Genomic DNA, 57,671 nt, shown 5'->3' on the forward strand with positions numbered 1-57,671 from the left:
AATCGTCCAAACAATCGTTAAGACGAAAAATAAACCAAATAGCGCAGCACCTGCCAATTTATCTTTAAAAATTAAAACACCAGATGCAATCAGCGCAATCCCTGCAAGTACATAATACCAAGTGCCACCATAGTAAGACAGGTAAGCGCCAAGTATAAGTAAAGGGAGACCGATAATGATTAATATAATTGCAAATATCTTTGCAAAGATGAGATGACCTTTTGTTTTATTTATTTCCATATAACCCTCCAAAGAAACTCATATTATAGGAGCGCTTTCTTAAAAATTATTTAATCATACGATATAAAAAATCAAACGGTAAAAATTTACTCGCCATTAAAATATCTTGTTATTGTTATGATTAAATAAACTATAAGTTGGCGTTTTTGTGCGTATTGATGTGTATTTTGCCCTAATTTGTGATGCGATCGATCTTCACTGATCAACCTTATTTTTGAATCTAAATCATTATATGGAGAGTGCTGGTAATACTCAACGTAAACCTGCGGTTTAGCAGGTTTACGTAAGTTGAGATATTATTTTATTTGTGCAGGAAAGCCATCTTCGCTTAATGCATTTTGTAGGGTTTCAGCTGTAAGGTGTGATGTAACTTCAACTGTTTTTGTGTCTAAATGCACATTCACTGTGGCATGTTCATCAAGATCATGAATGATTGCTGTTACACCGCGTGCGCAGCCGCCACAAGTCATATTTGGAATTTCAAATAACATTTAATTTTCCTGATTGGTATAGAAACAATCAGTATAAACCTTACCTATTGGACAAGGTCAAGCCGTGTTTGATTTGTCAAATCTCTCGCTTGACTTTACCATTATGGCAGGGTTTAAGGTGTCCATAGTTTATTCAAGGAAACATTGATCATGGGTGCAAGTACACACCGTGTCGAGTTCACAATTCATGGCATGACCTGTGCCTCTTGTGTTGGACGAGTCGAAAAAGCATTAAAAAAAGCGGCTCCACAAGCAGATGTAAACGTGAATTTAGCCACAGAGCGGGCAGTGATTCAAGGTGATCACTTAAACGAGGCTGATTTAATCGCTGTGGTTAAAAAAACAGGCTATGACGTGATTCAGCCCAATAAAACCATTGAGTTACATATTTTAGGTATGACCTGCGCGTCGTGCGTTGGACGTGTTGAAAAAGCCTTACAAAAAGTTGAAGGTGTGATTTCTGTGCATATTAACCTTGCAACTGAAAAAGCAACCTTAACGTGTCAAGAAACTGTCACAGCACATCGCTTAGAACAGGTGGTGGAGCGTGCAGGCTATACTGCAACAGAAATTAAACAGCAAGTACCCTCTGACCGAAGTCAGCAAAAAGCCCATGAACGCCAACATTTAAAACGTGATTTATGGTGCGCAGTCTTATTTACCTTACCCATTTTTTTACTGGAAATGGGCAGTCATGTGTCACATGGTTTTGAATCATGGATTCATAGCCATTTAGGACAAACCTTGAATTGGAGCATTCAAGCTGTCTTAGCCACTTTGGTTTTAGTCATCCCTGGGCGTCGGTTTTATCAAAAAGGGATTCCTGCATTATTGCGTTTAGCACCTGATATGAACTCTTTGGTCTCAGTTGGTACACTCGCGGCATATGGCTTTTCAATGGTGGCACTGTTATTTCCAAGCGTATTGCCTGAACACACATTGCATGTTTATTTTGAAGCAGCTGCTGTGATTGTGACGCTTATTTTGTTGGGTCGATATTTTGAAGCCAAGGCCAAAGGTAAAACATCACAAGCCATTCAGCATTTAATTGGGCTTCAACCCAAAATGGCACGTGTCATTGCTGAAGATGGTACGGTGTCAGAAGTAGCAATTGATGCCATTCATACAGGCATGTTAATACAAATTCTGCCTGGACAGAAAATTGCAGTCGATGGTGTAGTAAATCAAGGACAAAGTTATGTAGATGAATCCATGATTACGGGTGAACCTTTGGCTGTGAAAAAACAATCTGGAAGCCGTGTGGTGGCAGGGACGGTGAATCAACAAGGACAATTAACTGTTTATGTTGATACTGCACAGCATGACACTGTGCTGTCCAAGATCATACAAATGGTTGAGCAGGCACAAGGCAGTAAGCTGCCTATACAAACTTGGGTAGACCGCATTACCACGTGGTTTGTTCCTGTGGTGATGTTGGCATCATTGATTACTTTTTTAATTTGGCTGATCTGGGGACCTGCACCAAGTTTATCTTTTGCTTTGGTAAATGCAGTTGCTGTGCTGATCATTGCTTGTCCTTGTGCTATGGGACTTGCCACACCAACATCAATTATGGTGGCAACAGGTCAGGGCGCAAAAATGGGTATTTTGTTTCGTAAAGGTGATGCTCTACAAAGTCTAAAAGAAGTCAAAGCGGTTGGGATTGATAAAACAGGTACCATTACTTTGGGGCAGCCTCAAGTAACACGGTTTACTGTGACGCCGTCTTTTCAAGCACAGCACGTTTTACAATATGTGGCATCGCTTGAACAATTTTCAGAACATCCGTTGGCATTGGCAATTTTAGATCGAGCCAAAGCTGAGAAGCTTGAGCTTTTAGCTGTAGAACACTTCATTACTGTCACTGGGCTAGGTATTCATGCCACCATCGATCAAATGAAAATACAGGTCGGCTCTGATCAGTTTATGTATACCTTAGGAATTGATATTCAACAATTTAAAACAGATGCTGAGCAAGACATCACCTCAGGAAAAACTGTAATTTATGTTGCGATTGATGGTGTGCTTGCTGCGATGTTTACTATTGCCGATGAAATTAAACCAAGCAGCTTTTCAGCCATTAAACAATTGCATGCGCTAGGCTTAAAGGTGGTGATGATTAGTGGTGACCAAGAAAAAACCGCACAAGCGATTGCAACGCAACTGGGGATTGATGATGTCATAGCAGGTGTCCGACCTGAAGGCAAATCTCAAGCCATCGAACAACTCCAAGCAAACTATGGCAAAGTGGCTTATATTGGTGACGGTATTAATGATGCGCCTGCATTAGCGGTTGCCGATGTAGGTATTGCCATTGGTACAGGTACAGATATTGCCATTGAATCTGCCGATGTGGTGTTAATGTCGGGTGATTTAGATGCTGCAATTGCCGCTATTGCACTGAGCCAAGCCACCATTAAAAATATTCAACAGAATTTATTTTGGGCATTTATTTATAATATTGCCTTAATTCCGATTGCTGCTGGTATTTTATATCCCCATTATCAAATTTCGTTATCCCCGATGCTTGCAGCATTTGCGATGGGCTTATCATCGGTATTTGTTTTAACCAATGCACTGCGGTTAACGCAATTCAAACCGCCAAGCTTAAAACATCAATAAGAGGTTGTTATGAATATTGGACAAGTTGCTAAGCAGGTCGGTTTTTCAGCCAAGATGATTCGTCATTACGAGTCAATTGGCTTATTACCTGAAATTGGACGAACAGATGCAGGGTATCGTATTTATACAGCACAACATATCCAAACATTGCTATTTATTACACATGCAAAATCATTACGCTTTTCATCTGAACAAATTAAAGGCTTACTGGCATTGTGGCAAAATAAAGACCGACAAAGTGCGCAGGTGAAAACATTGGCTTTGGCTCATATTGAACAGTTAAATCAGCAAATTATACAGCTCAAAAACATGGTATCTGTATTGGAACAAGTGACTTCGTGCTGTCAAGGCAATGAGCAAGCGCCGTGTCCTATTCTTGATAATTTAGAACAAGGGCTTGGAGCGGATCATAAATAAGATCTGATGGTGTGAATTTAAATCTTCGATTTCATGGCAAAAAAGGGCGTGTTTGCATGAAAAGTATACATACCTTGTCATCAATCTATGTATATAATAATGAAACAGTAAGAGCGGACTAGAGTGAGCTATGTTTCAACATGTTGAGCCTTATGCAGGCGACCCAATTTTATCATTAATGGAAAAATTTCAAAATGATACGCGTGAGAACAAAGTCAATCTAAGCATTGGCCTATATTATACTGAAGAAAGTATTGTTCCTCAGTTAAATGCAGTGAAAACAGCTGCTTTAGAGATTGGTCAACAAGTCGATAAAGCCAAACTCTATTTGCCAATGTCAGGTTTGAAAAGCTATTGTGATGCAACACAAGCATTGCTTTTAGGCGACAACAGCAAAGCACGTGCAGAAAACCGCGCAGTGACGATTCAAACATTAGGCGGTTCAGGCGCATTAAAAATTGGCGCAGACTTCTTAAAAAAATATTTTCCAACATCAAAAGTTTGGGTAAGTAAGCCAACATGGGAAAATCATATTGCGATTTTCCAAGGCTCAGGTTTTCAAACCGCAGAATATCCATACTTTGATCAAAACACCAACGGCGTTGCTTTTGATGCGATGTTGGATTGCTTAAAGCAAATTCCAAAGCATGATATTGTACTTCTTCACCCATGTTGTCATAACCCAACAGGTGCAGATTTATTGCCTGCACAGTGGGATCAAGTGATTGAAGTGTTACTTGAGCGTGAACTGATTCCATTCTTAGATATTGCATATCAAGGTTTTGCTGAAAGTTTAGATCAAGATGCTTATGCAATCCGTGCTTTAGACCAAGCAGGTGCAAGCTTTATTTTAAGCAACTCATATTCTAAAATTTTCTCGCTGTATGGCGAGCGTGTTGGTGGCTTAACAGTTGTTTCAAATAGTACTGAAGATGCCGACCATGTGTTTGGTCAGTTAAAAGCAACGGTACGCCGTGTGTATTCTAACCCGCCAACAACAGGTGCATTGCTTGTTAATAAAGTATTGAATGATGCTGCATTAAGAGCAGATTGGGAAAAAGAATTGGCTGAAATGCGTGAACGTATTTTAGCAATGCGTATTATTTTACGTGATGAGCTCGTTAAGCGCTTACCAAACAAAAACTTCGATTATTTGGTTGAACAAAACGGTATGTTTAGTTATACCGGTTTAACTGGCGAGCAAGCAGATCGTTTGCTTGAAGAACATGCCATTTATTTACTTCGCAGCGGCCGTATTTGTGTTGCAGGTTTAAATAAAAAGAATGTGTATTATGTTGCTGATGCGATTGCACAGGTTTTAGCTGACGCTTAATATCGTATTTAAAAAAAGGGCTACTGAATAAGTAGCCCTTTTTTATGGAACATTAAATCATTTGATCATCACTAAAAGGACGTTTTGGTGGCTGGCGCAATACAGCAGGATCTGCTTTGTAATACGGCGCTGTTGAACGTGGTTCTTTTTTACCACGCATCACATCTGCAATTTTCTCACCAATCATGATCGTGGTTGCATTTAAGTTGCCTGTGATAATAATTGGCATAATTGACGCATCAACCACACGTAAACCTTCTACACCGTGGACACGACCTTGATGGTCAACCACGGACATATCATCAACACCCATTTTACAACTACCACATGGGTGATAAGCAGTTTCTGCATGATTACGCACAAATTCATCAAGTTGTTCATCGGTGACAACATCTTTACCTGGGCTGATTTCTCGACCACGATATGGGTCAAGTGCAGGTTGATGCATAATTTCACGCGTTAAACGGATACAGTCGCGAAATTCTTGCCAATCTTGCTCTGTTGCCATGTAGTTAAACAAAATGCTTGGATGATCATGTGGATTGGTCGATGTAATACGAATTCGTCCACGAGATGGAGAACGCATTGAACCCACATGTGCTTGGAAGCCATGCTCTTGAACACCTTTCGAACCATTGTAGTTAATCGCCACAGGTAAGAAATGGTATTGAATATTTGGCCATTCAAATTCAGGGCGACTGCGAATAAATCCGCCCGCTTCAAACTGATTTGATGCACCAATACCTGAACCTAAGAACATCCATTCTGCACCAATTTTTGGTTGATTATGCATTTGCAGAGCAGGGTAGAGGGACACAGGCTGTTTAGATGCATATTGCAAATAAAGCTCTAAATGGTCTTGCAAATTTTCACCAACACCTGGTAATTCATGCACAACAGGAATATTAAACTCATCAAGCAATGCTTTTGAGGCAATACCTGAGCGTTGTAAAATTTGCGGTGATGCAATAGTTCCCGAGCTGATAATGACTTCACGGCGCGCATTAACCACAACAGGTGTTGTATTATCACCATGTAGATATTGCACACCAATGGCTTTTTTGCCTGAAAATAAAACTTTATCCGTTGCAGCATGTGTCACGATGGTTAAGTTTTTACGCTGTTTTGCTGTATCTAAATAACCGCGTGCTGTACTTGAACGACGGCCTTTTTTGGTTACTGTACGGTCCATCGGGCCAAAGCCTTCTTGCTGATAACCATTTAAGTCATCAGTACGTGGATAGCCTGCTTCAACACCTGCATCAATCATGGCCTTGAATAAAACATTATTGCCTTCTTTCGGTGTGGTAACGCTGACAGGACCCTCACCACCATGGTAGTCATTTGGTCCGATATCACGCGTTTCTGCTTTACGATAATATGGTAAGCAGTCAGCATAAGTCCAATCTTCTAAGCCTGGCAGTTTTGCCCAACCATCTAGATCCATAGCATTGCCGCGGATATAGCACATACCATTAATCAGAGATGAGCCACCTAAACCTTTACCACGACCACATTCCATACGGCGATTATTCATATGGGGTTCTGGATCTGTTTCATACGCCCAATTATAACGGCGACCTTGTAATGGAAAGGCAAGGGCAGCTGGCATTTGGGTACGAAAATCTGCACGATGGTCAGGGCCACCTGCTTCGAGTAATAAAACGCTGGTATTTGCATCTTCGGTGAGTCGAGCTGCCAAGACATTGCCTGCAGAACCTGCACCTACAATAATATAGTCGTATTCTTGATTTGCCATAATGTGTTTATATCCTTCATTGTTTGGGAGACATCTATCAGCATGTGCAATCAAATGGATTGCACATGAAGTATTGCTTGAAATACCTTAGAAGATAGATTGATACTCACCCAATTCAATTTGTACTGATTTCACACGGGTATAGTGTTGTAAAGTCGATAAGCCGTTTTCACGACCGACACCAGATTGTTTATAACCACCGACAGGCATTTCCGCAGCAGATTCACCCCATGTATTTACCCAGCAGATGCCGGCTTCAATTTGATGAATAATACGGTGTGCACGCGTGATATTTTCAGTTACCACCCCTGCTGCTAAGCCAAACACGGTGTCATTTGCACGGCGAATAACTTCTTCTTCAGTCTCATACGTGAGAATGCTTAAGACTGGACCAAAGATTTCATCTTTCACAATGTCCATGTCATCTGTACAGTCAGTGAAAATAGTTGGTTCAACATATGCACCTTGTGCAAATTCAGGCTGCTGTGCACGTTGACCACCTGTTAACAATGTCGCACCTTGCGCTTTTCCTTTCTCAAGGTATGACAATACTTTGTCTAAATGAGCAAAGCTCACCAAAGGACCCATGTTGGTGTCTGCATCAAATGGGTTGCCCAATTTAATTTTTTCGACACGCTTTAATAATGCTTGCTCAAAATCTGCTTTTAATGATTTTGGTACAAAGACACGTGTACCATTGGTACAAACTTGACCTGTACTGAAAAAGTTAGCCATCATTGCAATATCTGCTGCACGGTCTAGATTAGCATCATCACAAATAATAAGCGGTGACTTGCCGCCAAGCTCCATAGTGACTTCTTTTAAAGAAGAACTCGCTGCAGATGACATAACTTTTTTGCCGGTTGGCACTGAACCTGTAAAAGAAATTTTTTCAATGACAGGATGTGCAGATAATAATGCACCCACTTCGCCTAAACCTTGAACAACGTTAAATACACCATCTGGGACACCAGCTTCGGTATAGATTTCTGCCAATTTAAAAGCAGTTAATGGGGTAACTTCACTTGGTTTGAAAATCATTGCATTGCCTGCTGCTAAAGCAGGTGCAGATTTCCAAAGTGCGATTTGAATTGGATAATTCCATGCACCAATGCCTGCGACAACACCTAATGGTTCACGACGAGTATAGAAAAAACTACTGTCACGTAGTGGAACTTGTGTACCTTCAATGGCAGTGGCAAGTCCTGCATAATATTCAAGGACATCGGTTCCGGTGACAATATCAACCGTTGATGTTTCAGAAAATGCTTTACCAGAATCTGTACTTTCAATTTTTGCAAGCTCATCATTACGTTCACGTAATAAATCGACTGCACGACGCAAAATACGAGCGCGTTCAACAGCTGTCATAGCTGCCCAAACTTTTTGTCCAGCTTGTGCACTTTCAACAGCATGATTAATGTCTTGCTCAGATGCGATTTGAACTTGGGCAATGACTTCGCCATTGGCAGGATTAACGGTATCAAACGTTTGACCACTGGTTGCTTCAACATATTTACCATGAATATAAAGGGGATGTACTGGTACATGACTCATTATGAATTCTCCTGCAACTCTTGATATAAGTGAATTTGTGTATTTAGATAGTTATAGGCAATCAAACGTGATTGCTCGACATCAAAATGGTCTTGGCGACCCATTAAACTTGCTCGTAACCATAACCCATCAATCAATGCAGCCAAGCCATGCGCTGCAATGTTTGCTTGTGGTTCTGGAATAAGCTTTAAAAAGTGATATTTCAAATTTGAATAAGAACGTTGGTCATTGATTCTTTGTAAACGACCTAATTCAGGGGTGTGCATACTTGCAGTCCAAAATTCAAGCCATAAACGCATGGCTTTGGCATTGGTTTGACTGCTATCAAAATTTGAATCAATGATTGCTTTAATTAGATCAACTGGGTTCTGACTGACTTTTGCTTTATATTGTTCAGTCTGAGTACGCAGTTCATTAAGCATGCCACGCATACAGGCATTAATTAAGCCTTGTTTGTCACCAAAATAGTGGCTGACAATACCTGTCGATAAACCAGCTTGTTTCGCAATTTTTGCAATCGTTGTATTGGTTAAACCAATGTTATAAATCACATCAAATGCGGCATCAATAATTTGTTCACGACGGATATGTTCAGGTTTCACTCGGCTCATATTCATAAAATGCTTTGTTTCAAATAACGATGAAGACATCTATACATCAGATGATTTATTGTAATTATCCTAACACCCATTGATTGAACGTTCAATCAATGGGTGTTGTAACTGTGTAAAAAAAGCACAGTATTCTGTGGTTAGACGAGCTTTAAAAACAAGCTTGGTCTAATCTTTGTATATATTTTATTCACCCTAAGACCAAATGAATAGAACATTTAAATGAGATTACGTCTCAATTTATAGTAACTTCTGTAACATGATTTAAAATAAAAGGGTATAACATAAGATGTACAGATAGACTTTGGGAGATCAAGCCAATCCATAACTTGGGAAGTAATATTGAAATATTCAGTGCAATATAAATATAAAAATAGATAATTATATTAAAAACAAATATTTAAAATTAAATTATGAGGCGAAAATGAATAATAGTTGGTTACTTATTGTACATATAATTTTTGATATTTTGGACATAAGTCACGAGTGTGATAAGTTTGGCCAATTCTTACCACCAAAACATCTCAATCATTAATGTGTTTTACAGACCAAGAGACCTTTTAGTCTAGGTCCGTGTCGATTGATTTGATGCAATAAAAAATGGCCGAATATGGCTTTCCTAAAGCCCTCTTTTATTTTAATTGAAGATGAAAAGAGGCGTTAATCGATCAGATAGCACGGCAAGATGACCGTGTTTTATAGTGAGCATAAAGTCAAGCACGGTTTTAGGCGGCTAAGACTTCATTGTATGCATGAATTGTCTGATCACTTATGAATAAAGAGGATTGTATGAGTCAAAATAACTCCTCAAATAGTAACAAGGCGATGCCAGCAAAAGATCAACTGAATCATACGGTGTTTTATGTTTCAGCAGGATTGGTACTGGCATTTTCTTTGTTGACTATTTTTTTTAATGCACAAGCAACAGCGATCCTAGATGCTGTGGTGAATTGGGTATCATCGAGTTTCGGTTGGTATTATTTTGCAATTGCCACGACATATATAGTATTTGTGATCTCTATTGCTTGTTCACGATATGGGGACATTAAACTCGGACCAAAACATTCTAAACCTGAGTTTAGTATGCTGAGTTGGGCATCGATGTTATTCGCTGCTGGTATTGGTATTGATTTGATGTTTTTCTCGGTTGCAGAACCGATTACACAGTATATGAATCCGCCAACAGGACCGGGTCAAACCATTGAAGCTGCACGTCAAGCAATTAATCTCACCATTTTTCACTATGGTCTGACCGGTTGGTGTATGTACGCTTTGGTCGGTATTGCATTAGGATACTTTTCTTATCGCTATAATTTACCTTTAACGATTCGCTCAGCACTGTATCCAATTTTTGGTGACAAAATTAATGGTGTTATTGGTCATTTGGTTGATATTGCCGCGATTTTGGGTGCAATTTTTGGTTTAGCAACCACCTGTGGTATTGGTGTGGTTCAACTCAACTATGGCTTAACCACATTATTTGGTATTCAAGAGGGGCTAGGTGTTCAGTCTTGGCTGGTTGTTTTTGCAGTTGTTATTACCATTATTTCTGCAACAACAGGCGTCGATAAAGGGGTTAAGTTCTTTGCAGAGTTAAATGTTTATTTTGCAATTGGCTTGTTGCTGTTTATTTTATTTTTAGGCGATACCACCTTTCTACTGAATTCTTTTGTCTTAAATATTGGCGATTATATTAGTCGTTTTCCATCTATGACTTTAGATACCTTTGCCTATCATCAAAATGAAGGTCCTGCCACCAGTCAATGGTTAAAAGATTGGACGCTATTTTTCTGGGCATGGTGGGTTGCTTGGTCACCTTTTGTTGGCTTATTTTTGGCTCGAATTTCACGAGGACGTACAATTCGTGAGTTTGTTATTGGAACACTGATTATCCCGTTACTGTTTACCATTGCATGGTTATCTATCATGGGCAACAGCGCTTTATATCAAGTGATTCATGGCAATTTACAGTTTGCACAAGAAATTTTAGCAAAACCTGAGCTTGGATTTTATAAGTTACTGTCTTTTTACCCTTGGTTTTCATTTACAGCAGTTTTGGCATTTATTACAGGACTATTGTTTTATGTGACTTCTGCCGACTCTGGTGCCATTGTGCTTGGTAGTTTTTGTTATAAGCTAAAAGATGTTAACAGTGATGCACCCAATTGGATTCGTATTTTCTGGTCTGTTGTGATTGGTTTATTGACCATTGCAATGCTGATGTCTAACGGAATCAGTAGTTTGCAAAAAGCAACGGTGATTATGGGCTTACCATTTAGTTTTGTCATGATTTTTGTCATGATCGGGATTTTAAAATCACTGCGGCTTGAAGATTACCGTAATCAAAGTACATCATTAAATGCTGCACCTGTGGTGGGTAATGTTGATATTTTGAATTGGAAACAACGTTTGTCTCGTGTTATGCATCATCCTGGGCGTAAAAACACAGTCGATATGTTGAATAAAACGTGCCAACCTGCGCTTGAAGAAGTGATGAAAGAGCTTAAAAGCAAAGGTGTTGAAGTCAGTATGACGGTCAGCCCAATGACTGAAGAGCTTGATGCTGAGTTATATCATATTGATTTAACAGTGGGTTTAAATGAAGAGCAGAATTTCATTTACCAAATTTGGCCACAACGTTATCATGCGCCTGAATTTAGCCGTCGTAGTCAGCTTGGCAATACATATTATTACCGTTTAGAAACTTTCTTATTTGAAGGAAGCCAAGGCAATGACTTGATGGGTTATAGCAAAGAGCAAGTGATTAATGATGTACTTGATAAATACGAGCGACATCTTACATTCTTGCATTTGAACCGTGAAACAACAGCAGGTAAAACGCTGAGCTTTCCAGATCCAAACGATTCTTGATGAGTAATACAATATGCTGACACCATATATCCATTCTTTTGCATTGTTATTTGCATTGCTGAATCCCTTCTTAATGAGCATTTATATGGTCGGGATGATACGTAATACAGATGCAAAAATATTTAACAAAGCACTCATTCAAGGCAGTTTAATTGCTTATGGTGTGTTTGTGTTTTTCGCATGGGGTGGTGAGACGATATTTAATACCTATTTAAATGTACGTTTTGAATCGTTTCAAATATTTGGTGGCATCATATTCTTAGTGATTGGTTATCGTTATGTGTTCCAAGGTGCAGATACAATTGGTGAAATTCGTGCTGCACCAGAACATTTAGCAGGAACAGTCGCCATGCCATTCATGATTGGGCCTGGTACCATCAGTGCTGCTGTTGTAATGGGCATGGAAATTAAAATTTGGGGTGCGATTGCTGTTTTAGCAGTGACTTTGACGCTAACGTCGTCAATTCTAATTTTAATGAAGTTTTTGCATGATAACTTGCGGTATAAGCATGCAAAGTATGTGGATTATTATTTTGATATTGTTGGTCGTCTATCTGCACTGCTGATTGGCACCATTGCTATTGATATGATTGTGACAGGTGTGACCCGACTTGTACAAAATAGTGGTGTTACGCCTCTGTAAATGATCAACTATTGTCTTTTATTTCTGCGAATGCTGCATGAAGTGCTGAAACAATATTCAATTGAATCATTTCTTTGCAATTTCGCTTGATCATTTAGATAAAGATTTATATGATACCGCACATGGAAGCGTGGCAGAGCGGTTTAATGCACCGGTCTTGAAAACCGACGAGGGTTTACCCCCTCCGTGAGTTCGAATCTCACCGCTTCCGCCAAATTCAAAAGCCCTGACAAGAGTCAGGGCTTTTTTTATGCATTATTGAAATTAATTTTTGAATTTCAATAATGCAGTTGTTCCTTGTCCTTTTAAAGAGTCAAAAGACAATTGCCATCCATAGTGGTGACAAATTTTTAAGGTTAGATCAATCCCAATGCCACTTTTAGATGATGTGCCATTACGTGCCATTTGGGTATATAGCGCACAGATTTCTTGTGCTGTCATTCCATGCCCAGGGTCATCAATAATAAAAGTATGCTTGTAATAGGAAAGGGTGATGGTTCCGCGGTCGCTATTTTCAATGGCGTTTCTGAGTAAATTACCTAAGGTCACTTTAAGTAATTGTGGTGGCGCTTTAATATAGATCGAAGATTTAATTTCATTGATAATGGTCAATTCTTTGTTCCGACATAAATGCGAATGGTCTTCAATGATTAATGGGATTTCTTCAGCTAAATCCATATTTTCAGCATAGGTGTCTAGTTTTTCTTTATTGCGACTTAAAAATAATAACATTGCAGTCAGTTCTTCCATTTCATGCGTAATACGACTCACGCGTTTGAGATGGTGCATGATTTGCGGACTGGTTTCGGGATGCTTTAACACAATTTCCATGGCGCCTGAAATTGCAGAAATCGGTGTTCTCAGTTCGTGACTTGCAATTTCAAAGAACTCTTTTTCTTTATTCACAAATTGTTGAGACTTTTCAACAAATTTATTGATTTCATTGACCAAAATAGCAGATTCATCAAATTTATCTGCTGCATCATGTTTAATTTTTAATTGCCCATGGTCAGGTGAAACTTTGGATAAGCCTTGTGCAATTTCAAGTAATGGATTGATTAAACGATTCAACTGATGATAGGTAATGATCGTAATTAATATCACCGCAAGGATGGTCAGTAACAAGGTGAATAAAATAATGCTGTATTCATGCCGAACAATTTTGGTGATGTTAATCGCTACAACTTGCTTGTATTGTGGTGATTCGATGACTCGAATCATATAGGCTTGATCTTTATATTTTACTTTTTCATAAGTGCCTGGGTTTAGACGGTTAAACTCTTCAGGAATATGTTCGCCATTTTGATTATCAAACCATAGAACTTTTTTAGATGATATTTTTTTATGTTGGAGTTGTTGGTGAAAATGTTCAATTTCTAAATTGAGCAGTTTGTCCCAAATTAATTCTTTTAAATGGTCATTCATCATAAAGCCATTTAAACCTATCGCAAGGCTTAATAGGCATGTATAAGTAATTAACGTGACTAAAATACGTTTTTTTAAATTCAGCGTTTTTGGCATATGAAGTGCCTTTTACGCGACAGCATCATCAATGATTTGATAGCCAATTTTATGCCTTGTTTTTAAGAGTTTAGTTGGAAATTTGGCATCAATTTTTTTGCGTAATTCATACATGTGCATTCTTAATAAATCTTTATCAGGTGGGTTATCGCCCCACAGCGTGAACTCTAAACGTTCTTTAGTGACAATATTGGGACTTTCGCGCATCAGTAACGCTAAAATTTTACGTTCTGCAGCATATAAATGAATGGCTTCTGATTGACGGAATACTTCATTGGTCAGGATATTAAATTGCAAATCTGCAACTTCTAAAATGGTTTTTTTGCCAATCGATCTATTATGTAAGGCAATAATTCGTGCTTCTAATTCTTCTAAAGAAAATGGTTTGGTCAGGTAATCATCTGAACCTGCTGCAAAACCCTGCAGTTTATCAGACAAGTCAGTTTTTGCAGTGAGCATGATGACAGGGGTGGTTGTACCTTCTGCACGAAGCTGTGTTAAAAAATCTAAGCCACTGATTTTTGGCAACATCCAATCTAATATAATAATATCGTAGTGATTATCCTCACATAACCGAAGTGCGGTTGTAACATCTTGAGCTGCATCTAAGATGTATTCCTTTTGGTCAAAAAATGCAAAGATATTGGTAATTAAGTCGATATGATCATCAACCACTAATATTCTCATTTTCTTCACACTCCTGAATCATTGATAAAAATGCACCGATTTGGGTCTTTGCAATATAGCACATCCTATCGGCATCTTGATTGATTTAAAAAGCATGATACTCAATTTAAAATTAATTTAATATATTATAAATAAATTATTAAAATTTAAGTGTATTTAATGATTTTTAAAACAATGATTTATTCGTTATTGATCGGTAAAAAAACAAAATAATTAAAAATATTTTATGAATTTATCGGATAAATTGCATGGTATAGCTAAAAATATGACAAAAATCAGACATCCTTTGTGTAAATATATGTAATAAGAAATCATTCTCATTTCGTTTTACTTATACTTGGATAGATGTATGAAATATATATCAAGTCGTAAGAAGGATCTTCCTTCAAAAGTTTTATTGTCAGCATTGTCATTCACGGGCTCAGTTTTAACATCAACCGCGGTTTGGGCAGAAGAAACTACAGCACATCATCAGCTTGAAACCATCAAAACACAAGCAACACCGAACCCATCGTATTATAGTAAAGTCTCGAACAACAATAAGATCACAACCGCACTACTTGATACACCACGTACGGTAAACATTATTTCAAAACAAGAGTTAGAAGATCGTAATGTATCTTCTTTGCAAGAGGTGTTAAGAACTACTCCCGGAATTACTTTGGGGTCAGGCGAGGGGGGAACGCCAATTGGTGACCGACCTTTTATTCGTGGTTATGAAGCAAGTACTGATATTTTAGTCGATGGAATGCGTGATTATGCCCGTGGTTCACACGAAATTTTTAATATTGAATCTGTAGAAGTCAGCAAGGGTCCAGGCTCTATTTATTCAGGTCGTGGCTCGACAGGTGGAACCATTAATTTAATTACCAAAAAGCCAAAAGCCAAAACGGCATCTGAAGTTACTTCTGAGTATCAAACTTCAGGTCAAGGCCAAACCAAAACGCGTTTTACCACAGACAATAATGTGGCTTTCTCTGAACATATTGCAATGCGTTTGAATGCGATGCTTGATCGTGGTGAATTGGCCTATCGAGATCAAGTTGAAGTCGATCGATGGGGCATTGCACCATCCATTACCTTTGGTTTAAATACGCCAACAAGATTTACAGCAAGTTATAGTCGATTACAGTTTAATGATAAGCCTGATATGGGCGTCCCATTTTCTAATGCGCGAAACCCAAATCGTACCACTCCAATTGAAACACAAAGCATGCAAACCAATTTTGGGCGCCCAAATATTGATTTTAGAGAGTATCAATCAACCAGTATTGATTTAAATTTTGAACATGACTTTAGTGATGATCTTAAACTTAGATTTGCAGCACGTGATTTAGAAACCAGCCAAGATTATTTATTTACACGCGTGAGTTTTGGTTGTGCCAATAGTAGTGGCATTGCGTGTGTAACAGAAGGTCAAGGCTTAACGTATAACCGAGCAAACCGTCCATTATATCGCACAAGTCATGCCAATACTTTGCAACTGACTTTACAAAACAAGTTTAAAACAGGTGCACTTCAGCATGACCTATTGATGGGTGTTGATTACAGCAAAGAACGTATTGCCAATAAAGACATGACCATATTGGGTGCCGGAACGGAAACGGTAAATTTCTATGCACCAACGTATCGTGATTATCCAAATTTTGCGATTCAATATGGCGCGGAGAAAAAAGCAGGTGAAATTGAAGCAACAGGGCTTTATTTCTTAGATACGGTGCAGCTTCTTCCTCGACTTGATGTCAATTTAGGGTTACGTTTTGATGATTATTCATCAACCAATATGGTGAATAAAGTTAAAGAAAACATGTGGAATTATCAGCTTGGTGTCATTTATAAGATTGCACCTAAAGGTCGTTTATATGTTAATTATGCGACTTCAAGTAATCCAAGTGGTGAGAATTTAGGACAAGCAGGTGGGGCTGATGGTGTTGCAAGCGGAAACCGTTTTGCAGATAACGTCAAAGCAGAGCGAACTCGCAGTATTGAAGCAGGTACAAAGTGGGAAGTGCTGAATGATCAATTGTCATTAAATCTTGCTGTATTTGAAACAGAAAAAACCAATGCCCGTGCAGTAGATATAGATGGCTTAGTGACAGTCAATGGTAAAAACCGTGTACGTGGTACTGAGCTGAGTGCCGTGGGTCAAGTCACACCGCTTTGGTATATTACAGCCGGCTATACTTATCTTGACAGTGAATTGGTTGATAATGGCTATGACCGTGGTGTACCACGTCCTGAACGCGGTAATCGCATGAAGTTTATTGCGAAGCATAGTGCAAATCTTTGGACAACATATCAAGTGCAAGACAAATTGCGTGTCGGTGGCGGCATTACCTATGTAGGGCGTCGTTTTGTGGATGACATTAATAAGTATGAGTTGCCATCCCATGTTCGTTATGACGCATTTGCCAGCTATCAAATCATGCCTGAATTTGAAGTACAGTTAAATATCAATAATTTAACCAATGAACGTGTTTATGATGCATCACATGTGGGTGTGTTTTCAACAGTTGCACCCGGCCGCTCTTTTGGCTTGAAAGGTTCTTATCGTTTTTAATCTGCCACAACAAAAAAAAGGTTAGCAAAATGCTAACCTTTTTTTATGATGATGAAATTAACCACCAACCATCATACCGCCATTGACGTGAATGGTTTGGCCAGTAATGTATGAGCCATCTTTACTTGCTAGGAAAACAAAGCTTGGACCAACTTCACTTGGTAAACCGTAGCGTAACATTGGTACATCTTTACCTAAGTCATCAAGTTTTGATTTATCAACATCATTCCATGTGTGCTGAATTGGCGTCAAAATCGGGCCAGGTGCAATTGCATTGACACGTACCCCTGTGTGTGCAATTTGGTTTGATAATGCACGGGTAAAGCTTACCATCGCACCTTTAGTTGATGAGTAATCGACCAACTCTTTTACGCCAATATAAGCATTGACTGAAGTAACATTGATGATTGAGTCATCTTTTTGGAATTGTGGTAATAATGCTTTACTGAGGTAGAACATTGGATCAAGGTTAATATTAAATGTTTTGGTCCATTGCTCATCAGGAATATCAACTAAGTTGTTTTTAGGCCATTGTGCACCTGCATTACTGACAAGAATGTTGACTTTACCAAAGTCATTTAAGACATCTTGTGCAAATTTATAACATGCATCTTTGCCACCTAAGTCAACTTGGTAGACATTACATTTACGACCAATTTTTTCAATCCATTCTTTTGCAGATGCCGCTTGTTCACCTGATGAACTGTGGCTTGTAATTGCAACATCAGCACCTTCAATTGCTGCATGGAATGAAATTGCACGACCAATACCTGTTCCCCCACCAGTCACAAGTACAACTTTTCCAGCCAGTTTGCCTGTACCTTGGTAGTCTTCACGAATAAAGTTTTTTACTTCTTCTACACTTCTTAAATCAGAAATAGACATGAATCGTCTCCATTTATAGTTTTGATGCAAAGTTGCTTAATAACCAGTTAAATTGGTTAAACCGAGATGGTTAAGCGTTATCTCTATCTATTTGTATTTACGGTACGGTAAGTCTTTAGGTTGTGCCGTTTATTTGAATTCGAGTATAGAGGACTTATGACTATAGAATCTAAACTATTAATAAAAACAATACAATATATCCATCTAATTTGTATAAAAAAGACTTGCCTCACAAATTTGATGGCCTGAATTTAGGCGTTTTTCATGGACAATGCTATGATAAATGACATTTTATTTTTCAAGATTGGCATAGATCAATGAAAATTGTTGCAGATGAAAATTTAGCATTTACAGACTACTTTTTTGCAGATATTGCAAAAATTGACCATGTGGCAGGGCGTACTTTAACCCCGCTACAGTTGCAAGGTGCAGATGCATTGTTGGTTCGCTCAGTAACGCAAGTCAATGCAGCTTTATTAGACCAACAAGCCATTGGCTTTGTGGGGAGTGCAACCATTGGAACCGATCATTTGGATACTCAGTATTTAAATGAACAGCACATTACATGGGCAAACGCTGCAGGGTGTAATGCACAAGCTGTGGCTGAATATGTAATCACCGCTTTATTGTATTTAAGACCCCATTTACTGTCTAACCCATCTTCTTTAACGCTTGGCATTGTTGGTTTGGGAAATGTGGGGCAGCGATTGGCACATTTGGCACAACATTTAGGGTTGCGAGTGATTGGCTATGACCCATTTGTAGATGATCAGCATATTGAACAGGTGTCATTTGATCAGTTATTACAAGAAGCCAATGCGATTTCAATTCATGTGCCTTTGACTCAACACGGTTTATATCCAACGTTTCATTTATTCAATGCAACAACCTTCGCGCAGTTAAAACAAGATACCATTTTAATTAACAGTGCAAGAGGCCCTGTAGTTGCTGAACAAGATTTAATTGCCGATCTCAAGCAAACACAGCGTGATGTGGTCTTAGATGTGTTTGAGCATGAACCAAAAATCTCAAAACAGTTGCTAGATCTTGTACGAATTGCAACACCACATATCGCAGGATATAGCCTTGAGGGTAAAGCCAAAGGCACACAAATGATTTATGAAGCATTTTGTCAGCATTATCATTTTGCTATAGAAAAACAGTATCAAACTCAACTGCCTCCATGTGATCGCTTTTTTGAAGGACAAGATTGGCACAATTCATTGATGCAGCATATAAACGCAATATATGATATTCAGGCAGATGACAGCAATTTAAGAGCATGTATCCATGATGGTGTTGTGAATCAAGCAGCATTTGATCAGTTAAGAAAAACTTATCCATTACGCCGTGAATGGGCATCTCATGGAGCGGATCTTCTATGAATCACATCTCGTATCAGCCCACATGTCAAATCACCATGTTGTCAAAGCGTGCTGCAATGTACCGCAAAATTCGAAAGTTCTTTGATGACAAAGGCGTGATGGAAGTTGAAACACCAATTCTATCTGCAGCAGGAAGCACAGACGTTTATTTGGCATCGGTGGCTGCACAGCGTCATGTGCATGGTCAGTTGGCCACTCATTATTTACAAACGTCGCCTGAATTTGCCATGAAACGTTTATTGGCAAGTGGCAGTGGGCCAATCTATCAAATATGCAAAGTCTTTCGAGATGATGAACATGGTCGTAAACATAACAGTGAATTTACCATGCTTGAATGGTATCGCCCTGATTTTTCATTATTAGATTTAATGCATGAAACTGCTGCACTGATTGAATTATGTTGTTTTGAGCGATTTGGTCAGATTAAACCTGTGGTGATCAGCTATAAACATGCTTTTCAAGATCGGCTTGATATTAATCCATTACAGGCAACGGCGTTTGATTTAAAGCAGGTTGCAGAACGAGTTGGGTTATCACTTGACTTAGGTGATGACCGTTTAGGGTATATGGATTTATTATTTTCACATATGGTTGAGCCAACGCTTGGTTTTGATACACCAGTTTTTCTGACTGATTTTCCTCAGGAAATGGCATCTCTTGCCAAAGTAAGGCGAGATGAAGATGGTGAAGCGGTCGCTGCACGATTTGAGGTCTATATTGAAGGTGTAGAACTTGCCAATGCCTATGATGAATTGTTAGACAGTGATGTATTAGCCACGCGCTTTGAAGCAGATAATGCTGCCCGCCAACAGTTGGGTTTAAGCGCTATGCCAATTGATCAACATTTGTTGGCAGCGATTCCACATTTACCCGCTTGTTCAGGTATTGCTTTAGGGCTTGACCGGTTACTCATGGTGGCGGAGCAGCAATCTCGTTTAGAACAGGTATTGACTTATCCTGCCCATTTGGCGTGATAAGGTCATGGTATTGATTAATGGTTTAATTCAAGCTGCTTGTCTTTAAAGCGTGCTTTTAATTCACCAAGTGCTTCAATCCGCTTTTTAATGAGCATTTCACCAATGTCAGGGCCTTTAACATATTCAGGCAAGTCTTGGGCTTTAATGTTACGAACACACACAACCGCTTCTTGAATATATTGAGCTTGTGGATATGGTCGGTCTTCTAATCCCAAACGACCTTTTGCATCACTTTCACAGGCTTGAATAAATTCAATGACTTGTTCCGGGCGTCGAAGCACATCAAGCTTTTGTAATAGACGCCATAATGTCCCAGGCTTTAAAATTAGGGCTTGATGACATTTTAAATGCTCTTTACACACAATGAGGGCTAATTTTTTGGTTTGGCTTGGCACTTTAAGACGATCACATAGTTCAGCAACAGGAACAACACCGCGTTCTTCATGCATGATGTGACGCGGTAAAATATGAGCAGGGGTAAGTGCTTTACCCAAATCATGAACAAGAACGGCAAAGCGTACATCTAAACTGTAATTTTGTTGGCAAGCTTGTTTGAGTGACATCAACGTGTGCACACCACAGTCAATTTCAGGGTGAAATTCAGGACGCTGCGGAATTCCAAATAAAGCATCAATTTCAGGAAATAAAACTTTTAAAGCACCACATGCACGTAATACTTCAAAATAGACCTCTGCATGCTTTTCCATCAGTGCACGTGAAGTTTCTTTCCATACACGTTCAGCGACCAAATGATTTAACTCACCAGATGCAACCAGTTTTTGCATGAGGGCTAGGGTTTCATCTGCCACTGTAAAACCATAAGATGCATAGCGTGCTGCAAAACGTGCCACACGTAAAACACGTAGTGGATCTTCAATGAATGCATCAGAAACATGGCGTAAAATCTTATGTTCTAAATCATATTTACCATGATAAGGGTCAAATAGCTCGCCGGTTTCTTCATCGCGTGCAATGGCATTAATGGTTAAATCGCGCCGTGATAAATCTTGTTCTAAGGTAATATCTGATGAAGTTGAAAAGGTAAAACCATGGTAGCCATTACCTTGTTTGCGCTCTGTACGAGCAAGCGCATATTCTTCTTTACTGGTCGGATGTAAAAAGACAGGAAAATCCTTGCCTACCGACTGAAAGCCTTGTGCAATTAATTCTTCTGGCGATGCACCGACCACCACATAATCTTTTTCTTGGTAAGGGTGGCCAAGGAGCTGATCTCGCACTGCACCACCAACTAAATAAACACGCATGAAAAAACCTCTATTCTAAACATTATCATGCATCAGAATAGAGGTTTGTACAAGTCACAACATGACATCAAATGTCAAATGTTTAGCTGTCTTGTTGAATTGCCGCAACAGTTAATGCAGTCATATTCACCACACGACGTGTTGTTGCCGTTGGAGTGAGAATATGCACAGGTTTTGCAGCACCAAGTAGAATTGGACCTACAGTCACATTTTTACCTGAGGTTGATTTTAAAAGATTAAATGAAATGTTTGCAGCATCCAAGTTTGGCATAATCAAAAGATTTGCTGAACCTGTATAGTTTGACTGTGGTTGAGCAAATTGACGAATATTTTCATCAAGTGCTGCATCACCATGCATTTCGCCTTCAACTTTTAAGTCAGGTGCTTGTTGTGCAAGTAAACTGTAAACTTCACGCATTTTTTGCGCACTTGGATCAGTTTGATTGCTTCCGAAGCTTGAATGTGAAAGTAAAGCCACACGTGGTTCAATACCAAAGCGACGTACTTCTTCAGCAGCTAAAATAGTCATTTCAGTAAGTTGTTCTGCTGTTGGGTTTGTATTGACATACGTGTCTGCAATGAACAAGTTACGGTCAGCCAACATCAGTGTATTTAAGCTAAAGAAATGGTTTGAACCTTCTTTTTTACCAATCACATGACGGATAAACTCAAGATGGGTTTCATAGCTGCTATAAGTACCACATAGCATGCCATCAACTTGTCCAGTTTTAACGAGCATTGAAGCAAGTAAGGTTGCGCTACGGCGTGCTTGATGCTGAGCATCGCTTGCAGTAACACCTTGACGCTTCATGATGTCATGATAGGTTTTCCAAGTTTCTTCATAGTGTGGATTGTTTTCAGGATCAATAATTTCGATATTGATTCCGCTGTGCAAACGCAAACCAAATTGTTTGATTTTCTCTTCAATCACAGCAGGGCGACCAATTAAAATTGGACGAGCAATGCCTTCATCTACCACAACTTGCGCTGCACGTAACACACGTGCATCTTCACCTTCGGCATAAGCAATACGTTTTGGTGCTTTTTTCGCTTTAGCAAAAATCGGCTTCATAATGAAGGCTGTGTTATAAACAAACTCAGACAGCTTTTGCTGATAAGTTGCCATGTCTTCAATAGGACGTGTTGCTACACCTGAATCCATTGCAGCTTGTGCAACAGCAGGCGCAATTTCTAAAATTAAACGTGGATCTAGTGGGCCTGGAATTAAATATTCACGACCAAATGCAGCGGCTTTTTCGCCATAAGCAGAGGTATCTGCTTCAACATGTGCCATACGTGCAATTGCATGTACACATGCAATTTTCATTTCTTCATTAATGGTTGTTGCACCTACATCTAATGCACCACGGAAGATATATGGGAAGCAAAGGGCATTGTTAACTTGGTTTGGATAGTCAGAACGTCCAGTTGCCATGATCACATCATCACGGACTGCGTGTGCATGTTCAGGCAAAATTTCAGGGTTTGGGTTAGCCAAAGCAAAAATGATTGGTTGATCTGCCATGGTTTTAACCATGTCTTGAGTTAAAATGCCTGCAGCAGATAAACCTAAGAACATATCTGCACCATGAATCACTTCATGAAGCTGTGTTGCTTGGATGTCTTGTACATAACGCTGTTTTGATGCATCTAAATTTTCGCGCGCTGTTGTTAATAAGCCACGTGAATCTGCTACAGTGATGTTTTCGCGTTTCACACCAATAGCACATAATAAATCAAGACAAGATAATGCAGCTGCACCCGCACCTGATGCGACAACTTTTAAATTTTCAATTTTTTTGCCGCTAATTTCTAAGGCATTAAGCAGTGCTGCACCAACAATAATACTGGTTCCGTGTTGGTCATCATGAAATACAGGAATATTCATGCGTTCACGAAGTTTTTGCTCAATGTAAAAACATTCTGGTGCTTTAATATCTTCTAAGTTAATGCCGCCAAATGTAGGTTCAAGTGCTGCAACCAAATCAACGATTTTATCTGGATCATTTTCAGCAATTTCAAGGTCGAATACATCAACACCTGCAAACTTTTTGAATAAAACACCTTTACCTTCCATGACAGGTTTTGATGCTAAAGGACCAATGTTTCCTAGGCCAAGTACCGCGGTTCCATTACTGATGACAGCCACAAGGTTACCACGAGCAGTATATTTTGCAGCAGTTGATGGGTCACGTGCGATTTCAAGGCAAGGTTCAGCAACACCTGGAGAATAAGCTAGGGCTAAATCGCGTTGGTTGCTGAGCTGTTTGCTTGGCGTGACACTGATTTTACCTGGCGTTGGAAATTCATGATAAAATAAGGCTTGTTGCTTAAGTGTTTGATCGTCCATTTCTATCTCATTGGCTTTTACAATAAATTAAGAAGTTCATGCTGGTGCATCGTATTTCAATTTCAATATAGCACTACTTCTTGTTTCAGCACAGTTACAACAGGTCAAAAATATGCAACTGAGCTGATTTTATTGAATAATCTTTAAACGTTAGCGGAAAATTTGCTGAAGATATAAGCTGGCATCGGTCGCATTGAGCGGTTTAGAAAAAAAGTAGCCTTGCACAATATCGCATTCTTTTTGGTGGAAAAAGTCCAATTCTTCTTGTGTTTCAACACCTTCAACTACAATCACTAAAGACATGGCTTTGCCCATGGCAATGATGGCATTCAATACTGCTTTTTGTGTTTTGTTATGCATATTTTTAACAAAATATCGATCAATTTTAATAATATCAAACGGAAATTCAGTCAAATATGCAAGCGAAGAATAGCCTGTCCCAAAATCATCTAAAGAAAGTTTGATATTTCTTGCTTTAAATTCATTCAGTAAATCACGGATATAATCTGTTTTTTCAACCAATGACGACTCGGTAATTTCAAATTCTAAACAGTCACCATCCATTTGATATGTTGCCAATATTTCATCAAGTGATTTGAGCAATTTGCCACGATAAAGCTGCTGCGGATCAACATTAATTGAAATTCGTACTTTTGGTAGGTTAAGATCTTGCCAAATTTTGAGCTGATGTACCGATGCTTCAAGAACATATTCACCAATATCTGAAATTAAACTGGTTTGCCGTGCAAATGATAAAAAATATGCAGGGGACATAAGTCCTTTTTCAGGGTGCTTCCAACGAATTAACGCTTCAAAACTTACAATTTGATGGTTTGACAATTGAATTTTAGGCTGATAATACACCTCTAATTCATTGTTTTTAATTGCTTGTCTTAGTTTGTTTTCTAAGTCAACATCTTGAATATATGCATTATTCTGATCTTTTGAATAATACTGTACAGTGTTTCCACCGACACGTTGTGCTTGTAATAAGGCTTGATGGGCATGATTGTTAAGTTGATCAAAATCAAGCGCATGTTCTGGAAAAATTGCTGCACCTAATGACACAGTAAGGATCAATTCTTGATTGGCTACATTTAAAGGTTCACTAAAACTGCTTACAATCTGTCCGCAAGTTTCTTGAATACTCGGGCAGGTATGATCAATTTCATAAACCAAAACAAATTCTTCACGATTCAAATACGCAATCATAAAGGCATTTGGGTTAGTAATTCTCAAATGTTCTGCCACTTGTTGTAAAAGTAATGTTGTGGTTTGATTGCCTAAGAATTCATTGAGTGCTGTAAAACGATCGATGGATAAATGAATAATGGCAAGCTGAGAAATGTTTTGTCGCTCAGTAATTAAATATTCATAGACTTTATAGTTGTAGTAAAAACGATTTGGTAGACGGGTCACAGTGTCGTAATTTTCAAGATAAGACAGACGCTTTTCTTGCTGTTTGTAGTCTGTTAAATCTGAAATGATACCGACATATTGTACCGTATTTAAGTATTCATCTTTGACCACTTGAATATGACACCGCATGTTCAATTCTTTACCTGAAATAAAGCGTTCTTCAAATTCACCTTTGAATTGACCTTTTTTCAGGACTTGGTCTGTGATTGAGTAATGTAAACTACGTTTTGATGTGTCATAACTGTCTGTAATCTCAAAGATATTCTTTTCAAGTACATGGCGTTCACTTAATCCTGTCATTTTATAGAAAAAGGGATTAGCACTGACATAATTGAGTTTAGCATCTAAGATGACAATGCCTAGATCCACATATTTAATAATGTTACTTGATTGCTCAATGCGATCACGGTCTTGTTTTTGTTGCTCAATATTTTTAAACAAACCAATCATAAATGTGGGTTCAACAGTCCCTGGTTTATTTTGAATAATTTGCCCAATAGCAGCAAACCAAACCCATGTATTGCCATGAAAAATTCGACATTCACATTGAAAAATTTCATCTTGATGAATAAAGTGATGCTTTAATTGTTTAAGAAAAATGGCAATATCATCAGGATGAATAATGCCTTCTAAATATTTTTCTATGATGGCATCATTTTTTAGGGTAGCAAAAAATTGGTCATTTTCTTTAAAAATGCCTGCAGTAATATCCCATTCCCAAGTATGGTTATAGGTGGTTTTTTTTGCCAATTCAATGATATGTTGTTGCTTGTAAATTAAACTAATTTGGTCTGATAATTGATGCTGATATTGGTCAAGTTGCTGTTGGGTGTGTTCGTTTTTTCCTTCTAAATCATGCTGTGTTTGCAGCATTTTTTCTAATTTTGTATTTAAATTTTGCTGTTGATGCTGCTGTACTTTTAACTGATCCTGATGCTTTTCAATATAACTTTCAGACTTAATCAATTGTTTCACATGCTTGGTGTATAGGCGATTTAAGCTGATTGCACATAAGCAGACAGCAATAAAAATAAAATTAAATGACAGCGGAATAAAGGGGTTGGTTGTGTCATTTGGTAGCGGTTGTAATAGCAAAATTGGAAAACAGACGGGTAAAGCAACCAAAAAGAAATAAATTAAACGATAGCTTAAATAGACCAAAGCAAAAAACAGTGAAGAAATGACCAAGACCAAGGCCAAATAAAAGGTATCTGAAAAGAGCAAATGATGATAATTAGAAGGCAGATAAATATGTACCAAGTAGACAAAGAAGCCAATATTTAATCCTGTGATTAAAGTAATGACTTCATGGAAATGGTGCTTAATTTGAATATTTTGGATGTTTTTAGCAAACCACTGCGTATAGATAAACGCACTGATACTTAAAATACTACTGACAATAAAATAGGTGTTAAAAATAAATTCATGGTTGCTTGAATTAAAGCGATAATTAATAAATATAAAAAAATAAGTTAGAAAAGTTGTGGCTAAAAAATAAGGAATCGTTTGTGCAGAATGCTTTATTTTATGCTGTTTAATCTTTTCATTTAATAAGTCATTTTGTGTGAAAGGCATGGATTATCCCACATAAAAAACGGTAATTCTGTTACTCATTTCTCCATTTTAACGTTAAAAGTTAAAAAAACTAGAAAAATTTCCGATTTGCTCATGACTTTAGTATGAAGTTGAGAATCGATAAAGCAACAACAGGGGCTGTTTCTGTTCGTAAGACACGCTCACCAATACACCAATTTTTAAACCCAGCTTGATTGGCTTGTTCAATTTCATGTGCAGATAATCCACCTTCAGGCCCAACCAAAAGACATACGTCATGGCTCAACTGCGCTGTAATGTCTTCAGCATGGTCATCTGTTGGCGCAAGCACGAACTTTGTGTTTGGCAGGGAATGTTGTAACCACTCCGTGAGTGGCAAGGGCGGGAGGACACGTGGAATTTGATTTAAACCACATTGCTCACAAGCTGCAATGGCAACAGCTTGCCAATGGTCAATTTTCTTTTGATCACGCTCATACTTTAAACGCATTTCGCAACGTTCGCTGGTCAGAAGTTGAATGCTGCTGACACCAAGCTCTACAGATTTTTGAATGGCATAATCCATACGGTCGCCTTTGGACATGACTTGACCGAGTACAGCACGAAACTGCGGTGTGCGATTGTCTGCACAAAACGACTCAACTGAAATAGTCGCATTTTTTTTATTGATTTCAATCAATTGAACCGTATATTCGCCACCTTGATTATTAAATAATACCGCTTGATCACCTACTTTCGCGCGTAATACCCGTACCCAATGATGAAAAACAGGTTCAGTCAATTCAGTTGGGTGGTTTACTGCTAAGTCTGCATCAATATAAAAGCGGTTACTCATAAGGTTTCAAAGCCCAATCAATTTCAAAGTAAATAATATAAGTGTCATTTGATATTGTATATTAGCCTTTCGATAATACACATTCAAAACGATGTCCATTCATATGGGCATGACCTCTGCCTGATGTGAAAAGACTAAACAAGGTATGATGACAATGGTCGGCATCATACCTGTTGTTTGTTAAATATCAATACGTCTATTTAAAATCTTGAAATCAGAAGGACTATTCGATTTAAAAATACTTTAAAATTCGAATCTGTTTATTGTTGTGCTTGAATTTTGAAAATGCAGAAACCACAGGGTAGAGTAAAAGACATAATACCAAACTCATTGCCCAAAGACTGATGACATGATCAAAACCAAAATATTGCCCTTGATTTAAGCCAAAGTAGGCAACTGCTGCGATATACATCAGTTTAAGCACATAAAGATGAATAATATAAAAGAACATTGGTACTGAGCCAAAAGTTACCAATACACGTAACCATGATTGATGCTGTAAATGTTCAAGTAAAACCAGTAACAACAAACCAATCCCAACATTCCATGCAATAAATAAAAGAGAAGGTGGGTATTTAGTTAAGTTAAAAAAGCTACACAGGGTTTCTAATGCTGTTGGCATTGTTTGCCAAACATGATCCCCATATATGTTCAATAATCGCAAACTAAAAAAGAGCAATAAGGCTGTGATGGCGACAGAGAGCAAAGCTTTTTGTCGCTGCCCAACCGATACAGCTGAGTTAAACCAAGTTTGTCCGATGTTATATCCAAGTAAAATCACACCAATCCATGGTAAAACAGGATAAGAAGTTCGAATACGAAGTGCTGAACCCACATCAATCCAACCGCGTTGATGCAATATATTCCATAACGGCTGAAAAGCTGAGTGAGGAAATGAAAGGTGATCAAGCAAATTATGGCCACAGATGATCAGCAAAGCAATTGCCCATCGCAGGTTTTTAGGCAAGGTGATTAATGCTGCGAGTGCAATCATACTAATGCCGATTGCCCAAATGACTTGGAGGTAAATGGTATTCGGAATGATTTGCCCAGTCCAAGCAAAATTCACGAAAGTCAGCTCAAGCACAATTAAAAATAAACCACGTTTTAGTAAAAATGATTGTGTGGTTTTCAGTTGCTGATGCTTTGAGTGATATAAAAATGCTGATAAACCCGTTAATAAGACAAAAACAGGTGCACATAAATGTGCCAAAGTCCGGCTCAAAAAAAGAGTAGGCTCAGTTTCGCTGATGATCATAGGATCAGGCACTTGATGATGTAAGAAAAAGGTTTCTCGAACATGATCGAGCATCATGATCAAAATAACTAGTCCTCGCAAAGCATCGATTGCGATTTGCCGATGAAGATTCTGAATGGCCATGACTCTAAATATAATTAAATGATATGTTATAAGGTAACATATATTGCCGAAGGATAAACCATGACAAACAATAATTATTTAAATTAGAGAATAAGAACAATGAATTAATTTAAATGGAATGTTGATGTTTTAATTTAGTGCAAGTACCCGTTTGTACTTGCACATACAGGACTTTACAGTTTAGCTTAAACGGTAATATTTATAATGTGCTGTGCCACTATACACCGCATAACCATTTTGTCTGAAATCAGAAACCCAATCTTTGCCAGTATAGCCTGCAATATGACCATACTCATGTGATTTTGTACGCGAAATAATATATATATCGCCTTTTTGTGGGTTATTAAATGCTGGACTAATTTGTTTATAACCAATTTTTTCTAAAGTACGTCCCCAATCTGCAGCAGCGATTGGATGTGAAACCACTTGTGCACCTGCTGACTCAAGCGCTAAACGAACATGCTTGGCACATTTTTCTGTACTGCGTCGATGGGCATTGAGTGCAAGGGTGCTTGAAAATTTACTGACATTGATTGCTTTTTTATGTTTGCTGGTTTGGGCAGTTGCAGTATAAGTTTGGGAATGACGATGTTTTGATTTGTTCTGTGCTTTTAACTTTTGCTGAGTAGCAACTGGTGTTTTCTTTTGTACAGTGGTATGTGTGGTATGTTTCTTTGTACTTGGCTTTTTATGTGCCGTTGATTTTTGTTGAGCATGTGCTGTGATATGAGTATGTACGCTGGCATGGTGAGCGTGATTTTGGTGATGTGTATGGTCAATCATTACAAAATAATTCTCTTTAAACGCATGACATAGTGAATAAATTATTCAGCCATTTTTTAGAAGATGCCATACTACAATATCAATTCAATGCAATCTAGAGAATGACAATGAAAAAGACCGATTAAAATGTAATGAATTAATGCATTATAAAAAAATAAAATTTATTAATCATCTATTCATTTCATAAAATAGAATAAGACAATTGTATAATGTTAATTTATCAGTCATTAAAATAAAATAAGTAGCTCATTTAAAATAAATTTAATAATAATGTCATATTTTGGAAATATTTTAACGTAAATTAAATTATAATAATTTTGTTCAATTTAGCCAACAGCACCTAGTGTTTCTGATCAGTTTAATTGAGCAAACTATCAATAAAAGACCATTAAAATCATTTATATTTATTGAATGGTTTCTCTATCAGCTTAATTTTGATCTTAATATTTGGGTAAACTATAATGATATTATTGGAGTATGAGTAAATCTCTTAAAGAGTCATTTTATAATGAAATTTATGTTCGATGAGTAAATGTGTTTGTCATATATTTGAATAGAACCCATTTTATTATAAGACATCTTAATAGTTGGTATAAGAGGGGATTTTAAATACATGGCTATGATAATTTAATTTAAAAAACCGATTATTACTATAAAAATATACTGTTTTTACTATCGAATAAATTTCAGTACCATAGATTTAATTCAAGAATGTGACTCCATCGGGATATGAATCATGTTAGACCAAAATATTAAAACACAACTGAAAGCTTATCTAGAACGATTAGAGAGCCCAATTGAAGTAATTGCATCTTTAGATGAATCAGATAAGTCAACTAAAATTAAAGAGCTTGTTCAAGAAATTGCTGAATTATCAGATCAAGTGACTGCACGTTTAGATGGTCAAAATGCGCGCCGTCCAAGTTTTGGTATTGCAAAAGCAGGCGAGGAACCTCGTGTTCACTTTGCAGGCTTGCCAATGGGGCATGAATTTACATCTTTGATTTTAGCATTGTTACAAGTGTCTGGCTATGCACCTAAAGTGTCAGATGACATATTAGCGCAAATCAAAGCTTTAAACATCAAAGCAAATTTTGATGTGTTTGTGTCATTAACATGCCATAACTGTCCAGATGTTGTACAAGCTTTAAACTTAATTGCAATTTATAATCCACATGCAACTGCAACCATGATTGACGGCTCATTCTTCCAAGATGAAGTTGAAGAACGTAAAATTATGGCAGTACCAATGTTGTTCCAAAACAATGAGCATATTGGCCAAGGTCGTATGACACTTGAAGAAATCGTTGCCAAGTTAGATACCAATTCAGCTGAAAAAGAAGTTGAAAAGCTAAATGCAAAAGATGTGTTTGATGTCTTGGTTGTTGGTGGTGGTCCTGCTGGTGGTACTTCAGCAATTTATGCTGCACGTAAAGGCATTAAAACAGGTATTGTTGCTGAGCGTTTTGGTGGTCAGGTCATGGATACCATGGACATTGAAAACTTCACAACAGTTCAGCGTACAGTTGGTCCTAAATTTACCAGCGAAATGGAAGCACATGTTCGTGAATACAATGTTGATATCATGAACTTACAACGTGTAAACAAATTGCTTGGTGCAGATCAAACTGAAAACGGTCTTGTATCAGTTGAGCTTGAAAATGGTGCAATATTAGAATCAAAAACAGTGATTCTATCTACAGGTGCACGTTGGAGAGAACTGAATGTACCAGGTGAAGATGAATACCGTACACGTGGTGTTGCTTATTGCCCGCACTGTGATGGTCCATTATTCAAAGGCAAACGTGTTGCTGTGATTGGTGGTGGTAACTCAGGTGTTGAGGCTGCGATTGATCTTGCAGGTATTGTTGAACATGTGACATTAATTGAATTTAGTAATAAATTACTTGCAGACCAAGTTTTACAAGATAAGCTCTATAGTTTGCCGAACAGTACTGTGATTTTAAGTGCATTAACCACTGAAGTCATTGGTGATGGTTCACAAGTCACTGGCTTAAAGTATGAAGACCGTGTCCGTGGTGGTGAACAAACTGTTGCCTTGTCAGGAATTTTTGTTCAAATTGGTTTATTGCCAAATACAGACTTCCTTAAAGACAGCCAAGTTGAGTTATCTAAGCGCGGTGAGATTGTAATTAACGAGCGCAATGAAACCAATGTTAAAGGTGTATTTGCTGCAGGTGACTGTACAACTGTCCCATACAAGCAAATCATTGTTGCGACAGGCGAAGGCGCAAAAGCATCATTATCTGCATTTGATTACATTATTCGTTCAGGTCAATAGTCTGTTCAATATAAAAAAGCCAAAGTTTAACTTTGGCTTTTTTTATGTCTAAATAAAGGGCGATCTTTAATCAAAACGGTAAATATCCATACCTAATGTACCCATCGAAAAACTGCTGTGTACTATGCTAAAGAGATGACCCATGCCCATAGCGAAAAATAAAGGTGCAAGATGCTCTAGGGTTGGATGGTTTTTCTCTAAAAATGGTAATTTTTGTACATTTAAGACAGCAGAGTAATCATATTGAGTGAGTTTTTGCACCACATAATTTTTAAACTCTTTTGCCCATATAGGTGTTTCAACAGGCGCATCATGCCATGATAATTCAGATAAGTTATGTGTAATGCTGCCTGAACCACATAGTAATATTTGCTCTTTTCTAAATACAGAGAGTGTTTGACCAATTTGATAAATTTGTTCAGCCGTACATGCCATAGGCAATGAAATCTCAATGACAGGAATGTTGGCATCAGGATACATATGCAATAAAGGCATCCATACACCATGGTCTCGGGGACGGCTGCTATTGGCATTGGCTTGAATATCAGCTTGTGCTAGGCATTTTAAAACACGTTCTGCCAATTCAGGATCGCCTGGCGCAGGATAACGAATACGGTATAACTCGTCAGGAAAACCACGAAAATCATGCCATGTTTCAGGGCGGATACAGGTGCTGACTTCTAAGGTTGTACTTTCCCAATGAGCAGACATCACAATAATTGCTTTGGGTTTAGGCAAGTTAATGCTTAAACGATGTAATGCTGGCCCTACTTGTTCAGGATCTAAAGCGAGCAACGGCGAGCCATGGGAGATAAATAGGCCCGGCAAGGTTTGGAGTTGCATAAAATTCCTTCGAAATCAATATGAGTGGAACGTAGGACTAAATTTAAGCTCGATGATAGGGATGATTGTGGTTAATGGTCATAGCACGATACAATTGTTCAATTAACATGACGCGAACAAGCGGATGGGGCAGCGTGAGTTTAGACAATGACCAATGCCATGCAGCAGCACGTTTAATTTCTTGACTTAAACCATCAGGCCCGCCAATCGCAAGCACAATGTCTTGTCCATCAAGCATCCAAGATTGCATGGTTTCTGCTAACTTTTCAGTTGAAAACTCACGGCCGTTGACTTCAAGTGCAATTAAAATCTCATTGCCTTTCATGGCATTTAAAATTGCTTCGCCTTCAATTTGACAGTATTTTAAAATGTCTGCATCAGAGTCATTTTTACCACGTTTTGCCATTGGAAGTTCAACAAATTGGGTTTGAACAAAGGGCTGAATACGCTTTAAATAATCATCAACACCAGTGATGACCCATGCAGGCATTTTTTGACCAATCGTCAGGATGCGAATTTTCATAAACGCCGTATATATCTGTAAAAATAGACCACTATTATAACTTGATCAATTCAGCACACCAATGCTTTTTACAGTAAGCTGAATATGACACAAACTCACAATATCGCTACAGGATCTTAAAAAAATAATTTATATCAAAATGATCTATACAATTGAGTGTATGTTTATTACATAAGATGTTGAATTATCCATTAAATATCCAGTTTATTTTGCATAAATTAATAGGTGTTTACTATGAACCATACTGAGTGATATTGCACTCAGGGGAGTTTTAAATTTAATGTTGAAAAAAAATATACTTGTTTACAGTTTATTGGTCAGTACCACATGTGCAAGCAGTCTTACATTTGCAGATCCATGGCGGGGGGATCGAGATGATCGTCAAAGAGATTGGCAGCAGCGTGCACCTCAAAGTGATCAATATCGCCGGCCTGTAGCTCGTTATGATGATCGCGACCGTTACCGTGGTGATCGTGATCGAGGGCCTGTCTATTATAATCAATCCTATGATCGACGTTACTACCACCAACCGAGTTATGGTCATAACAACCGCTGGCACCGCGGCAGTTATGTACCACGAGACTATTGGGGACCAAGCTATCGTGTAAACAATTGGCGTGGTCGTGGACTACCGCCACCGCCACAAGGGCACCGTTGGTTGAATGTGAATGGGCAATATATTTTGATTGCTGCTGCAACAGGCATTATCACCAGTATTTTATTGCACCAATAATTTAATATGATTAAAAAAGCCACTTATTGAAAGTGGCTTTTTTATGGCTTTAAAAATTAGTGACGTGTTGCTTTATTCTCTGCAACAGGTTTTGCAATTGGCGTTGGCAACGGTTTTGTTGCTTCAGTCAATGCCAATGGCAAAATATCATCAATGGACTTGACGGCTTTAATTTCTAAGCCTTCTTTGACATTGTCTGGAATTTCTTTTAAGTCACGTAAATTGTCTTGCGGGATAAAGACCAGTTTAATACCGCCGCGATGTGCTGCAAGTAACTTTTCTTTTAATCCACCAATACGCAATGCATGACCACGAAGAGATGTTTCACCTGTCATTGCGATGTCTGCACGAATTGGAATCCCAGTAAAGGCAGAAACCAATGCAGTTGTCAGTGCTAAACCTGCTGATGGTCCATCTTTTGGTGTTGCACCTTCAGGTAAATGCACGTGGACATCGGTTTCTTCAAAACGAGTAGATTCAATTCCAAGTTCATCTGCACGTGTACGTACAATAGTCATTGCCGCTGTAATAGACTCTTTCATTACATCACCAAGTGAGCCTGTTGTAATGAATTTACCTTTACCTTTCACTGCAGCAACTTCGATGTCAAGCAACTCACCACCTACAGAAGTCCATGCCAAACCATTCACACGACCAACTTGTGGTGCTTCTTCAGCCATACCAAAGTCAAACTTATGTACACCTAAATATTCAGGTAAGTTTTCTTCGGTGACATCAACATGCAAGTTCTTTGCTTTGCTGCTCACGGCTTCTTTAACTACTTTACGTGCAACTTTAGATACTTCGCGTTCTAAACCACGAACACCTGCTTCACGTGTATAACGACGTACGATGTCACGAATCGCTTCTTCATGAACAGTCAGTTCTTTAGGACGTAACCCATTGTCTTTAACTGCCTTCGGAACAAGGTAGCGTGATGCAATGTTTACTTTTTCATCTTCGGTATAACCGGGTAGACGAATAACTTCCATACGATCTAACAATGCTTCAGGAATATTCATGCTGTTGGCAGTACAAATAAACATGACTTCAGAAAGATCAAGATCAAGGTCTAAGTAATGGTCGTTAAACTTACTGTTTTGCGATGGATCAAGCACCTCAAGTAACGCTGATGCGGGATCACCACGGTAGTCTTGTGCCATTTTATCAATTTCATCAAGCAAGAACAGTGGGTTCTTCACACCTGCTTTAGTCAATGACTGCACAATTTTACCTGGCATTGCACCGATATAAGTACGGCGATGACCACGAATTTCTGCTTCATCACGTACACCACCAAGTGCCATACGCACAAACTCGCGTCCTGTGGCCTTAGCAACAGATTCACCTAATGATGTTTTACCTACCCCTGGAGGACCAACCAAGCAGAGTACAGGGCCACGTAATTTTTTCACACGTGACTGTACTGCAAGATATTCAACAATACGTGCTTTTACTTCATCTAAGCCATAATGATCTTTATCTAAGATCTCTTGAGCTTTGTTTAAGTTAATGCTGACTTTGCTTGATTTGTTCCATGGTGTATCTAAAATGGCATCTAAATAGTTTCGTACCACAGCAGCTTCGCTTGATGCAGGTTGCATGGTTTTTAATTTACGAAACTCAGATTCTGCCTTTTTACGTACATGGTCTGGTAAATCTGCATCGGTAAGGCGTTTTTCTAACTCAGCAACTTCATCATCTGCACCGCCATTCATATCAGATAATTCACGTTGAATAACTTTCATTTTTTCATTCAGAAAGTATTCACGCTGATTCTTTTCCATTTGGCGTTTTACATTGTCATGTAGGCCTTGCTCAATTTGCTGCTCTTCAGATTGTTGCAACAAGTAATTGGTCACTTCTTGATAGTGACTGTCAAAGGCATCTTGCTCTAAAAAGTTTTGTTTCACTTCAATATTGAGCGGTACACGTGTTGCCACAAAGAACAACAATTGCAAAAGATCATCAATTTTATTTGCAGCAGCGATGAGTTCACGTGCATTACGTAATTTTGCTTCCGCGTATTGTGCAAACAATGTTTGTAATTCTTGCAAGTGTGTCTCTTGTGCTTGCAGATCTAAATTGACATGCAACGGCTGTAAACGGTGCTCTGCTTGAAGATACTCAGGCTCTTCAATGATTTTTTCAAGTTTGGCACGATGTAATCCTTCAATTAAAACCTTGATGCAGTTTTCATCATTTTCATGGTTTACAACTTGAATAATGCGCGCCACAGTACCGTATTGATACAAGTTATCTTGATCAATATTTTCAGTTAAAGAATCTTTTTGTGCGACAACAAACACCAAGTTATCGTTCTCACGGGCAATATCGACTGCTTTGATCGACTTTTCACGACCAACAAACAGCGCAATTTGCATATGTGGATAAACAACCACATCACGTAACGCTAAAAGAGGAAGTACATTTGGAATGGTTACTGGCTCTTTGGTATTTTCGTTATTTAAAATCTGTTCAGTCATAAACACTCCTAATGAGTAACAACATTGTTGTCTTATTCATTTAATAGTGATGCACTTTCGCCAAATTACAAGGGTAATTTCATTAAAAAATATAAAAAGCTGCGGATTCGATTGAAAATGATACGAAACATACTCTCATCGAGAGAACAAATAATGTTTATGTGGGGTAATTAATCCGTCCAATGACTGATCCCATGGATTACGTTGTAAACGTGTATTTGAAACTTGGAAATCGTGTGCAAGTCCAATGCGATAGGGGCGTTTAGGTGCAAATGATAAAGTACGGTCATAATAACCACCACCCATGCCAATACGAGTACCATATTGGTCGGCTAATACAAGTGGTAGAAATAATACATCCAATGTTTTTACATGATGCCCACGATGATTTTTAGGCTCTTTCATGCCTAATCGGTGCATGTAAAAACGCTGATTTTTATACTGCTGAAAAGAAATATTGACCCAAGTTAAAGTCTGGTTCATCGAAGTGATTTGAGGTAAATATACCTGCTTATGGTGCCGAAAACAAAGCTGAATTAAAGCATGAGTTTCTATTTCGCCAAAAGCAGATAAATATACGCCAATATGTTGAGCAGCTTTAAACTTTGGGTGTTTAATGATGTGTTTTAAAACATCCTGTGTAGCATGCTGCTGTTGATATTTGGACAAAGCACGCCGTGTATTTTTAGCTGTTTTACGTAGGAAGTGTAATGCGTCCATAGCTTCAAAAAAAGATACAAGGCTTAAATTTTAAGCCTTGTATCGAGGTATTGCAATGGAGGTATAGGATTAAGATTTTGCAGCGACTTTAGGTTCAGATGCAACAGGTTGAGATGCAGTAGCAGGGCTAGTGCGACCAACTTTCGCTTGAAGCTTTTGCATGATGTCTAACATTTGCTCTTGAGTTGTTGTCACTTGTGTTTGTAGCTGCTGAATTTTTTGTTCATTTGGTGCTTTTGATGAACCTTCTTGTGCAAGCTGCAAGCCTAGGTTGTTTGATTCAATCATCTTGCCACGGAGCTCATTGACTTCACTACTTTGAAGTTTAAGCGCAGTTAATTCTTGATTAAACCCATCGACAAAAGTTTTCATTTTATTGACGACAGCTTGAATATCTTCATCTTTACCTGATTGCGATGCTTTCACAGCTTCATTTTGAAACTCTAAGCCTTCTTCTGCTTTTTTATTGGATAGGGTTTCAACAGTTGATAAATCAGCTTTGATATGCTCAACATTATTTTGGCTATAAGTGACTTGCTGTGTTTGTTCAGCCGCTTGTTTTTCAGATGGTTTAGCACATGCTGTAAGCAAAAGCACCGAAGTACATAAAGTGGCAATCACTAAATTTTTCATAAACATCCTTAATTCATATTTTGATCAAACTAACTTTCATGGTGAATGAATCAATAACGCTTTATTCATTCTATTTAGATTTTGAATACTTTAGCATAGTTATTTAAATCATTTATTTTAAAACAGTAACATCAACAGATGGATAAATTTTCTCTATATCGAATAAATTGGCTCTGTATTCATAATTGCGATCACTGACTTGTTTGTCATATTCTTCAGCTTTTGGATCTTTATTGGTAATTGCTGTTAAATATTTTAAATAGCTATCATGTGATTTTATGTTGATTTCACGAAGCTCATTGCCTTCATTACTTTTGAGTTTTAATTGCGTTAAATTGCTTCTATCTTCAAGTATAAGGGCTTTAACATCATTGATTATTTTATCTTTTTCTTGTTGCGGTGTTGAGTCTGGCGCATTATCAATGACTGTTTTAACAGGAGCAAATTTTCGATTAAATTCTGTTTGTAGCGTTGAAAGCTGTTTAATATCAAAATCAATATCTTGAACTTGATGTTGGCTATAAGATTGAGTTTGTTTGACTTGTTGTGCTGATAGTTCAGACTCTTTACTGTATGCAGTTGGAATGATTAGTAGTTGTAGAACCATCAATGTAGAAATAAAACGCTGCACAATTTTCTCCTAATGACCTTGTTATATAGATTTTATTTTTAGTGAATATATAAGAATAGTTTTTAAAATTTATTAATGACCAAGGTCTTTAATTTTTAATATATGAATCGTGATTTATATCATATCTAAATCTGCTTTGATGTATATAGCATTTTTTAAAGTTATGATGATCTGATTTATTTTTTATCAGTGTTTTTATAGATTAAGTTTGCAAGAACAGGAGAATAAGAAACTAGCAGATCAAGCTAATGGCTCTTGAAACCGTAGATACCAAAATGATATTGAATACTATGCTGTAGATACAAAAAAACCAGCTTTAAGCTGGTTTTTTAATGCGTACCATGAATAAACATGGTGCCCGGGGCCGGACTCGAACCGGCACGCTTTGAGGGCGGGGGATTTTAAATCCCCTGTGTCTACCTATTTCACCACCCGGGCATGGGCGTGATAATAGATAAATAATGAATGAATAGCAAGTACTGAACATGAAAATAATGTTGGACTGTTCAGAAAATAACTAAAATTCATAAAATGTCGATGTGTTTGCTGATTTAATCAGCAAAATAATGAAATATATAAGAAATAAAAACGATGTATCACTTAAAAGAATATAAAAGCGATTGTTGCGAGTCGCTGTAAATAGATTAATCTAACATAGCTTCAATATATGTCATTCGATTAAATATTTTAAGAAGTTTATGTCGTCTAATCCAATAGAGAATTCAGCCTAAGTTTTATGCATTTCTTTATTGATAATGAGAATAATTATCTGTATATTTTCGGTAAATTTAAGATACGATTTGTTAAGCTTATGGCTCATTTTATGCGTTACCGTCTCTCTGTATTGTCTGCCTCTTTGTTGGTTATCTCATCAGCTTATGCTGATGAACAAGCAGTATTACCGACCATTACTGCATCAGCTGATCAAAATCAGATGTCTTATGCTGCAAAGCAAGATCAATCGACACTTCGAACACAGCAAAAAAATTTAGATATTCCACAAACAGTGAATGTGGTGTCATCAAAATTTATTAGCGATTATAACCCTGCTAATTTAGACAATGCGCTGACGCAAGTCAGTGGTATTACACAAGGTAATACGTTGGCAGGAACACAAGACACCATTATGAAGCGAGGCTTTGGTGATAATCGTGATGGTTCTGTCATGGTTAATGGCTTGCCAATTGTGCAGGGCCGAGTAATGAATGCCGCAGTCAGCCAAGTTGAAGTATTAAAAGGTCCTGCTTCATTGTTATATGGCATTATGGATCCAGGTGGTGTAGTCAATGTTGTGACGAAGAAGCCGCAAAAACAACAAAGTACGTTGCTTTCCATTTATGGTTCAAGCTATGAACGCAGTAAAAATGGTGGCGGTGCAACTGTTGATACAACAGGACAGATTGGCACTAGTGATTTTTCATATCGACTGATTGCAGATGCATCACGTAAAGATTATTGGCGTAGTTTTGGTCATATTGAGCAACAATTGATTGCACCTTCATTGCAGTGGGAACACGGTGCAACCAAAGTAAACGTCAGTTATCAATACCGTAATTTTGATGTTCCTTTTGATCGTTCAACCATCGTTGATCGATTTGGTACAGGAAAAGTATTACCAATCTCTAAATATACTCGTTTAGATCAATCTAGCAACCAAATGTCTGGTGAAGACCATCTTGCACAATTAACCATTGACCATCAGTTGAATGAACAATGGTTGCTACATGGGGGCTACAGTTATAATCGAGAAACTTATGATGCAGGGCAAATGCGTGTGGTGCCTGGTTCATTAAATACCACCACCAATACTTTAAAACGCAGTAATGATGCCACAACTGGCGCACTGAGCGTTGCTAGTGTTGGACAGTTATATTTAAATGGGCAAATGACTTTATTTGGTTTGCGTCATGATTTACAAGTGGGCGCAGAAAGCTCATATGTAAAGTATTATCGTAAAGACTTATGGCGAACAACAGCCGCAAATCAAAAAACGATTAATTATAATACTCTCGCAGGAACAAATTTAACCACGTCGTCTTCTATTGATCCTGCATCAAGCGATCAAACCAATAAATTACATACCTATGGCATGTATATTCAAGATTCTGTGTATTTAACAGATCAATGGATTGCTGTACTGGGTGCACGTTATACCCATTGGCAGCAAACTGCAGGGCGTGGACGTCCGTTTGCTTTAAATACCAATACAGATGATGGAAAATGGTTACCACGTGCAGGATTGGTATACAAAATTAATGACCAAGCATCTGTATATGCGAGTTACACAGAATCATTGAAACCGAGTTGGACAATTGCGCCTTTAAAAACGCAGCTTACAAGTGATGTACCGCCAGAAGAAAGTAAATCTTATGAAATTGGTTTTAAATATGAATTAGATTCACGCCTTAGCGCAAATCTAGCTGTTTATGACATTAAGAAAACCAACATTATTGATAATGACACCATCACTAATGTTTCTACAGCACAAGATGCACGTTCACGTGGGGTAGAACTTGATATTAGCGGCCGTTTAACCGACAAACTAGATGCCATTTTGACATACGCTTATACCGATGCCAAAGTGACTGCATCTACGAATGCCACTGCTGTGGGCAAGAATCTTCCTAATGTGGCTAAAAATACTGCCTCGTTATCATTGACTTATGATTATGGGCAATTGGGGCTTGGTAATTTAAGATTAGGTACAAGTGGTAATTATGTAGGGGATCGACCAGGCGATGACTCAAACAATTTTAAGTTGCCTAATTATACCTTGGTCAATGCATTTGTAAGTTATGACACCAAGCTGTATGGTCAAGCAATTAACTTGAAATTTAATGTAAATAATATATTTGATAAAGACTATTTAACAGCAACCACTATGGCAGATACAGCAGCATATTTAAATGTTTCACGCGGTGATTCACGCGAGTATATGCTTCGCGCCACAATGAAGTTTTAATTAAAAATGATGCATGAGAAGAGGTGTAACAACACCTCTTTTGTGCATGAGGAACGTAATGATATGAACGGATTAGCATACCGATTAATAGGTATTTTTTTGGTGTTACTTAGTAGCATAAATTTTGCACAGGCGGCAAAGATTATGCTTGTTTCACAAACACAAGGTCGTGAAGCAGCTTCTGATCAAAATATTGCACAATATTTGTCAAAGCAAGGCCATCAGGTTGAGATTGTAGATCAGTCAATTGATCCAACGACAATTAAACAAGTTGATCTTATTATTTTATCTTCGACTGTAGCATCAAAAAGCTTAAAAACAGGGTGGAGAAATTTAAACTACCCACTAATGACATGGGAAAATGATTATTTAGATGATCTTGCCATGACCGGCAAACGAGGTGGAACAGATTTTGGGGAAAACGAAAAAGAACGTTATTTATGGTTGGTCAATCAGCCAAATGTATTGTCTGCTAAATTGCCAGCTGGCACAGCCAATGTATATAAAAAACAAGCAGCAATGAATTGGGGTAAACCTGGGCTTGGCGCAACCATTATTGCAACAATCTATGGTCAGCCTGAGAAAGTGGCAATTTGGGCTTATGAAAAAGGCAGTACCATGGATTATGAAACCTTGGCACCTGCACGCCGTTTAATGTTTTTTATCGCGAATGATACATTTGATAATTTATCTGACGATGGTTTGAAATTATTTGATGCATCTGTGGCATGGATGTTAGCCAAGAAATAAGAATGATAGACACAAAAAAACCAGCTTTAAGCTGGTTTTTTAATGAGTACCATGAAGAAACATGGTGCCCGGGGCCGGACTCGAACCGGCACGCTTTGTGGGCGGGGGATTTTAAATCCCCTGTGTCTACCTATTTCACCACCCGGGCATAGTTTCAAGATTGGAGGCGGAGGTCGGAATCGAACCGGCGTACACGGAGTTGCAGTCCGCTGCATGACCACTCTGCCACCCCGCCATATCTTGGTGATGGGTATATTAGCAAGCTTTTCAAAAAAAACAATACTTAACTTTGAATATATGTTCATTAAATCAACATGTAAAATAAAGATCCGTAAATAATGATGTATTATTCTGCTATTCGTTTTAAATCGTCTTGGAGATGCACTGTGTCATTGGTTTTAGATGGAAAGTTATTATCAAAAGAAATTGAAGCAAATTTACTCAACCGAGTGGCTGCTTTAAAAGAAAAAACTGGACGCACGCCGATTTTAGCTACAATTTTAGTCGGTGATGATGGTGCATCAGCAACCTATGTACGTATGAAAGGTAATGCATGTCGCCGTGTGGGTATGGATTCATTGAAAATTGAATTGCCACAACACACCACGACAGAGCAATTATTGGCTGAAATTGAAAAATTAAATCAAAATCCTGACGTACACGGCATCTTATTACAACATCCAGTGCCAGCTCAAATTGATGAGCGTGCTTGCTTTGATGCAATTGCGTTGAATAAAGATGTTGATGGTGTGACCTGTTTAGGTTTTGGGCGTATGGCTATGGGTGAATCAGCATATGGCTCAGCAACGCCTGCAGGTATTATGAGTATTTTAAAAGCATATAATATTGAAATTGCAGGAAAACATGCTGTTGTTGTGGGGCGTTCTGCGATTTTAGGCAAACCAATGGCGATGATGCTATTACAAGCCAATGCAACTGTGACGATTTGCCATTCTAAAACACAGCAGCTTAGTGAGTTTGTTCAACAAGCAGATATTATTGTTGGTGCAGTGGGTCAAGCAGAATTAATTCAAAAAGATTGGATTAAACCAGGTGCTGTCGTGGTTGATGCAGGATTCCATCCACGTGAGCAAGGTGGTGTAGGCGATATTCAACTTGAAGGAATTGAAGACATTGCATCTGCATATACTCCTGTGCCAGGTGGGGTTGGACCTATGACGATTACGACACTAATTCGTCAAACAGTTGAAGCTGCTGAACAATCACTGGCATAAATAATTTTAAAAAGGCGCATAAAGCGCCTTTTTAATTAAAGTAGATCTTCTAAAGCACTCTCTAAATTAGGATGTTTAAATTGATAACCCGCAGCAAGCAAGTTTTTAGGTGCAACGAATTGACCATTAATAATTAAGTTGGCTTGTTCACCCAATGCTACTTTGAAAAAAGCAGCAGGCATTGGGAAGAATGTTGTTTTGCCAAGTACACGTTGGCTCACTTTGACAAAATCTGCTTGAGTTTCATGATCTGGGGCACATAAATTATATACGCCGCCTTGATTTTCATCTTTTAACAGAAAATGAACCGCAGCAACCACATCGTCAATATGAATCCAAGTCAGAGGTTGCTGACCTGAACCTACATTACCCACTAAATTCATTTTAATTGGTAAAAGCATTTGTTTGAGGGCAGGCGATTGTTTTGCAAACACCACGCCTAAACGAATAATTTTAACATTTAAGTTTTCATTTTTAAGTGGGGCAATACTTTGCTCCCAACGCTGACAAATTTCAGAGAGAAAAATAGGTTGTGGTGGACTATTTTCATTACATACAGTATGCCATTGCAAGGATGGATCAATACCATAGTAACCGACTGCTGAACCTGAAATAATGCATTTAGGCTGCTGTTTGGTTTTGAGAAGCCAATTAACCAAGTGTTCTGTTGTAGAAACTCGACTTGAAATTAACTTTTCTTTTCGAGCATCTGTCCAACGGGGACCACCAATGCTTTCACCTGCCAAATTGATGACATAGTCAATATGTTCATCTACAGCAATTTCATCAAACGAACTGACCGCGTGTACATTTTGGTGTGCATATTTCTCAGTTATTTTTTGACTTGATCGTGTTAAAACAATAATTTTAAAAGACTGTTGGATGAAAGATGGAATGATCGCAGATCCGATCAATCCAGTACCACCTGTAATCAGTATGGTCGGGTTTTGCTGTACTTGATCATTCATATTATTATCTTCTTTTTAGGCCATATAATGGCAAGGTCTTTTTAAGAACACTGATAACGTACAACATTTAATGTATCAGGACGTACGCCAAGTGCATTACGTGCAGCGGTATTATCACCTAAATTATTATTGGTATTTGCAAGTTCAAATTTTGCATTGGTATTGCCAAGGTTAATACCTTGTTGTGGTTGTACAGACGCAGGGTTAATAATTTCATTGGTACTTAATATTTTAATTTGATAAGTTTGATTTTTACCTAAAACTTTTTTACAGGCTTCTTGAAGCTTGCTTTGGTTAATAGTTTCACTTGGTTTGATCGCTAGGGTATAGCGGATTGTCGCTGTATTTGCAGTTGAGTTTTCAATTTCATACCCAGATGTACCATTATAACGGTGAGGTACATTTTGACATGCAGCAAGTGATAAAATAACGGCACTTAAACCTAGAATTGATTGTAGTTTTTTCATAATCTGTTGTTCTCTGATTTTATCATTTGAGTATGCCATAGTTGTAAATTCACAGTGCAATGTTTTGCAACTGTAAAATGATTTTTTGTTGTTGTTTTTCAAACTTTGATGGTTAAACACATCATAATAAAGATAAAATTAAAATACAGATGTTTGGCTTTATTCATCATCAAAGATATTTAATTTATGCAAACTGTGGTAATTTTTAAATACAGCTAATCACATTGATTGGTTTGAAAAATACACAAGAAAGTCACGTCATGAGACGACAAAGGTATACATGGAAAATCTGAAGCCACTTTCTTTAGTTTATAATCAAAAATCTGGTTTTCATGCCAATCATAAAGATGACTTTTATGAACAAATCATGACCTTGTTTTCACGTTATGGTTTTGAAATTCAGGTTTTTGAGCTCAATGAGCAATGTCCGATTGATATGTTGATGCCTAAAATTTTAACACGGCATAAAAATAGCCAAAATAAAGGTGTTATTGTTGGCGCAGGCGGTGATGGTACATTAAATGCCATTGCTTCTTATTTAATGCATACGGATATTCCATTAGGAATTTTGCCTTTAGGGACATTCAATTATGTTGCCCGAGTTCTCGATATTCCAATTAATTTAATTCGAGCGGCTGATGTTATTGCTACAGGTCAAATTAAATCAGTTCATGTGGCTAAATTAAATGATTATATTTATCTCAATAATGCAAGTTTAGGTCTATATCCACTTTTTATTGAACAAAGAGAGCGATATAACAAGTATTTTGGCCGTTTTCCTTTACATGCCTATACTTCGGCAATTGATGTTTTAATACGTAAATATCGTTCATTAAAGCTCGAGGTTACAGTAGATGGGGTACGTTATCCTGTGAATACCGCTTTGGTGTTTTTTGGGAATAATCAGTTGCAACTCAAAGAGTTGAATTTAAAAATTGCAGACTCAGTCAAAGCTGGAAAAATTGGCGGTGTTGTGGTTGCACAAACGGATCGGTTATCATTGGTTAAATTGCTGATTAAATTGGTGCAAGGCGATATCGAAAAAGCCAACGAAATTTATAGTTTTAGTGCAGATCATGTTGAAGTCACTGCGAAAAAAGGTCATAAGCTGTATTTAGCTATTGATGGTGAGCTTGTGGAAGAACATTCCCCACTTCGTTTGTCTGTTGAAAAAAATGCATTAAATATTATGGTGCCCCATGTTACTTCATCTCTCTGATTTACATTTTGGGACTGAAAAGAAAGCATGCATGGATGCCATTGAGCGTTTTTGTCAGCAGCATGACATTGAAGCCATAGCAGTGAGTGGTGATCTGACCCAACGTGCTAGGTTTAAACAGTTTGCTGCATGTAAACAGTTTCTTGACCGTTTAAACGTGCCGTACTTGGTGGTGCCTGGTAATCATGATATTCCACTTTATCACTTATGGAACCGTGCCTTTAAACCATTAAATCATTATCGGCATTTTTTTGGTGATGCTGAGCAAACCTTAGAGACCGAACATTTTTACTTGATGGGGCTAAATAGTATTCGTCGTCATCATCATACCAAAGGTCATATTTCTCATCGACAAATTCAAGATATAGACCATGCTTTAAAATACTCACCTTCACATAAATTGAAATTAGTGGTGGTTCATCAACCTTTTTACACGCCTTTTACGCAAATTGATGGTGCTAGAGACTGTCCAAAACGGGCACAGCATGCTTTAGAGCAATGGTCGAAACATGACTTATTTGGGTTATTGCATGGTCATTTGCATCAAACAGGTGTTTATGACATTGGTCAAATTTTTGGATTAAATACAGCACGTCCTATTTGGGATATTCATGCAGGTACTGCAATTTCATGGCGATTAAGACATGGGTTACCCAATGGGTTTAATACAGTTTCGAGTACAGGAGAGATTACCCATTATTGTTTTGATGTCTTGCGCCAAGAGTTTGTCATCGATCTCAAAAAATCAAATCAATAAAAGTGTAAAAAACAATCAAATAATTAAAAAAATTAAATATTGCCCTTGAAGCCTTTGGTTTCATCCCCAAAAAAGAACCATCTCAATAAACTTATAGATGTCAGAATCTGACATAGCAATAAGACTGACATCTTATAAATAAACTTAAGTCTGATTGGAGTTTGATGTATGAGCACTATTCGCCCGTTACATGACCGTGTTGTTATTCGTCGTGTTGAAGAAGAAGCAAAAACAGCAGGTGGCATTTTATTACCTGGTTCAGCAGCTGAAAAACCATCTCAAGGTGAGGTTATTGCTGTAGGTAACGGTCAAATTACTGACAATGGAGTGCGTGCTTTAGATGTTAAAGTAGGTGACAAAGTTTTATTTGGTACATATGCAGGAACAACGGTTAAAGTTGATTCAGAAGAATTATTGATCATGAAAGAGTCTGATATTTTAGCAATTTTAGAAGGCTAAATTTCGATCTAACTTATATATCTAATCAATGAAATAAAAATCGGAGTAAATTATGTCAGCTAAAGATATTAAATTTGGTGATTCAGCACGTTCAAAAATGATTGCTGGTGTAAACGTTTTAGCAGATGCAGTGAAGGTTACTTTAGGACCGAAAGGCAGAAACGTTGTAATCGATCGTTCATTTGGTGCACCACACATCACGAAAGATGGTGTAACTGTAGCAAAAGAAATTACATTGGCTGATAAATTTGAAAATATGGGTGCACAATTGGTGCGCGAAGTATCTTCAAAAACCAATGATGTGGCAGGTGATGGTACAACAACAGCAACAGTACTTGCACAAGCTATTCTAAATGAAGGTATTAAATCAGTGACTGCGGGTATGAATCCAATGGATTTAAAACGCGGTATTGATTTAGCAGTTAAAAAAGTTGTTGAAAGCATTCGTGAAAATTCAACACCTGCAGATGATTTTAAAGCGATTGAACAAGTGGGTTCAATTTCTGCAAACTCAGACCATACCGTGGGCAAATTGATTGCTCAAGCAATGGAAAAAGTAGGTAAAGAAGGCGTTATTACTGTTGAAGAAGGTTCAGGCTTTGAAGATGCGCTTGACGTTGTTGAAGGTATGCAGTTCGATCGTGGTTATTTAAGCCCATACTTCTCAAACAAACCGGAAACGTTAACAGCTGAACTTGAAAATCCATTCATTTTGTTGGTGGATAAAAAAATCAGCAATATTCGTGAATTGATTTCAACACTTGAAGCCGTTGCAAAAACAGGTAAACCATTACTTATCATTGCTGAAGATGTTGAAGGTGAGGCACTAGCAACACTTGTTGTTAACAATATGCGTGGCATTATCAAAGTATGTGCGGTGAAAGCACCAGGCTTTGGTGACCGTCGTAAAGCAATGCTACAAGATATTGCTGTGTTAACTGGCGCAAATGTAATTTCTGAAGAAGTTGGTATGTCTTTAGAAAAAGCAACACTTGAAGATTTAGGTACAGCACATAAAGTGACTGTGTCTAAAGAAAATACAGTAATTGTTGATGGTGCAGGTCATGCTGATTTGATTTCTGAACGTGTTCAGCAAATCCGTGCTCAAATTGAAGAATCAACATCTGAATATGACCGTGAAAAACTACAAGAACGTGTTGCTAAATTAGCAGGCGGTGTTGCAGTAATTAAAATCGGTGCTGCAACAGAAGTTGAAATGAAAGAGAAAAAAGACCGTGTTGATGATGCATTACATGCAACACGTGCTGCGGTTGAAGAAGGTGTGGTTGCAGGTGGTGGTGTTGCACTAGTACGTGCAGTTGCACAGCTTGAAAACCTAAAAGGCGAGAATGATGATCAAACCGTTGGTGTAAATATTTTACGCCGTGCGATTGAAGCGCCGTTCCGTCAAATCGTATCAAATGCAGGCGGTGAGCCATCAGTTGTGATTAATGCTGTAAAGCAAGGTCAAGGCAACTATGGTTATAACGCAGCAACATCAGAATATGGCGATATGATTGAAATGGGTATTCTTGATCCTGCAAAAGTAACACGTTCAGCACTTGAGCATGCAGCATCTGTTGCAGGTTTAATGCTAACAACTGAAGCAATGATTACTGATATTCCTGAAGACAAACCAGCTGCACCAGACATGGGCGGTATGGGTGGAATGGGCGGCATGATGTAAGCCGCTCACTTGATAATTATATTAAAAAAGGTCGCTATTCGCGACCTTTTTTATGCTTCTAGTTTGGAGTGAGATTAATAATTTAAAAAATAGAAAACTTGTGGATTAAACTGTGCTAGAAAAAACTACCAAAGTATTTGTGAACATACAAAGAAATTATGCTTCATACCTAAGACAAAACTTTCTAAAACATAAAATGATGTCATAGATGAATATTTTTTCTGAATAAAATGAAGATGCATACTGTAGTTGAGTATTTGATTGAATGAGAGGATTAAGCACGTTTGATGAATTAAATCATTGAAATTAATTTGAGCATTTGATTAAAAACCTAAAAATTCAAAACAGATTGTTGATAAATTTAAGTTTTATTTAAGCTAAAAAAACTATTATAAAAGCATAGGAATTCTGCTGTAGTTTCCTAATTTTGGGTCATACTCCTACTGACAGAGTATGGCCTTTTTTTTGCTTAAAAATAAAGCCCTAGATAGGACTTTATTTTATTGAGCTGTGAAGCCTCTAAATTATTAAGGGCAATTTAGACGCTGTAATGCTTCAACACGCTGTTCGATAGTTGGATGAGTTTGGAATAGGGCAGCTAAGCTAAAACCCTGCTCTTTACCTTCAGTAATAGACAGTGCTTTCATTTCTCTTGGCATTTGATCTGGTAACTCAGTCTCAGCTTGTAAACGTAGCAATGCTGAAATCATGGCTTGTTTACCTGCAAGTTGTGCACCGGCTTCATCTGCACGATATTCACGATAGCGTGAGAACCACATAACAACTGCGCTCGCTAAAATACCAAAGACAATATCTAATACCATTGTAATGACAAAATAAGCAATACCAGGTGCTTCACCTTCTTCACGACCAAATACGTTACGGTCAATAAAGTCACCAGCAATACGTGCAAAGAACATCACAAAGGTGTTTACAACACCTTGAACAAGCGACAATGTCACCATATCGCCATTGGCTACGTGACCAATTTCGTGTGCCAAGACTGCACGAAGTTCATCTTGGTTCATGCGTTCAAGTAAACCACTTGATACAGCAACTAAAGCATCGTTTTTATTCCAGCCTGTTGCAAACGCATTAGATTGATACGAAGGGAAAATACCCACTTCAGGCATTTTAATTTGTGCACGTTGCGATAAATCAGCAACCATTTGTAGTAAAACAACCTCTGCTTGACTGCGTGGCGCATTTGGATCAATCAGCTCAGTACCTGTTGTTTTTTTTGCCATCCATTTAGACATGAATAACGAAACAAAAGAACCAACCATACCAAAGACAAAACAGAATACAAGCAAATTAGTTATCTTGAGACCACCTGCACCATGGTAACTCCCGACACCTAAGACTGACAAAATAAGACCAGCGACAACCAGTACCGCGAGGTTGGTAAGCAAAAACAAACCAATCCGCATCATTTAGTATTTCCTCTTTAAAAATGGGCTCATAATTTAAATATAAGACAGTAAAGATTACTATGTGGTTTGATATTTTAAAATTCAAGCAAAATTTGGTTTATATTTGAATATCAATTACACAATTTAAGTTAAACATTAGTTGCTAACAGCATATGCAGTAGTAACTTCGGTATAGGTGCCATCAGCTGTTTGGACAATTTTTTTGTAATAAGCTGGCTTGATGGATTTAGATGCAGGGCGTTCTATATTTTTTGCGACTAAATCTAATTGAGATGCATATAAGTTTTTATACCGGCTCATGACACGTACTACATAGTTTTGTGTTTCTTTAAAAGGAGGGATACCACCATATTTGTGAATATTGCCTTCACCTGCATTATAGGCAGCCAAAGCTAAACTGGTGTTGCCATTAAATCGCTTGAGTAAAATACTTAAATATTTTGCACCTGCATGAATGTTTTCATGCGGATTATAGCTGTCATTAACATTAAAACGTTTTGCTGTTGCTGGCATCAATTGCATTAAGCCTTGTGCGCCCACAGGCGATTTTGCGTAAATATTAAAGCTTGATTCAGTATGCATAATGGCTTTAACCAAACCTTCAGGGACTTGGTATTTTGCAGCTGCACTTGAAATGATTGAATCAAACTTATTTTTATTTTGGCTAAAGCTTGGTAAAACTGCAGATTCAGATTTTCCCCAATTTTTATAACTGTGAATATTACTATCAGGGTAGTAAGTTACATTCATTTTGGTTAGTGTTTTATTGTTTTGAACTTGATTCGTAAACAAGGTCCCACCATCTTGATTACGATAAGTATAAATACTTACAGCATGTGCTGAACTGATCATGTGCAATAAAACAATAAAACAAAGCGCGCAATTTCGCTGGAACATAAATAGTTTGTTCAAAAGAAAAGAGTAATTGCTATGTTTTTAACAACCAAGTGCTACAAATGCAAGAATAATTGTAGAATTTACGTAACAAGACAAGATCAGTTGGAAGGCAGATCACATAAAAACGGTGATTATATGATCTGCTTTTGGTTGAGATATGACAGTAAAAAACTCAAGATACCGTTATTTTAAACCTTGCTTTAATTTTGCCTCTGCTTTGGCTTTACGTTTAGTTTCTGCTTTTTCTCTTTTTAGTGCAGCACGTTTACGTCGTTTTTCACGTAACTTTTCAATCAATTTAAGCGGATGCTCATGATATAACTTAAGCATAATTACAACAGTTGCCAATACTGCTGTTAAACCATTTGCGATCATGACTGGGAAAACGCCCATTTTGAAACCGTAAAATGTCCAACTTGCTGTACCAAAAAATAAAGCAGCATACATACCTAAAGAGACGCCTGATGTATCTTTTCTTTTGATGATATGAATCACCTGTAAAGAAAAAGAACCTGTGGTTACCCAAGCAGCAAGTGCACCTAATGCTGACGGCCATTGATATAAAATTGATACAGAGATTGCGAGGGCAATTAGGGTCCCAAGTACAATGTAGATATGCTTGATATAAGTTTTTGTCATATTTCAATCCTAAATAAAAAAATGGGTTTCACCTGAGCTTTTGTTTTGCATCTTCAATGGCTGAAATCAATTCATGAGTGAATGTTTCATTGTCAATTAAAGAACCCCAAAGTGCTGAATAATTCACAAACTCAGTGATTGGATTGGAAGCAGAAAAAATGTGTTCTAAATTGATCTCAGAAATTGCACTGTCTTTATATTCAAAATCAAGTGCGTTGTGATAATGCTTTTCTAGAAATAAATAATATAGTGCCAATAACTTTAAGGCTGCAAATGGAATTTTATTTCGGTCTAGACAATCTTTAATGGTTGGCAGAATGAAGCCACGGAGTTTAGAAATACTGTCCGATGACACACGTGCCACCGTATCTTTAACATACGGGCTACGGAAACGATCTAAAATGGTTTTACATTCTACATTGGCATTTAATGCAATTCCGCGGCTCTTTAATGCAAATTCAACATTGTCTTTTGCATAGACTTCAAAAATAGACGTAATAGCAGGTTCTAGAGTTTCATGAATATATGTTTTATGCGTCAGTGCACCATACCATGACAATCCACTATGACTTGCATTTAAAAGCCTAATTTTTGCTTCTTCATAAGGTGCAACATCTTTAACCAACTCAACACCGACTTGGCTTAAATTAGGATGAGGCGCTGCAAAATGGTTTTCTAATACCCAGCGTGTGTAATGTTCACATGTTAACGGCACTTCGTCATGAGGAAGTTTTTGTTTTGCCATGCGTTCATGAATGCTTGGGTCGAATTTTGGTGTGATCCGATCAACCATACTATTCGGTGCAGATGTGTTGTGTTCAACCCAAGACAAAAGCGCATTATTGTTTTTTGCTTGAATAAAATCACGTAAACCGACGGAAAAGCTTGTTCCGTTGTCTCTTAAATTATCACAGCACAACAGGTTGACAGGTCCTGCATCATTTTGCATTCGCTGATCTAGTATGCGATATAACGTGCCATATAAAGTATTTATTTCACTTTCAGCCAAAAGGTCAGCTTGTATTGCTGGATGTTCGAGATCAAGTGAGCCATCTTCTTTAAGAAAGTAGCCGCTTTCGGTAACTGTGAAAGAAATAATTTTCGTGGCAGGGTGGGCACCAGATGAAACAACAGATTGGAGTTTACTGTCCCATAAAATTATTTTTTTTATACATTCGATTGGTTGGTAATCGGTGTGACCATCAGGTGACACAATTTCTAGCGTATAGTTGCCATCTTGCTTTTGAAGTTGTTGTAACGTTTCTTGTGATGCACTGTTTCTAATGTTGGCTAAGTGCATTTGCCAAGATTTGTCTCCTTTTTTATGTAGTTCATTTAAATAAAAAGCTTGATGTGATCGAAAAAATGCGCTTGCACCTAAATGCAGCCAAATATGTGTTAAGTCAGTTTCGACTTCTTGCCTACTCAAACTGTCTCCTTCCTCAATTGAGGTTTGCTTTATTGTGTTTTTAGCTTAGCACTAACTGAAAATAATTAAAAAAAATATATGGCGAAAGTGATCACTTTGTCTTGTTGTTTATTGTGTTTTGAGCAGGTTTTTTATGGTTTATGCTGAATTATTCACCATAAAAAACTAAAAATTTTTATTGATAATTTACTGAAAAATAATGATTTATTAACTTGTTTTAAGCTGTATGGCATTAAATATCATATCTTCTTTCGAATTATGACAGATTTTGTAACAAATTAAATGAAAAGCTTACTTTTTTTCAGCATAGCGCGAAAGCAGAGAGAAGATTATTCACATGAATCGTGCTAACAATCTAAATGGTAAAAATCAAGTATTTTTTTAATCTATTTAAAGTGGAAAAAAATTAATTTTTTTTTATTTACAGAGTATTGACTTAACTAAGTTGTTGTTTTTAAATATATTTATTTGCTGTATAAAATTTATACAAACCAAAGGAAACCCTTACAGTTCCTATGGTCATTTTTGTCAATACCTCATTAATCCACAAACTTATCCACAGGTTTTGTGGAAAAGTAACAATTGTATGAATAAGGATCAATCTGTGTGTAAAAAATATACATATAGAATCTCATCTTAGCGCATAGAATATGAAAAAGTGATGACAAAGAAACAAAAAAAGGTAAAAACTATTTTGAACTGTGTAGTAACAAATGATAGAAAAGATTTTAAGCACTACATAAAAATTTGATGAAATTTAAGCAAGACAGATGCGAATAAGGTGAGATTCAGATAGAATCGTGCGATATTTTTTTAAGGGTTTACGTCGTCTATGTACTCTTCAATTGAGTCTGCTCAAGGTTTTAATTTTAAGCCTGAGTTGCCAACAAGTTCATCTTATCATCGTTTGTTGAAAAAGCTACGCCGTCAAGTCGGTCACGCCATTCGAGATTATAAAATGATCGAAGAGGGCGATAAAGTGATGGTGTGTATTTCAGGTGGTAAAGACAGTTATACATTGCTAGATATTTTATTGCAGTTCAAGCGCATTGCACCAATTAATTTTGATGTTGTTGCTGTGAATCTTGATCAGAAACAACCAGGTTTTCCTGAAGATGTGCTTCCACGTTATCTTGAAGAAAATAATATTCCTTATTATATTCTAGAAAAAGATACCTATAGCATCACCAAAAAGTTAACTCCCGAAGGGAAAACATATTGTGCTGTGTGCTCAAGATTACGCCGTGGGTCATTATATGGTTTTGCACAAGAAATTGGTGCAACTAAAGTGGCTTTAGGGCATCACCGTGATGACATTATGGCAACTTTCTTTTTAAATCTGTTTCATGGCGGCAGTTTAAAGGCAATGCCACCTAAATTGCTCTCTACAGATAAAAAGAATATTTTGATTCGTCCATTGGCTTATGTTGAAGAAAAAGACATTATCAAATATGCAGAAATGCGTAAATTTCCAATTATTCCATGTAATTTGTGCGGCTCTCAAGACAACTTACAGCGCGCCATGATCAATGATATGTTGCGTGAGTGGGATAAACAGCATCCAAAGCGTTTACACAGTATTTTTGGAGCATTACAGAACATCTCGCCTTCACAAATGGCAGATCGTGACTTATTTGACTTTGAAGCATTGGATCAGCAACGTGAAATTGACTTTAAAGATCCTGAAGAAACTAAAAAACGTTTAGATCTTGTGAACTTGAGCTTTATGGCTGATTAACACAGTTATAAAACCAATCAAGTGGTGCATTTAATATGAAAAGCCATAAAAGTCATGTTTTATGGCTTTAGATGGTGTACTCTAAAGTTAGGTCGAACAATACTGTTCATTATATGAGCATATTGTATTGGCATTGAATCACTGTAGTACAATGGATTTTATGGTTTAGAGGAAAATACATGCCTGCTTTTTTAACACAAGACTGGTTTGCTAAGGTTGATCAATTAACATCTGAAGCTGGAGAGTTAAATTTAACGCCAGCATTACAGAACTTGGTCATCAATTTAATTGTTTCCGATTTTGCAGGAAGTGCAACAGAATTGTCGCTAGCAGGTGGGAAAATCCAAAAAGGTTTGGCAGATCACGCTAAAACCACGTTGAACATGGATTCACAAACGTTACGGAAAGTTTTTTTAGAGTTTGATATGACAGCAGCAATGCAAGCATTTATGACTGGAAAAATTAAAGTACAAGGCGATATGTCGCAGTTGATGACACTGCAAACAGCTAAGCCAAGCCGTGAACAAAAAGCATTATTTAAACAAATACTCGAACATACTGTTTAATCTGCTGTTAAGCATAAAAAAGCGAGCCTATATGCTCGCTTTTTTATGTATGGCATCAAAGCATTATACTTCGATTTCTTCAGGCTCAGCATGGTTGATCTGAATATGTTCTAAGTAAGCGCGAATACGTGTGACATATTGCACAGCTTGCTTATATTTTGAGTTTGCACTTTGATTGCTCTTTAAATAGCTATACACGTTAATCCATTCATTTGGATTATTGCCTTGTGCTTGCACTTTACGCTGAATAGTTGAGAGTGCATTAGGCCCCATATTATAAGCGACTAGTGCATACCAAGCTCGGTCAGGTAAAGCAATACCATCATATTGGCTCAGTAATGAGTCAAAATACTTTGCGCCACCTTCAATACTTTGAGATGGGTCATTTCGATTGGTAACACCCATGGCTTTGGCTGTATTGTTAGTGAGCATCATTAAACCGCGCACACCTGTCGGTGAAATGGAATTTGGCTTTAAATATGATTCTTGATAGCCCATCGCTGCCAAGACATGCCAATCTAAGTCATATTTTTCAGCTTCGCGCTGAAAACTGGCTTGATAAATTGGCATACGCAATTTCAAATTACGTTCAATTAAATCCCATGCTTCAGGTTCTACAATATTGTGATTATAGAATGATGCCAACTGATCAATTGAACCATCTTCTTTGGCTTTACAAGTAAATCCTGTTGCTGTTTGTGCAATAGGGTCTGTTGCATTGCTGACTGCGAGACTAATGGTACTGTCTAAACCATTTTGCTCAAGTGCATTCATATTGCCGCAAGTTGCAGAAAAAAAGCTTAAGTTCTTTTCTTCAATTGCTTCTAGAGGGGCATTGGTTAATGCCATGCTGGCTTTGCCATCTGCAACAAGTTGCAGTGCAATAGCGTTGTCTTTAACAATTTTAAAATCAAGTTCAACATTTAAACTCTTTGCATATTTACGCATCAAGTCATATCCAAAACCATGTAGGCTTTGTCCATTGTCAAACACAGTATTCGGACTTTTTACCGAAACAACAGTCAGTTTGTTGTTGTTAATAACCTCCGAATATTGGCTAATTTCTTTCTTTGCACTAATGGCATGCAAAGGCAAAACAGGAAGCATTGCAAGTCCAGTCACCGATAAACGAAAAGCCAAACTACTCGGTTTTAACTTAAGACGTAAATGCCTCGCCATTTTAGATATATTGCTGTGCATGTAATGACTCCGCGACAGAAAATAACTACCCAATAAAGCATGAAAAGCAGGTGCTTCTCGCTCACAGTAAGTTGCTAGTAATGTGTAGGGCAGTCGTGCGCCATGTTAAATGACGAGGGTTATGGGAGAACCTTTGATGGAAATGAACAGAGGTCTTCAGAAAACATAGATGAAAAAGTAATCAGTTAAATTAAGATTAGGCATATTAAAGAGATCAATATTAAAAGTCAAACTTGATTTTTTTTAGG

General features: G+C 37.7%; 46 protein-coding genes and 4 tRNA genes (1 of these 50 cut by a window edge). 20 read left to right on the plus strand and 30 right to left on the minus strand.

Going from position 1 to position 57,671, the window contains the following annotated elements; genetic code table 11:
- Positions 1 to 240: the beginning of a membrane-bound PQQ-dependent dehydrogenase, glucose/quinate/shikimate family gene (locus CFY84_RS01015; protein WP_088822291.1), read on the minus strand. 2,166 nt of this gene lie to the left of the window's left edge; 240 of the gene's 2,406 nt are visible here — the first part of the coding sequence; the start codon lies at positions 238 to 240; the stop codon falls past the left edge of the window.
- A gap of 296 nt (positions 241 to 536) precedes the next feature.
- Entirely contained in the window at positions 537 to 731 is a 195-nt protein-coding gene (locus CFY84_RS01020) for a heavy-metal-associated domain-containing protein (protein ID WP_088822292.1), read from the minus strand.
- A 150-nt stretch (positions 732 to 881) separates the two neighbouring features.
- On the opposite strand from CFY84_RS01020, the gene CFY84_RS01025 reads away from it, so the two are divergent.
- The 3 genes from CFY84_RS01025 to CFY84_RS01035 all read left to right on the plus strand — a co-directional run bounded on the left by CFY84_RS01025 (position 882) and on the right by CFY84_RS01035 (position 5,103).
- Positions 882 to 3,353, plus strand: coding sequence for a heavy metal translocating P-type ATPase (locus CFY84_RS01025; protein WP_088822293.1), 2,472 nt, complete (start codon positions 882 to 884; stop codon positions 3,351 to 3,353).
- 9 nt (positions 3,354 to 3,362) lie between these two features.
- Complete coding sequence (cueR, locus tag CFY84_RS01030; protein ID WP_088822294.1) at positions 3,363 to 3,770, plus strand: Cu(I)-responsive transcriptional regulator; 408 nt, start codon at positions 3,363 to 3,365, stop codon at positions 3,768 to 3,770.
- 130 nt (positions 3,771 to 3,900) lie between these two features.
- On the plus strand, positions 3,901 to 5,103 hold the full coding sequence (locus CFY84_RS01035) for an amino acid aminotransferase (protein ID WP_088822295.1): 1,203 nt from the start codon (positions 3,901 to 3,903) through the stop codon (positions 5,101 to 5,103).
- A gap of 52 nt (positions 5,104 to 5,155) precedes the next feature.
- Here CFY84_RS01035 and betA read toward each other — a convergent pair whose 3' ends face one another.
- The 3 genes from betA to betI form a co-directional block, all read right to left on the minus strand.
- Positions 5,156 to 6,862, minus strand: a complete 1,707-nt coding sequence (gene betA, locus CFY84_RS01040) for a choline dehydrogenase (protein ID WP_088822296.1) — start codon at positions 6,860 to 6,862, stop codon at positions 5,156 to 5,158.
- Positions 6,863 to 6,949: 87 nt separating this feature from the next.
- On the minus strand, positions 6,950 to 8,419 hold the full coding sequence (gene betB, locus CFY84_RS01045) for a betaine-aldehyde dehydrogenase (RefSeq protein WP_088822297.1): 1,470 nt from the start codon (positions 8,417 to 8,419) through the stop codon (positions 6,950 to 6,952).
- The gene (gene betI / locus CFY84_RS01050; RefSeq protein WP_088823352.1) at positions 8,419 to 9,036 is read right to left on the minus strand and encodes a transcriptional regulator BetI; all 618 of its coding nucleotides are present in this window, start codon (positions 9,034 to 9,036) and stop codon (positions 8,419 to 8,421) included. The genes betB and betI overlap by 1 nt, the downstream gene beginning before the upstream one ends.
- 783 nt (positions 9,037 to 9,819) lie before the next feature.
- Here betI and betT point away from each other — a divergent pair.
- From betT to CFY84_RS01065, 3 genes are all read left to right on the plus strand, one after another.
- A complete protein-coding gene (gene betT / locus CFY84_RS01055; RefSeq protein WP_228149568.1) occupies positions 9,820 to 11,901 on the plus strand; it encodes a choline BCCT transporter BetT in 2,082 nt (693 codons plus the stop codon).
- A gap of 13 nt (positions 11,902 to 11,914) precedes the next feature.
- Complete coding sequence (locus CFY84_RS01060) at positions 11,915 to 12,544, plus strand: MarC family protein (protein WP_088822299.1); 630 nt, start codon at positions 11,915 to 11,917, stop codon at positions 12,542 to 12,544.
- 124 nt (positions 12,545 to 12,668) lie between these two features.
- Positions 12,669 to 12,758, plus strand: a tRNA-Ser gene (locus tag CFY84_RS01065).
- Between the two features lie 50 nt (positions 12,759 to 12,808).
- Here CFY84_RS01065 and CFY84_RS01070 read toward each other — a convergent pair.
- Together CFY84_RS01070 and CFY84_RS01075 are read right to left on the minus strand one after the other, a co-directional pair.
- Positions 12,809 to 14,065 (minus strand): sensor histidine kinase, encoded by a 1,257-nt coding sequence (locus tag CFY84_RS01070; protein ID WP_088822300.1) that lies wholly within the window; start codon positions 14,063 to 14,065, stop codon positions 12,809 to 12,811.
- 12 nt (positions 14,066 to 14,077) lie between these two features.
- Positions 14,078 to 14,752, minus strand: a complete 675-nt coding sequence (locus tag CFY84_RS01075; protein ID WP_088822301.1) for a response regulator transcription factor — start codon at positions 14,750 to 14,752, stop codon at positions 14,078 to 14,080.
- A gap of 349 nt (positions 14,753 to 15,101) precedes the next feature.
- Between CFY84_RS01075 and CFY84_RS01080 the strand changes: the two genes are divergently transcribed.
- Positions 15,102 to 17,312, plus strand: a complete 2,211-nt coding sequence (locus CFY84_RS01080; protein ID WP_088822302.1) for a TonB-dependent receptor — start codon at positions 15,102 to 15,104, stop codon at positions 17,310 to 17,312.
- A 57-nt stretch (positions 17,313 to 17,369) separates the two neighbouring features.
- Here CFY84_RS01080 and CFY84_RS01085 read toward each other — a convergent pair whose 3' ends face one another.
- Positions 17,370 to 18,197, minus strand: a complete 828-nt coding sequence (locus CFY84_RS01085; RefSeq protein WP_088822303.1) for an SDR family oxidoreductase — start codon at positions 18,195 to 18,197, stop codon at positions 17,370 to 17,372.
- A gap of 317 nt (positions 18,198 to 18,514) precedes the next feature.
- Between CFY84_RS01085 and CFY84_RS01090 the strand changes: the two genes are divergently transcribed.
- Together CFY84_RS01090 and epmA are read left to right on the plus strand one after the other, a co-directional pair.
- Positions 18,515 to 19,582 (plus strand): 4-phosphoerythronate dehydrogenase, encoded by a 1,068-nt coding sequence (locus tag CFY84_RS01090; RefSeq protein WP_088822304.1) that lies wholly within the window; start codon positions 18,515 to 18,517, stop codon positions 19,580 to 19,582.
- Positions 19,579 to 20,556: an EF-P lysine aminoacylase EpmA gene (epmA, locus tag CFY84_RS01095; RefSeq protein ID WP_088822305.1), complete on the plus strand. Its 978-nt coding sequence runs from the start codon at positions 19,579 to 19,581 to the stop codon at positions 20,554 to 20,556. Before CFY84_RS01090 ends, epmA begins: the two co-directional genes overlap by 4 nt.
- A 17-nt stretch (positions 20,557 to 20,573) precedes the next feature.
- Here epmA and CFY84_RS01100 read toward each other — a convergent pair whose 3' ends face one another.
- The 6 genes from CFY84_RS01100 to CFY84_RS01125 all read right to left on the minus strand — a co-directional run bounded on the left by CFY84_RS01100 (position 20,574) and on the right by CFY84_RS01125 (position 30,146).
- A complete protein-coding gene (locus CFY84_RS01100; protein ID WP_088822306.1) occupies positions 20,574 to 21,824 on the minus strand; it encodes a multifunctional CCA addition/repair protein in 1,251 nt (416 codons plus the stop codon).
- An 82-nt stretch (positions 21,825 to 21,906) separates the two neighbouring features.
- Positions 21,907 to 24,174 carry an NADP-dependent malic enzyme gene (locus tag CFY84_RS01105; protein ID WP_088822307.1) on the minus strand — a complete coding sequence of 756 codons (2,268 nt, stop codon included), beginning with the start codon at positions 24,172 to 24,174 and terminating at the stop codon, positions 21,907 to 21,909.
- 150 nt (positions 24,175 to 24,324) lie between these two features.
- Complete coding sequence (locus CFY84_RS01110; RefSeq protein WP_088822308.1) at positions 24,325 to 27,168, minus strand: EAL domain-containing protein; 2,844 nt, start codon at positions 27,166 to 27,168, stop codon at positions 24,325 to 24,327.
- 91 nt (positions 27,169 to 27,259) lie between these two features.
- A complete protein-coding gene (locus tag CFY84_RS01115; RefSeq protein ID WP_088822309.1) occupies positions 27,260 to 27,982 on the minus strand; it encodes a 16S rRNA (uracil(1498)-N(3))-methyltransferase in 723 nt (240 codons plus the stop codon).
- Positions 27,983 to 28,214: 232 nt separating this feature from the next.
- Positions 28,215 to 29,363: a DUF1624 domain-containing protein gene (locus tag CFY84_RS01120; RefSeq protein WP_088822310.1), complete on the minus strand. Its 1,149-nt coding sequence runs from the start codon at positions 29,361 to 29,363 to the stop codon at positions 28,215 to 28,217.
- A gap of 180 nt (positions 29,364 to 29,543) precedes the next feature.
- Entirely contained in the window at positions 29,544 to 30,146 is a 603-nt protein-coding gene (locus tag CFY84_RS01125) for a C40 family peptidase (protein ID WP_088822311.1), read from the minus strand.
- A 736-nt stretch (positions 30,147 to 30,882) separates the two neighbouring features.
- On the opposite strand from CFY84_RS01125, the gene ahpF reads away from it, so the two are divergent.
- Entirely contained in the window at positions 30,883 to 32,448 is a 1,566-nt protein-coding gene (gene ahpF / locus CFY84_RS01130) for an alkyl hydroperoxide reductase subunit F (protein WP_088822312.1), read from the plus strand.
- Between the two features lie 66 nt (positions 32,449 to 32,514).
- On the opposite strand, the gene CFY84_RS01135 is transcribed toward ahpF, so the two are convergent.
- Together CFY84_RS01135 and rlmH are read right to left on the minus strand one after the other, a co-directional pair.
- A complete protein-coding gene (locus tag CFY84_RS01135) occupies positions 32,515 to 33,291 on the minus strand; it encodes a DODA-type extradiol aromatic ring-opening family dioxygenase (RefSeq protein ID WP_088822313.1) in 777 nt (258 codons plus the stop codon).
- Between the two features lie 43 nt (positions 33,292 to 33,334).
- Positions 33,335 to 33,814 carry a 23S rRNA (pseudouridine(1915)-N(3))-methyltransferase RlmH gene (gene rlmH, locus CFY84_RS01140; RefSeq protein WP_088822314.1) on the minus strand — a complete coding sequence of 160 codons (480 nt, stop codon included), beginning with the start codon at positions 33,812 to 33,814 and terminating at the stop codon, positions 33,335 to 33,337.
- Positions 33,815 to 34,094: 280 nt separating this feature from the next.
- On the opposite strand from rlmH, the gene CFY84_RS01145 reads away from it, so the two are divergent.
- Positions 34,095 to 34,547 carry an RcnB family protein gene (locus CFY84_RS01145; protein ID WP_088822315.1) on the plus strand — a complete coding sequence of 151 codons (453 nt, stop codon included), beginning with the start codon at positions 34,095 to 34,097 and terminating at the stop codon, positions 34,545 to 34,547.
- 56 nt (positions 34,548 to 34,603) lie between these two features.
- On the opposite strand, the gene lon is transcribed toward CFY84_RS01145, so the two are convergent.
- From lon to CFY84_RS01170, 5 genes are all read right to left on the minus strand, one after another.
- Positions 34,604 to 37,033, minus strand: a complete 2,430-nt coding sequence (lon, locus tag CFY84_RS01150; protein ID WP_088822316.1) for an endopeptidase La — start codon at positions 37,031 to 37,033, stop codon at positions 34,604 to 34,606.
- A gap of 135 nt (positions 37,034 to 37,168) precedes the next feature.
- Positions 37,169 to 37,753 carry a 5-formyltetrahydrofolate cyclo-ligase gene (locus tag CFY84_RS01155; RefSeq protein WP_088822317.1) on the minus strand — a complete coding sequence of 195 codons (585 nt, stop codon included), beginning with the start codon at positions 37,751 to 37,753 and terminating at the stop codon, positions 37,169 to 37,171.
- Between the two features lie 69 nt (positions 37,754 to 37,822).
- Entirely contained in the window at positions 37,823 to 38,386 is a 564-nt protein-coding gene (locus tag CFY84_RS01160; protein WP_088822318.1) for a hypothetical protein, read from the minus strand.
- A gap of 112 nt (positions 38,387 to 38,498) precedes the next feature.
- On the minus strand, positions 38,499 to 39,017 hold the full coding sequence (locus CFY84_RS01165; protein ID WP_088822319.1) for a hypothetical protein: 519 nt from the start codon (positions 39,015 to 39,017) through the stop codon (positions 38,499 to 38,501).
- 352 nt (positions 39,018 to 39,369) lie between these two features.
- A tRNA-Leu gene (locus CFY84_RS01170) sits at positions 39,370 to 39,455 on the minus strand.
- A 385-nt stretch (positions 39,456 to 39,840) separates the two neighbouring features.
- On the opposite strand from CFY84_RS01170, the gene CFY84_RS01175 reads away from it, so the two are divergent.
- Together CFY84_RS01175 and CFY84_RS01180 are read left to right on the plus strand one after the other, a co-directional pair.
- A complete protein-coding gene (locus tag CFY84_RS01175) occupies positions 39,841 to 41,979 on the plus strand; it encodes a TonB-dependent siderophore receptor (protein WP_228149569.1) in 2,139 nt (712 codons plus the stop codon).
- Positions 41,980 to 42,042: 63 nt separating this feature from the next.
- Positions 42,043 to 42,729, plus strand: coding sequence for a hypothetical protein (locus tag CFY84_RS01180; protein WP_088822321.1), 687 nt, complete (start codon positions 42,043 to 42,045; stop codon positions 42,727 to 42,729).
- Positions 42,730 to 42,791: 62 nt separating this feature from the next.
- Here the strand turns inward: CFY84_RS01180 and CFY84_RS01185 are convergent.
- Together CFY84_RS01185 and CFY84_RS01190 are read right to left on the minus strand one after the other, a co-directional pair.
- Positions 42,792 to 42,877, minus strand: a tRNA-Leu gene (locus CFY84_RS01185).
- 13 nt (positions 42,878 to 42,890) lie between these two features.
- A tRNA-Cys gene (locus CFY84_RS01190) sits at positions 42,891 to 42,964 on the minus strand.
- A gap of 151 nt (positions 42,965 to 43,115) precedes the next feature.
- Between CFY84_RS01190 and folD the strand changes: the two genes are divergently transcribed.
- A complete protein-coding gene (gene folD, locus CFY84_RS01195) occupies positions 43,116 to 43,964 on the plus strand; it encodes a bifunctional methylenetetrahydrofolate dehydrogenase/methenyltetrahydrofolate cyclohydrolase FolD (RefSeq protein ID WP_088822322.1) in 849 nt (282 codons plus the stop codon).
- Positions 43,965 to 43,999: 35 nt separating this feature from the next.
- Here folD and CFY84_RS01200 read toward each other — a convergent pair whose 3' ends face one another.
- Both CFY84_RS01200 and CFY84_RS01205 read right to left on the minus strand, forming a co-directional pair.
- On the minus strand, positions 44,000 to 44,932 hold the full coding sequence (locus CFY84_RS01200; RefSeq protein ID WP_088822323.1) for a TIGR01777 family oxidoreductase: 933 nt from the start codon (positions 44,930 to 44,932) through the stop codon (positions 44,000 to 44,002).
- Positions 44,933 to 44,973: 41 nt separating this feature from the next.
- Positions 44,974 to 45,399, minus strand: a complete 426-nt coding sequence (locus CFY84_RS01205) for a hypothetical protein (RefSeq protein WP_088823353.1) — start codon at positions 45,397 to 45,399, stop codon at positions 44,974 to 44,976.
- A 280-nt stretch (positions 45,400 to 45,679) separates the two neighbouring features.
- Here CFY84_RS01205 and CFY84_RS01210 point away from each other — a divergent pair, with 280 nt between their 5' ends.
- The 4 genes from CFY84_RS01210 (at position 45,680) to groL (ending at position 49,521) form a co-directional block, all read left to right on the plus strand.
- A complete protein-coding gene (locus CFY84_RS01210) occupies positions 45,680 to 46,618 on the plus strand; it encodes a diacylglycerol/lipid kinase family protein (protein WP_088822324.1) in 939 nt (312 codons plus the stop codon).
- Entirely contained in the window at positions 46,599 to 47,375 is a 777-nt protein-coding gene (locus tag CFY84_RS01215) for a metallophosphoesterase family protein (protein WP_088822325.1), read from the plus strand. Before CFY84_RS01210 ends, CFY84_RS01215 begins: the two co-directional genes overlap by 20 nt.
- Positions 47,376 to 47,543: 168 nt before the next feature.
- Positions 47,544 to 47,834: a co-chaperone GroES gene (locus CFY84_RS01220; RefSeq protein WP_088822326.1), complete on the plus strand. Its 291-nt coding sequence runs from the start codon at positions 47,544 to 47,546 to the stop codon at positions 47,832 to 47,834.
- 52 nt (positions 47,835 to 47,886) lie between these two features.
- The gene (gene groL / locus CFY84_RS01225) at positions 47,887 to 49,521 is read left to right on the plus strand and encodes a chaperonin GroEL (RefSeq protein WP_088822327.1); all 1,635 of its coding nucleotides are present in this window, start codon (positions 47,887 to 47,889) and stop codon (positions 49,519 to 49,521) included.
- Positions 49,522 to 50,048: 527 nt separating this feature from the next.
- Here the strand turns inward: groL and htpX are convergent.
- From htpX to CFY84_RS01245, 4 genes are all read right to left on the minus strand, one after another.
- Positions 50,049 to 50,954 (minus strand): protease HtpX, encoded by a 906-nt coding sequence (htpX, locus tag CFY84_RS01230; protein ID WP_088822328.1) that lies wholly within the window; start codon positions 50,952 to 50,954, stop codon positions 50,049 to 50,051.
- Between the two features lie 135 nt (positions 50,955 to 51,089).
- A complete protein-coding gene (locus CFY84_RS01235; protein ID WP_088822329.1) occupies positions 51,090 to 51,851 on the minus strand; it encodes a lytic transglycosylase domain-containing protein in 762 nt (253 codons plus the stop codon).
- Between the two features lie 183 nt (positions 51,852 to 52,034).
- Entirely contained in the window at positions 52,035 to 52,490 is a 456-nt protein-coding gene (locus tag CFY84_RS01240) for a SemiSWEET family sugar transporter (RefSeq protein WP_213062815.1), read from the minus strand.
- 28 nt (positions 52,491 to 52,518) lie between these two features.
- Positions 52,519 to 53,919, minus strand: a complete 1,401-nt coding sequence (locus CFY84_RS01245; RefSeq protein ID WP_088822330.1) for a mannitol dehydrogenase family protein — start codon at positions 53,917 to 53,919, stop codon at positions 52,519 to 52,521.
- Positions 53,920 to 54,751: 832 nt separating this feature from the next.
- Between CFY84_RS01245 and ttcA the strand changes: the two genes are divergently transcribed.
- Together ttcA and CFY84_RS01255 are read left to right on the plus strand one after the other, a co-directional pair.
- Positions 54,752 to 55,657, plus strand: a complete 906-nt coding sequence (gene ttcA / locus CFY84_RS01250) for a tRNA 2-thiocytidine(32) synthetase TtcA (RefSeq protein WP_088822331.1) — start codon at positions 54,752 to 54,754, stop codon at positions 55,655 to 55,657.
- Positions 55,658 to 55,836: 179 nt separating this feature from the next.
- Positions 55,837 to 56,223 (plus strand): SCP2 sterol-binding domain-containing protein, encoded by a 387-nt coding sequence (locus tag CFY84_RS01255; protein ID WP_088822332.1) that lies wholly within the window; start codon positions 55,837 to 55,839, stop codon positions 56,221 to 56,223.
- A 63-nt stretch (positions 56,224 to 56,286) separates the two neighbouring features.
- Here CFY84_RS01255 and CFY84_RS01260 read toward each other — a convergent pair whose 3' ends face one another.
- Positions 56,287 to 57,423, minus strand: a complete 1,137-nt coding sequence (locus CFY84_RS01260; RefSeq protein WP_088822333.1) for a transglycosylase SLT domain-containing protein — start codon at positions 57,421 to 57,423, stop codon at positions 56,287 to 56,289.
- Between the last annotated feature and the right edge of the window lie 248 nt (positions 57,424 to 57,671).

Source organism: Acinetobacter apis (genome assembly GCF_900197575.1).
In the GTDB taxonomy this organism is placed as follows: domain Bacteria; phylum Pseudomonadota; class Gammaproteobacteria; order Pseudomonadales; family Moraxellaceae; genus Acinetobacter; species Acinetobacter apis.

Excerpts from the sequence above, each read along its gene's own strand:
- CFY84_RS01020 (WP_088822292.1), bottom strand. The coding sequence starts at position 731 with ATGTTATTTGAAATTCCAAATATGACTTGTGGCGGCTGCGCACGCGGT.
- CFY84_RS01025 (WP_088822293.1), top strand. The coding sequence starts at position 882 with ATGGGTGCAAGTACACACCGTGTCGAGTTCACAATTCATGGCATGACC.
- cueR (WP_088822294.1), top strand. The coding sequence starts at position 3,363 with ATGAATATTGGACAAGTTGCTAAGCAGGTCGGTTTTTCAGCCAAGATG.
- CFY84_RS01035 (WP_088822295.1), top strand. The coding sequence starts at position 3,901 with ATGTTTCAACATGTTGAGCCTTATGCAGGCGACCCAATTTTATCATTA.
- betA (WP_088822296.1), bottom strand. The coding sequence starts at position 6,862 with ATGGCAAATCAAGAATACGACTATATTATTGTAGGTGCAGGTTCTGCA.
- betB (WP_088822297.1), bottom strand. The coding sequence starts at position 8,419 with ATGAGTCATGTACCAGTACATCCCCTTTATATTCATGGTAAATATGTT.
- betI (WP_088823352.1), bottom strand. The coding sequence starts at position 9,036 with ATGAATATGAGCCGAGTGAAACCTGAACATATCCGTCGTGAACAAATT.
- betT (WP_228149568.1), top strand. The coding sequence starts at position 9,820 with ATGAGTCAAAATAACTCCTCAAATAGTAACAAGGCGATGCCAGCAAAA.
- CFY84_RS01060 (WP_088822299.1), top strand. The coding sequence starts at position 11,915 with ATGCTGACACCATATATCCATTCTTTTGCATTGTTATTTGCATTGCTG.
- CFY84_RS01070 (WP_088822300.1), bottom strand. The coding sequence starts at position 14,065 with ATGCCAAAAACGCTGAATTTAAAAAAACGTATTTTAGTCACGTTAATT.
- CFY84_RS01075 (WP_088822301.1), bottom strand. The coding sequence starts at position 14,752 with ATGAGAATATTAGTGGTTGATGATCATATCGACTTAATTACCAATATC.
- CFY84_RS01080 (WP_088822302.1), top strand. The coding sequence starts at position 15,102 with ATGAAATATATATCAAGTCGTAAGAAGGATCTTCCTTCAAAAGTTTTA.
- CFY84_RS01085 (WP_088822303.1), bottom strand. The coding sequence starts at position 18,197 with ATGTCTATTTCTGATTTAAGAAGTGTAGAAGAAGTAAAAAACTTTATT.
- CFY84_RS01090 (WP_088822304.1), top strand. The coding sequence starts at position 18,515 with ATGAAAATTGTTGCAGATGAAAATTTAGCATTTACAGACTACTTTTTT.
- epmA (WP_088822305.1), top strand. The coding sequence starts at position 19,579 with ATGAATCACATCTCGTATCAGCCCACATGTCAAATCACCATGTTGTCA.
- CFY84_RS01100 (WP_088822306.1), bottom strand. The coding sequence starts at position 21,824 with ATGCGTGTTTATTTAGTTGGTGGTGCAGTGCGAGATCAGCTCCTTGGC.
- CFY84_RS01105 (WP_088822307.1), bottom strand. The coding sequence starts at position 24,174 with ATGGACGATCAAACACTTAAGCAACAAGCCTTATTTTATCATGAATTT.
- CFY84_RS01110 (WP_088822308.1), bottom strand. The coding sequence starts at position 27,168 with ATGCCTTTCACACAAAATGACTTATTAAATGAAAAGATTAAACAGCAT.
- CFY84_RS01115 (WP_088822309.1), bottom strand. The coding sequence starts at position 27,982 with ATGAGTAACCGCTTTTATATTGATGCAGACTTAGCAGTAAACCACCCA.
- CFY84_RS01120 (WP_088822310.1), bottom strand. The coding sequence starts at position 29,363 with ATGGCCATTCAGAATCTTCATCGGCAAATCGCAATCGATGCTTTGCGA.
- CFY84_RS01125 (WP_088822311.1), bottom strand. The coding sequence starts at position 30,146 with ATGATTGACCATACACATCACCAAAATCACGCTCACCATGCCAGCGTA.
- ahpF (WP_088822312.1), top strand. The coding sequence starts at position 30,883 with ATGTTAGACCAAAATATTAAAACACAACTGAAAGCTTATCTAGAACGA.
- CFY84_RS01135 (WP_088822313.1), bottom strand. The coding sequence starts at position 33,291 with ATGCAACTCCAAACCTTGCCGGGCCTATTTATCTCCCATGGCTCGCCG.
- rlmH (WP_088822314.1), bottom strand. The coding sequence starts at position 33,814 with ATGAAAATTCGCATCCTGACGATTGGTCAAAAAATGCCTGCATGGGTC.
- CFY84_RS01145 (WP_088822315.1), top strand. The coding sequence starts at position 34,095 with ATGTTGAAAAAAAATATACTTGTTTACAGTTTATTGGTCAGTACCACA.
- lon (WP_088822316.1), bottom strand. The coding sequence starts at position 37,033 with ATGACTGAACAGATTTTAAATAACGAAAATACCAAAGAGCCAGTAACC.
- CFY84_RS01155 (WP_088822317.1), bottom strand. The coding sequence starts at position 37,753 with ATGGACGCATTACACTTCCTACGTAAAACAGCTAAAAATACACGGCGT.
- CFY84_RS01160 (WP_088822318.1), bottom strand. The coding sequence starts at position 38,386 with ATGAAAAATTTAGTGATTGCCACTTTATGTACTTCGGTGCTTTTGCTT.
- CFY84_RS01175 (WP_228149569.1), top strand. The coding sequence starts at position 39,841 with ATGCGTTACCGTCTCTCTGTATTGTCTGCCTCTTTGTTGGTTATCTCA.
- CFY84_RS01180 (WP_088822321.1), top strand. The coding sequence starts at position 42,043 with ATGAACGGATTAGCATACCGATTAATAGGTATTTTTTTGGTGTTACTT.
- CFY84_RS01200 (WP_088822323.1), bottom strand. The coding sequence starts at position 44,932 with ATGAATGATCAAGTACAGCAAAACCCGACCATACTGATTACAGGTGGT.
- CFY84_RS01205 (WP_088823353.1), bottom strand. The coding sequence starts at position 45,399 with ATGAAAAAACTACAATCAATTCTAGGTTTAAGTGCCGTTATTTTATCA.
- CFY84_RS01210 (WP_088822324.1), top strand. The coding sequence starts at position 45,680 with ATGGAAAATCTGAAGCCACTTTCTTTAGTTTATAATCAAAAATCTGGT.
- CFY84_RS01215 (WP_088822325.1), top strand. The coding sequence starts at position 46,599 with ATGTTACTTCATCTCTCTGATTTACATTTTGGGACTGAAAAGAAAGCA.
- CFY84_RS01220 (WP_088822326.1), top strand. The coding sequence starts at position 47,544 with ATGAGCACTATTCGCCCGTTACATGACCGTGTTGTTATTCGTCGTGTT.
- groL (WP_088822327.1), top strand. The coding sequence starts at position 47,887 with ATGTCAGCTAAAGATATTAAATTTGGTGATTCAGCACGTTCAAAAATG.
- htpX (WP_088822328.1), bottom strand. The coding sequence starts at position 50,954 with ATGATGCGGATTGGTTTGTTTTTGCTTACCAACCTCGCGGTACTGGTT.
- CFY84_RS01235 (WP_088822329.1), bottom strand. The coding sequence starts at position 51,851 with ATGTTCCAGCGAAATTGCGCGCTTTGTTTTATTGTTTTATTGCACATG.
- CFY84_RS01240 (WP_213062815.1), bottom strand. The coding sequence starts at position 52,490 with ATGACAAAAACTTATATCAAGCATATCTACATTGTACTTGGGACCCTA.
- ttcA (WP_088822331.1), top strand. The coding sequence starts at position 54,752 with ATGTACTCTTCAATTGAGTCTGCTCAAGGTTTTAATTTTAAGCCTGAG.
- CFY84_RS01255 (WP_088822332.1), top strand. The coding sequence starts at position 55,837 with ATGCCTGCTTTTTTAACACAAGACTGGTTTGCTAAGGTTGATCAATTA.
- CFY84_RS01260 (WP_088822333.1), bottom strand. The coding sequence starts at position 57,423 with ATGCACAGCAATATATCTAAAATGGCGAGGCATTTACGTCTTAAGTTA.